Below are 57,671 nucleotides of genomic sequence, written 5' to 3'. Positions count from 1 at the left end.
GCTCAATACTATGCTGCTAAAGCTTACTCAAGGCAAGCTGATAAAGGTGACCAGTATCATAACCTTAAGGAAATTATCTTTATTGCTATAGCAGATTGTGTACTGTTTCCTAATAAATCTGAGTACAAATCAAAGCATACTATTCGAGATGAAGACACTAATGAGCATGATCTAAAAGATTTCTATTTTATATTTATTGAGTTGCCAAAATTTCCAAAGAATAAGGAAGAACAGCTAGAAAGTATAGTGGATCGTTGGTTGTTTTTCTTCAAATATGCAGATGAAACTACGGAAGAAGACTTAAGGAAAATAGCAGAAAAAGCACCAATAATAAAGTTAGCCTACGATGAATTAGACAGGTTTAGCTGGAATGAAAAAGATCTAATAGCGTATGAAGAAAGAATAATGGATCTACGTAAGGAAGAAGCCATCCTTGAATACAGACTTGACCTTGCTGAAGAGAAAGGTATACAAATTGGCGAAGAAAGAGGCATCAAAATCGGTAAAGAGGAAGGAAAAATTGAAGTCGCAAAAGCAATGCTGGCTAATAATGTTGATGTCAACACTATTGTCAAGTTTACTGGCCTTTCTATTAGTGAGATTGAAGAACTAAGTGTGAACGGTTACAGAGTAATTTCAAAGGTATCCGTTCAGCAGAGTGGCAAAATAGGTAGACAAGGTGATCTAAAAAGATAATCATAGAGTAAATGTGAGTTACAATAAATGGTGTCATCCCAGTGCCCAGACACTGGGATCCAGGTTACTATATATGAAAAGTTATTATGTTTATATACTTGCAAGTGAACGAAATGGAACCCTGTATATAGGTATAACATCAAATTTAATCAAACGAATTTGGGAGCATAAAAGCAAAGCCATTTCCGGTTTCACGTCAAAGTACAATGTTAGTAAATTAGTCTACTTTGAGGAGTTTCAAGACATAAATTTAGCAATTAGTAAAGAAAAGCTTCTAAAAAGCTGGCAGAGAAAATGGAAAATAAACTTAATTGAAAAAACAAATCAAGAATGGAAAGATTTATATGATGAAATCGTATCTGGATTCCAGTGTCAAGCACTGGAATGACACCATTTGTTGTGCAAATTACCTTTGCAAACAAATGTTCGTACAGCTGTGTGTCACGCACTTTGCTTCAATATTTGCACATTAGCCACTCCCCTGAACAGATACTTTCAAAGTGCATTTGCAGTTGGAACGGATACATTTAATGAGAGTCCCATTTCACGGTGTTCAAATCTACTCCTTCTTGTACCATCTCCCAAAGTGGGCTCATTTCTCTCAGTCGGCCAACATTTTTAGCAACAAGATCTGCTGCGTACAAAACTTCTTCTTTAGTTGTAAATCGGCCTAGGCCAAATCTAATTGATGAATGCTCAAGGTCATGGCCATTATTTAGCGACCGTACGACATAGGAAGGCTCAAGAGACGCAGACGTGCACGCAGAACCAGAACTTACTGCTAAATCCTTGATTGCCATGATGAGAGACTCACCCTCAACATAGGGAAAGCTCAAGTTTAGGTTGCCAGGAATTCTATTTTCATAATCACCATTTAAAACGATATCAGGAAACGCTTCTTTTATCTTGTTATACAAAATATCCCTTAATTCTTCCACTCTAGTTGTTTCTTTTTTCATTTCTTCTCTAGCAATACGTGCCGCTTCACCAAAACCAACTGCAAGAGGTGTTGGAACTGTTCCAGAACGCATACCTCTTTCTTGTCCACCACCACTAATTAGTGGTATCAGCCTAACACGAGGATTCTTTCTACGGACATATAATGCACCTATTCCCATAGGTCCATAAATTTTGTGGCTAGAGAGACTCATAAGATCAATGCACATCTCATTAACATCAATTGGAACTTTTCCAAAGCTTTGAGCTGCATCTGTGTGGAAAAATATATTATGCTTTCTGCATATTTTACCAATCTCCTTTACAGGCTGAATTACTCCGATTTCATTATTTACCATCATCACTGAAACCAGGATTGTTTTATCAGTAATTGCTTCCTCAAGCTTTAATAAATCTATAATTCCGTTTTGCTTAACAGGCAAATATGTAACTTTAAAGCCTTCATTTTCCAGATGCCGACAAGAATCCAGAACACACTTATGCTCCGTGCAGACAGTTATTATATGATTTCCTTTATTTTTATAAAAGTGAGCAACGCCCTTGATTGCCGTATTATTTGACTCAGTTGCACCTGAGGTAAAGATAATTTCTTTGCTATCTGCGTTCACCAGATCAGCGATATGTTTCCTTGCTTTTTCCACTGCTTCTTCAGCAGTCCAACCAAATGAATGGCTGCGAGAGTGTGCATTACTGAACTCACCAAAGTAAGGTATCATCACCTCTAAAACACGGGGATCTACTTTAGTAGTAGATTGATAATCAAGAAATATTGGTAATTTTATTTTAGCATCATGTATTTTTTTACTTTCAACATTCATAAAGCTACCACAGAGACAAAATTTACAATTATTTTATAGCATTAAAACTTAATTTTTTCAAGATATAATCTTGCATCAACAAACGTTGTCACCAAAGGGATGTGTGTATGACGCTGGTTCACTCTGTGATGGTGTCATGCAAGTAGCTTGACGCTGGAATGGCTTTGTTGCATCGCTAGCTATGATGGATTAAAGATAAAAAAGATGGAGAATATCAGTAGCTTATTATTCTGGTATTTATAACAAGAACGGTCAGTGAATACCTAAATTTGAGTAAAAGAAATTTCACTACCACTCACTAATCCGGCTAAAATTCAAGAATTTCAATGCTTTAGCTATTTTCAATAGAATTAAGTTTATTAATATAAATAATAAATTACTATTCTTAAATTTGATCAGATTGATTGCAAAAAAACAAGATTTTCAATAGGTTGCTTATAATCCTAACTATAGTTAGCCTTTCATAAGTAGCGATGCAACAAAGCCATTCCAGTGTCAGCTACTTTCATGACACCGTCATAAAGGAACCAGTGTCAAGCTACTTTGATGACACCTTTTTTCTGCTTAGTTTAGGTTATGCAGAAGTCTAATACAATTATAGAACAAGCTTAAAAATTCTGGTAAAGTAGTTTTATTTACAAAGAATATGCTACTTGAAATTGAAAAGCGCAGCATAACAAATGCATTGTGGAAGTTACAAGAAGCAGATCAAAGGGAAATCTTAACTCTTATACAGAGATTTGAGTTGCCAGAAGTACTAGCAAGAATATTGGTTACTCGTGGTGTTAACATAGAAAATGCAAGCGACTTCTTATATCCACTAATCAGATTGCTATTACCAGATCCCTTTCACCTTCTTGATATGGATAAAGCTGTTTCTCGTATAATACGGGCAATAAAAAATAATGAAAACATTGCAATATTTGGTGACTATGATGTTGATGGTGCAACGTCGTCAGCATTGATCAACAGGTACCTAAGAGCAATCGGTATACACTCTATAATCTACATTCCAGATCGTGTTGATGAGGGCTATGGATTAAACACAGATGCTTTATTACAACTTAAAAAAAACGGGATCGATTTATGTATTTCCGTTGATTGTGGTACGCTTGCATATCAACCAATAGAAGATGTAAAGGTCTTTGGTCTTGATATTATAGTTGTCGATCATCATCTTGGTACGGAAAAATTACCAAGCGCCGTAGCAGTTGTTAACCCAAACCGCCTTGATGAGAGCTCTCCTTATAATAACTTAGCAGCAGTTGGAGTGTCATTTCTGCTAATTGTTGCTCTTAATAAAAGCCTACGTGAGCAAGGATTTTTTACCAACAAAAAAGAACCAGATTTATTTGATCTGCTGGATTTGGTTGCCCTGGGAACTGTCTGTGATGTTATGCAGATTACCGGCCTAAATAGAGCATTTGTCTCACAAGGATTAAAAGTGATGTCAGCAAGAAAAAACGTTGGCTTGCGTGTTTTATTTGATGCTTTGGGAATCCTTGAAAAACCAAGTGTTTCGCGGTTAGGGTTTAGTATTGGGCCATGCATAAATGCTGGAGGAAGAATCGGAGAAGCATCGCTTGGTGCACGGCTACTTTCTACGGATGATGAAGAAGAGGCACATTCAATCGTGCTAAAATTAATAGATTTGAATAATGCAAGGAAAGTGTTAGAAAATGAGGCTCTCTTAGAAGCCACAGCACAAGCGGAAAAATTTGCCCAATTAGGTGTAAATTTTATAATGGTAAGTGGCAATTGGCACCAGGGGATAATCGGTATAATTGCATCAAGGCTAAAGGAGCAGTTTCACTTACCAACGATAGTGATGTCTTTAAACAATGGAATAGGAAAAGCAAGCTGTAGATCAATTTTGGGAGTTGATATCGGTGCTGCAGTCCTTTCCGCAAAGTTTATAAATTTGATTATTGAAGGTGGTGGCCATAGTATGGCGGCAGGATTTTCAATTAAAGAAGACAAAATAAATGATTTGCATGATTTTTTTACTGAAAGATTTTCAAACTCTATAAATGAGAAAACTTTAAAAGCTGATAGTATAGTAACTGCTAAAGCAATAAATTTATCTTTATGGAATCAATTGCAACGCTTGGGACCATTTGGAGTTGGGAATCCTGAACCAAGGTTTATTATCCAAGGAGCAAAGATAAGAAAACCTGAAGTTATAGGAGTTGACCATATAAAATGTTTTATTGCTGATGATAATATTATGGTAAGAGCTATTGCATTTCGTTCTGCAAATACTCATCTTGGCTCTGCTATCATGCAGGGTAATGTTAAAGCTATTTTGGGTAAAATCTCTATGAATTACTGGAATGGCAATGAATTTGTACAATTTTTAATAGAAGATGTATTGACCATTAGTTGAGTGTATCTGTTCAGCAGAGTGGCAAAATAGGTAGACAAGATAAACCAAAAAATCAAGAAAAAGTGAGTGTACAACAAATGGTGTCATCCCAGTGCTTGACACTGGGATGACACCATTTGTTGTACACTCACTTTTACTCTATGGTTATACTACCTTGCCGCTATCCTGAACGGACACGAAAATGTTGTATAGTGCACAATCAATTTTTCTGGATCCAAGTAGTCAAGGCACTGCCTTTGTGTTTGAGGCAAAATCGGCTATAACACTTAACATACTGCCTTTGCAAACAAATGTTCGTACAGTTATGTGTCAGCTACTTGCATGACACCATTTGTTGTAAACTCACTTTTACTCTATGGTTATACTACCTTGCCGCTATCCTGAACGGATACCAATAATTACCTATCAACCTCACCAAAAACTATATCGAGTGAGCCAATAATTGCTGCAACGTCGGCAAGCATGTGTCCTTTTGCCATAAAATCCAAAGCTTGTAAATGCGCAAAGCCAGGTGCTCTTATTCGGCATCTGTAAGGTCTATTGGTACCATCTGAAACTATATACACTCCAAACTCGCCTTTTGGTGCCTCAACAGCTGTGTAAGCCTCACCTTTTGGTACATGATACCCTTCCGAATAAAGTTTAAAATGGTGGATGAGAGCTTCCATAGATTTTTTCATCTCCGCTCTTGGCGGTGGAGAAATTTTTCTATCTTCAGTTTTTACTGGCCCTTCAGGCATTTTCTCTATACACTGCTTCACTAAGCTAACAGACTGCCTGATCTCTGCCATTCTAACTAGATAACGGTCATAACAGTCGCCATTTTGGCCGATCGGTATATCAAAATCTAGCTGATCATATATTTCATATGGCTGGCTTTTTCGCAAATCCCAAGCAAGCCCAGCAGCGCGCAGCATTGGGCCACTAAAGCCCCAATCAAGTGCCTGTTTAATTGATATTTCACTAATTCCTACAGTGCGTTGCTTCCATATTCTATTTTCTGTTAAAAGTTCATCAACATCGTCTATATACTTTGGAAATTGCTCTATAAACTTTGCAATATCCTCAATCAAACCTTCTGGAACATCTGCTGCAATTCCACCTGGCCTGATGTAAGCTGCGTGAAACCTTGCACCTGAAGCTCTTTCGTAAAATTCCAGTATTTTTTCTCTTTCTTCAAAGAGCCATAAAAGAGGGGTCATTGCTCCAACATCAAGCGCTTGAGAAGAAACGTTCAGTAAATGATTTAGTATTCTCGTCAGTTCACAAAACAAGACACGTAAATACTTTGCCCTAATTGGAATTTCGCATTGCAACAATTTCTCCACACACAGTGAATATGCATGCTCTTGTGACATTGGTGATACATAATCAAGGCGATCAAAATAAGGCAAAGCTTGAAGGTACGTTTTATGTTCTATTAATTTTTCAGTACCGCGGTGCAAAAGCCCAATATGGGGATCTGCCCTCTCGATTACTTCACCATCCATCTCCAAAACAAGACGCAACACTCCATGTGCAGCCGGATGCTGAGGGCCAAAATTTAACATCATTGTCTTTAGATCAGGCATATCCGATAGTTTAAGATATTAGAATTGTATAGACTGAAGTACGTTGAAAGTCAATTAAAAACCCTCAGTTATATAATTGACATTGGTTGCAACATTATGTAATAATGAAGGATTACATCAATGAAGAGGATTATCATGCCTGATCAAAAAAAGTTTGCATCGTATGCATTAATAACCATAGGGTCCGTAGGGCTTATAGCCAATACCATAGCTTTTAAGTATTGTTCTAATTTATCGCCCTTGATTGCAGGGGGAATGATTGGCTCTATGATCCCGCTATTTGGATGTGCTGTTATTGGCGTTTTATTGCTTATGGATAGAATCCTTCTCAGAGCTTGTCCGGAAACTGGTAAACTCAAGCATATTCCCTCCTTAACATAACCCTACTCATAGCCAGGTATATGAAATTTTCAGTGGATGTTGTAAATATTCCTTTGATAGCCTTCTATTCCTCAAGCAAAAGTCCTTTCTACAACCCATCTTCTTGACTGTACTTTAAACCCCTGTTCCCTCATTGGTAGTAGTTCAGGTGGTGTGTCTTTGTGTACCCAAAACCTACATGGAGGCCTTTTAACAATTTTAATGTCTATTCCGTACTCTTTTTCTATGTACTCCTTTAAATTTCTTCCTTGATACCCCATATCAGACCACATTTTCTTAACGTTAGTATATTTTTTCCTTATATTATCCAATGCTACCATCTCTGTCATTTTCACTAGCAGCACCCACATAACAGCCTAATATAAAACCCTGAGATTATGTACCTTTTTCTACCTTTTACTTTTTTACCCCCATCATAACCTTTGACCCCCCTTTTTCTGTCGTTTTTACAGATTACTATGCAAGCACTTGGCTCCTCGTTTCTTCCCATTTTTGACCTACTATATTTAGTGATATCGTAGTTCATTTTTTCGAAAATTCCTTGCTTTTTCCACCTCCTAAATTGTTCATATACTTTCTTCCATGGCGTGCGGTAAATAGCGCCATTGACATCCTGTACGTAGTACATAAAAATTGCCGATAATACTTCTCTTTTGCTATGTTTTAGCGGCCTTCCTCCTTTCTTGTATGATACTCTAAAGTGTTTCTCTATTAGCGACCACTCTCTTTCACTAAGATCTGTAGGATACTTTTTTCTCATTTCTAACCCCATTTTTAAAACTCATATACTATACTTTTTTTCGTTTGCGGATAAGCTCTTAGCCGCTAACAAGTAGCGGGATGACGAGCTTATCGTCATCCCGCCGCGAACCGTCATGCTGCCACGAACCGTCATACCGCGATTCATTCCACAACTGTACGAACATTGCAATTTGCAGGCAATTTGCGTGGCAGATGGTGTCATCCCAGTGCTTGACACTGGGATCCAGCCTTTTCATAATCATCAAAACGTTGTATTTTAACATAAAACGGCTACTTTTATGCTTACCAACTTAATAAAATTCCTGGATCCCAGTGTCAAGCACTGGGATGACATCATAGAGGCGCTGGGATGACACCCTCCTGCTAGACAATGTTCGTACAGTTGTAGATTCATTCGCGGTATCTCTAGATCCCGCTAACACGTAGCGGGATGACGGTTGTCAGGGTGTCATCCTAGTAGTGTGACACTGGTTTCCTCTATAATGGCGTCATTCCAGCGCCCCTATGATGTCATTCCAGTGCTTGACACTGGAATCCAGCCTTTCTGCAATCTCATCGAAAACGTTGTAACCACTTTCTATGATAGTTTGCTTGCTCACAAGCAAACTTTCCTGGATCCCAGTGTCTGGGCACTGGGATGACAAAAAAAGGAGCACTGGAATGACACCATTTGTTGTGTTTAACAAAGTTCGTACTTAGCTTCATGTTAGCTATAAATATTTAAGAAACTTACCAAATGAAAAAAAAGGCAAAAGAAACCCTGGTCATTGTCTATTTTCAGTATTGGCGTTTTTTAAGTCTTAAACACTGCAATTTAGCTGCTTTTAAGTGCAACTAACCTTAGCTAAAATGTTTAAGAAATTTACTAAGCAGAAAAAAAGGCAAAAGAAACCCCGTGGTAATTAGTGTTCACTCTCTAATCCTTCAAATTGGCGTACTATACTGTCTTAAACGACTTATAAGCGCGTTTCAGCTTATATGGGTAAAAACCCAGAAATATTGTGAAGACATAAGGTGCACATAGTGCGAAAAATTAAAAATAAGACGCCAACTACGTTGTTTTTTTGCTGTTTAATCTGCACAGATGAAGATAACTGAATACCTTCAGTTTCATGATAAGGGGGCTGGCGAAATGTGTCAAGGAAGTTTTTCGTTTCTATCAGCTACCTAGATGACAGGATTGCTCTTGAATTTGTATAGCTACATTGTCGGTAAATCTAAATTGCTTTAATAATTTTGATTGAAAAATAGTTTTTCTATTATATAAATGCTACTTTAGGGTAATCAAAATGGAAAACGATAAATATAGCCTAGGTTTAAGAGTTATCCATTGGTTGATGGCTGTTTTTATTATCGGTATGCTTTGCTCTGGACTTTATATGAAAAGCTTACCACTTAGCAATGAGATTAAGTTCAACATATACGCTATTCATAAGGCTTGCGGTATCACTATTCTTGGATTAATCATAGTACGCATATTTTTTCGCGTCTTTACTTATGTTCCACCACTTCCAGCAAATTTTTCTCGGTTTGTAATCAATGCAAGTAAAACAGTACACTTTGGTTTATATTCTTTAATGGTGCTAATGCCACTATCTGGCTATGTTATGTCTTCTGCTTCTGGCAAAAAGATCAAGTATTTTTTTCATATCCCTTTGTTGATTAATCAAAACAAAGACCTAGCTAACACGGCTAATGAGCTACATTCGATGCTTGCATATTTTATGGTACTCTTTATAATCTTACATATACTTGGCGCTTTGAAGCACACATTTATAGATAAACAAAACATTTTTAAACGTATGATATAGGTTATATGTTAAGTAGCCTCTGGAAAAAAGGAACAGATTTTCTTGGCAGTGAGTTTGCGATAATGGGTGGTGCTATGAGCTGGGTTTCAGAGAGAAACTTGGTTTCAGCAATCTCAAACGCTGGCGGTTTTGGTGTGATTGCATGTGGTGCAATGTTTCCAGACTTACTGGAAAAGGAAATCATAGAGACACAAAAATTAACTAACAAACCATTTGGTGTAAACCTAATTACTATGCACCCAAAGTTGAGTGAGTTGATAGATGTGTGTATTGAAACGAAAGTAAGCCATATAGTGCTTGCTGGCGGATTACCAACGAAGCCTAATATAGAAAAAATTAAGAGTGCAGGCATTGAAGTTATGTGCTTTGCACCAGCATTAAGCCTTGCGAAAAGGTTAGTAAAAATGGGAGTAGATGCGTTAATAATAGAAGGAATGGAAGCAGGTGGGCACATAGGGCCAGTTAGCACTTCTGTTCTTGCACAAGAAATATTGCCTCATTTTAAAAATGAACAAATACCAGTGTTTGTTGCAGGTGGAATAGGCAGAGGCGAAGTGATAGTTAATTACTTAGAAATGGGAGCAAGTGGCTGTCAAATAGGCACATTATTTGTCTGCACTAATGAGTCGATTGCCCACAAAAATTTTAAGGAAGTATTTATTAAATCAGCCGCACGTAATGCAATACCTTCTGTACAGATAAGTGCTGATTTTCCTGTAATTCCAGTAAGAGCTATAGCCAACAAAGCAAGCGATGACTTTATGAAGCGTCAAAAAGAAGTTATTGATGAATACCAAAAGGGACAGATCTCAAAAGAAGATGGGCAGCTTGAAATAGAAAAATTCTGGGCTGGAGCTTTAAGAAGAGCAGTAATTGATGGAGATGTTGAAACGGGATCTTTAATGGCTGGCCAAAGTGTTGGCATGGTTGATAAGGAAAAGCCTGTAAAAGAAGTAGTGAATATGTTAGTTCAACAGGCAAGTAATTATATTGATAGCAAATCTGTAGAAGTAGAAAACCCAGTAATTAGAAAGCAAATGGTTAAGTGACTTTCCAATAAGCAAATTATCCATATATGGCATAATTGCCCAGTTTTAATGTAAAATTAACGCTAAAGAGGTATCTATACATTTTATTATGTATGGAGGAATGTTATGCTAAGTCCTTTAAAAAAATCTCAGAATAATACAGGAGATATTAACCGACAATTGCACAACACTATATACAAAAAGGTAACAAAAAAAACACATAATCATGAAAGCCCAAAAAAAAATGGAGATGGAACTATCAAAAAATGCATAGAGTTGTTCAAGAAAGAGGCTAATCCTAATGTATTAATTGAATTAGAAAAATCACTGAAAGAGCAAGAAGAATCTTATAATTATTACACCAAAAACTTTCTTCCAGTGTTGGAAACAGGAGTAATGGAATTAGAGGTCAAACTTCCAGTATTTAACAATAAAATAGAACAATCACAAAGATCACCAACAAGAAGAGGGAAAATATTAGAAATAATTTCAGGGATTATTAAAAGGAGCAGCAATAAAGATTCAAAAATAGAAGAACAACCTATTAATTCCATAAAAAAAGAGATCCCAGTGTCAAGCACTGGGATGACAGAAAATAATGTAGAAAGTCCAACTAAAGAAGAAGTATGTGCTAGTGACTCAGATAGTGGAGTAAGTTCACGCAAACCGAGTGAAGAAAGTTTAGAATCACCAATAAGTAGTAGAAGGAGCAGTATGAGCTCAATATTAAGCTCTGCTGGAGAAAATAACGATCCGCAAAAAGAGAATGAGAATCAAATGCAACCAGAGCAAGCTGCACCAGAAGAGCCACAGGTGTCATCCCAGTGCTTGACACTGGGATCCAGAGAAAAAGAAAGTATGGATCCAAATAGTCAAACTACTCAGATGACAGGCAGTCGGATACAAGATTCAACGCAATCCGAAGAAAAAAAGGACAAAAAAAATACCATTACAACTGTGCAGAAACTTCCTGTGAATGAGAAAAAGGGTGAAGATATTCCACTTAAACAACCCAATAACAGAAATCTTCACGTTGCATTTGTAGCAGGTTGTGCTCTCTCCACAATAGGGTGCATTGTTGCAGGAGCAATGACATCAGGATTGATAGGAGCAGGACTACTTGCTATGGCTGCAGTGTTTGCTATAGCAGCAGTAGCTGAATTGCATTCAAACTTCCTATCAAGTAAATTAATATCCATTAATGTGAGTCCTCTTGTTGATGATAAAGAGCTTACAGCATGTTCACAGCGGTAAAAATTAAATATGTGTTACTTGTAGTGGATAAGTGAATTCAGTTCTTGCCTATTGATATAAAAGTTGTTATATTTGAGGAATGTTTAAAAGGTGTTTAGTTGATGCGCATTCAATTGAATAAAGTTTTGGTTTTTATAGCCTTATTAAGTTTCATTTTTGCATCATATTCTAGCGAAGCAAGTTCGGTGAGTGATGAGTTAAAGGATGTACAAGAAACGGTAAAAAATTTTATTTCTTCATTTTCAATTAAAGATACTGTAGAAAATATGAGTCCTTCAACAATCATAGGGTTGTGTATAGCTGCGGTGATACTTGCAGTAGTGTTCAGAGGTCTAATCTTTTTTATGATAATGTTTGGTGTACTGGTCCTGATGTTCGGTAGTACAGAAAAGGCAACAGACTACTTAAAAGAAAAATTTAACTTTGCAAAAGATATAAAATTACAATCCGATAGCGAAAAAAAAGATAAAAATTAAGATAGTATTTTTATCTTTTTTAATTATCTTTATTGAATACGCATATGCAGCTAAAAGTACCAGCAATTAACTCTAAGTTTGAAAAAAAGAACAACTTAGCATTACTAGAAAGCATTGATTTAGATTTCATTCCGTATGCTTGTCATTACGATGAAGAAACCATACTAACAAAACAGGGAGAATTGTTAAAAATAATCAAGTTAGAAGATTATTCTTCTGTTGATAACTACAGCGACCTTAGAACTGAAATTAGAAAAAGCATATCAAAAAATATTAATAGCCTATATTTTACCGTTTGGATTCATACCGTTAGAAAGCGCAATAAGTTGAGCTTAAAATGGAATAAAACTGAAGACTTCTCTGATAAGCTACATTCAGCGCGGTTTGATAAACTTACTGATAGTAAATTACAGTATATAAATGAATTATATATTGTAATATTGTTTAGCGATTTTGGCAAGCATACTAATAATTCATTTTTTTTTAATAGAATAAAGAATAAGCATAAGCTGTCTTTACAAGGAAGCCACCAGGAGTTGCAAAAGATAACTGACTTAATTCACAGTGATTTAGGACCTTTTGGAGCTAAAAAACTGGGTCTAAGATTTAGTGAAGGTAAAATATATTCTGAAATGATAGAATTTCTCCACTATATTGTTACATTAACGCACAAAGATTATCCAATACATGAAGGGGACCTGTCGCAATATATTAGAAATTTTAAAATAGCTTTTGGTTTTAATACGTTTCAAACAATATTTGAAAGTCAACAGAAATTTGGCTCTATTTTCAGCATAAAGGAATACCGGGAAATCTCTTTAGGCAATATAGATAGATGCTTGCAGCTTGAATCTGAATTTATCATTACAGAAATAATGATATTTACTAGTAATAGTAAGGCAATAAAAGAATTTAACAAACAAATTAACATGCTGCAAATTAGTGAGGATAATACCTTACTTAAAAATTCAGGAATTGAAGAAATAATAGAGCTTGAAAAGACCTCTAGTATAGACTTTTGCCAACAGAAAATTATTTTTACAATATTTGCAGACGATAGGAATAAGTTAGCCGAAAATATTAGTGATTTATCTTCTATAATGTCATTAATTGGCTTCATGATATTTAGAACTGATTTACATATGGAAAGTCATTTTTGGGCACAACTTCCGGGCAATTTTACTTTTATTACACAACCGAAAAATATATTAGCAAAGTATGCTTGCAGTTTTGCTATGCTGCATGATTTTACGTCAGGTACATTAAAAGGAGGAAGGTGGAAAGAAGCGGTAACAGTTTTTTTCTCAAGAGAAAGAAATCCTTACTTCTTTAATTTCCATGGAAAAAGAAATAATGGCCATACTACGATACTTGGAGCTCCAAATTCAGGCAGAACTTCACTCATTAATTTCCTATTATCAGAATCAAGAAAGTTTAACCCAAGAACTGTCATATTGGATAACACTGGAAAGTCGATAATTTTTACTAAAGCAGTGAGTGGTAAATATTACATAATCGATCCAAAATATAAGGACAAAAGCCTAAAATTTAATCCACTAAACATTGAAGATAGTGCTTCCAATCGCAATATGTTGGTTGAACTGATCAGAAGAATGGTAGCCGATACGAGCTTGGTGGACGTAGAAGAAAAGATAAGAAAAATTGTGGATTCTATATTTGCTATACCCAAGGAATCACGTTCTATTTCACAAATTTCTGAGGTGCTCTTGCTCCTTGGGGGTAAGATAAGTAGATGGTGTGACGATGGTGACTTTGCTTACTTATTTCAAGATGGTGATGAATCAGATATTGACTGGGAAACAAAAATTATATCTCTCAACACCGCAAACCTTACAAAACAAAAGGAATGTATGTCCGTGATACTTTACTATTTTTTATATTCTTTTGAGGCAAAATGTGATGGCTCGCCTGCAATACTTGTTTTGGATGAAGCGTGGGAGATAAGTAATATTTTTCCTACAGAGAAAGAGTTTGATAACTGGATGCAAAGAATGACGGAACTAAATGTTGTAGTAATCCTAAGTACTGAAAATTTAAATCTCGCATTTGCTAGCAAATTTACTCAATATTTAGATAAACATGTTGATACAAGAATCTTGATGCCGAACGTCAATGCAAATAGATTATACATGAAAGCATTTTCTCTATCGAAAGAGGAGCTGAATATAATTCTGCAGACGCCAACACAGGAAGGTTTATTTTTGATAAAACAGTACAAAGGATTAGTAACTTTAAATTTAGATTTAAAGAATATGCAAGAAATACATGTACTTTCAGCTAACAAAGAGACTATAAAGTATATGTATGAGGCAATAAAGGAAAAAGGAGAAGAAGTTAATGAGTGGTTACCGGTGTTTTATGAGAAGTGTAAGGCTTAATTTTTCGTTGATATTCTTCTTGATATTTGGTCTTTCGTATCAAGGATATGCTGATTGTCCAACATTTGTAGAAAGTAATACTTGGTGGGAGGCAATAGCTGGTGGCAATTGGGTAAAAGAAATTAAGGTAAAAGCAATAAAAGATCAAGGAGTGGTTGGCTATTTTAATCCTAAAATTAGAGTATGTGCTTATGATGGAAAAAGTTACTGCTATGACTTGCAAAGTGGGGAATCCTGCCGCCAAATATATGGAACACAAAGTACAGGTGGGGGTGTTTCTGCTGCAGCTTTCATTGATTGGGAAGGAAATAGAATGTTAGCTGATGGAACAATTAAGACAGATAACAGTGAAAAAATTAAAGAAGGAATTGCGAAAGGTCTTGGGTGGGAGTGGGCAGATGATGTGACTGATGAGGAAAAAAGAAGATTCGCTAACTCTCCTAAGATATGTGCCTGCAGTCAAAAAGGGGCTTGTATGTCAGGAATTTCTTCGTGGGGTGCTAAAGTGTTTTCGGGAGCAAATATTTTTCGTCCTGGAGATATGGATAAAGCTTGTGACACCTGTTACCAAAAGAAGATAAAATGTGCTCCTATACCACTTGCACCTGGCCCCCCTCCATTTTGCGAGCAACTTGCAATGTCACCTCCACAAGTTAGAATTGTTCCTATAACAAATGGAGACAATGATTACTTTAACCCTAAAGTTAAGGTAATAGCTGGTGATCTAATAGAAGAAGACAGAAAGATTGGAAAAGAATTAGATTTTCCCAGAAAATACAAAAAAGATAAAGCTGGGGAGCGCCTTACTTCGGATGAAGTTGTTAGGGAGTATCCTATTTTGGATAAAGATGGCACGACACATTACTTCGCAACTTATAGAGAAAAAGATAAGCTCTGCGCTGAATACCATGGAACTCAAAGTATAGATGGAAAAAATCCACAGTTCGTCCGCTGCTTCCCGGCACCACCTGCTCCAGAACCTAAGATAGTGAAGGTAGCAAATGAAAACACGCTAGAAATAGAAATGAAGATGAGCGAGAGCACTTGTAGAGCACACGGAACCTACAGTAATGGTTCCTGTACTTTTAATGTTACCAACCATCCTGTAAATATTGGCCCTCTATCTTTAAAAGTAGTAAAACCAGCAATAGTAGCAAAAACGACTGATAGTAATAACAAAAAAAATTATATTGATAATATTATAGAAGGTATATTAGAAAGTAATCCGCAACAATTTAAAGTTCTGAAAGAATATGGCTATGTTCCTGATATTGAAACGGAATGTAAAGAGTTTCAGGGGAATAAGTGCAAATTGAACAACTTAGGACAACCAGAAATAGAAGTAAAGTATAAAGGAAATTCTAACAGTAAAATGCTTTGTCTTTCTGGTTGGCAACCAGAACCAGAAGAGTTTATCCTTAAAAGAGGAGAGGAGATAATACCACTAAAATTAATGGGAATAAAATATATTAAATACAATGCTGTTTACTCCAAGGAATCAAATCAGTTCTATTATCTTCCAAGCAAGGAAATAGTTGACCTTTTGAAAGAACCTCAAAATCGGTTGGATAAAATAATATTTAATAAGCAAGGATACGTTTTCTTCCCTGACGAAAATAAGCAGAAGAAGGGAGAATGCAGTTACTGCGTGAATTACGATAAAGACATAGATGAACAATTTACAAACAACAAAGTCAAAGTAGTATATAAGTTGATAGATACAGAGCATAAAGAAGGATGTAAGCAAGGTAATGATGGTTGCATCTGCTTTGATGGAAAGTGTAGCCGTTCAAAACAATATTTGAATAAAAATAAAAATGAAAATGATAAGCAATTTTACTTAAGGTATGAGGAAGTGGATTGTAAAGATAAGGATGGTAAAGTATTAAGAGATAAAAAAAATGAAGTACGAAAGTGTACACAATTAAAAGATCAACTGATTAAAGCAGATAGAACAGAGGTCTTTTATGCTGATAAATTGTGTAGGCTTGACTGGGAAGGTTTAAAAAAGAAATTAAAAGAGATAATCAAGAAACAACTGAAAGATAAGAAACAAGAACTGGAAAAAAATAGTGAAAAATCCTATAAGCCTGAAGATGGAGATGTTTATACAGATGACTTATCAATAATGTTTGACCGTGTTGAAATAGAAGCGTGGGGAAGTGGTGAAGCAGGTCATATACAAGGTAGTGGCTGTAAAAGTGAAAACTGCCATTCTACTGAAAGCAGAGTAGGAATGCCAGGAGATTATATTAAAGCTCAATTGGAAATTGATCCTAATTATCCTCGAATTAATATTCGAGTTACAGAGGGAGGAGGTAATCAGGAAAATAACTCCTCAGACAAGGACGGAGGACCTATTTTTATAAAAATGTGTCGTTCAGACAAACAAGATTGCAAGCCATTAATCACTGTTGCAGGGGGAGGTATGTATAGAACATATGGTCCTGAACGTACAAGTTATCGGGACACAATAATTCATGAACCGAGTTTAAAATTAGAAGAAAGGATCATAACAGCAGATGCATTGAAGTCTACTGAAGATGATAAAATAACATATATAGAAGATGGTAAAGTCAAGTATGAAACAGTAAATTGTGAAAGTAATTTTAGAAGCAATAAACCTGGTGCAGGTGGTTGCATTGATAAAAACAAAGAAATTCATGATGAAAACTCTCCAAGATATATGCAGAAAGGAATTTATGGTAAAGGCTCTCCAGGGTATGTGAAGATTAGACCTATTATGAAGGAATTTGACGAAGAAGAAATAAATGCTGCTATTAAAAAAGTAATAGAGGATCTATACGATCTTGAAACTATGACTGATTTTTGGGTAGGGGACCTTAACGTGAATATAAGAGAGATAATTGAAGAGGAAATCAAAAAAGAATTGTTAAGGTAAAAAGATATAAATTATGCTCTTGTTTTAGTAATTAATTAAAGTAAAGCATGTAGTAAATGGTGTATCTTAACAAAAAGGTATAACGAATGTAAGGAGGGAGTACTTTATGTCTCTAAAGAATAAAATTTCTGAGCTAATAGAACAACAATTTAGCATTAAATACCATGACAATTATTTGGCTTACGCTATACATAAGTGGGCTGCAAGTGAAATATCTAATTCTATTGCTTTTTGCATAATTGGTTGTGGAAATTGCAAGATTGGACATCAAGATGCTGCAAATTCATTCAACATAACAAAAGAAGAAATTGAACAAGGCAATATTGCAAGCATAGAAAGTAAAATAAAAAATGAAGCTGAAAAATCAGGTAGCGAGTTTTCTGAGTTGATCTCTAGGTTTGATCAATCGCTAAAAGAACAAAGTGGAAAGTCTATTGTACAAATTTTAGATTCATCTGCTGAGGAGATGTTACAGAGTTTTTGTGACAGCACTATATGGCAAAATAATTCTCCAGAACCTCAAGAAGTTAGTGCAACTCCTGCTTCATCTGAAGAGTCTGCTACAGAAGGTTTGGAAACTAGTGTTAGTCCAGATCCTTTTTCAACTTAATCAACCCCGTATATATGTTTTTTTTGTACCCATGCTTTACGTTTTGGGGTAGAAAGAAAACACCACTCTTCGTTGCACTTTTCTATTTTCATTACTACAAACTTGTCTATTTTCATAGTAATCTTGCTGTCTACACTCTGTTTTTGATATCCATAAGCGTCTTCTTTTACAATCGCGTAGTACTTATCACTAAGAAGATTGCCTTTTATCCATCCGCAGTCTTCATATATATCACAGACCTTTTTCCAACTCTCAAACTCTTCTATCACTTTCAGGGGCAGATTTTTGCAAGTGTATATCCATTTTACAGGATAGTGAAACCCTGGCCCCGTTCTCATGTTGATCTTATTTGATTTGGTTGAAACAAAGTTGTTAGCAAACAAGCTATGGCTAAATAATAAAAACAATAGGATAATAGTACTGAACCAAGATCCCAGTGTCACGCACTGGGATGACGTGAGTGATAGTGTAACAGATTTGTTCATCATAATTCACGATTAGATTGACATAAGATAAAGAGTAAATTAAAAATTGAATAGATCTTTAAATGCAAAATCAATGCCTATAGAAATATTAATGCCTGCTCTTTCACCGACAATGAGCAAAACTGGAGGAAAAATTGTAAAGTGGCATAAAAAAGAACAAGACAAAGTTGAAGTAGGCGACGTAATTGCTGAGATAGAGACTGATAAAGCCATAATGGAGTTTGAATCTATAGATGAAGGAGTTTTAGCAAAAATTTTAGTAACAGAAGGAACAAGTGGCGTGCCTGTAAATCAACCAATAGCTTTAATGCTGGAAGAAGGAGAAGATGAAAGTGCACTTAACAACTATACTTCAACTTCCATCAATAGTGCAGTTAAAAAGGAAGTGACAAAAAGTGCTGTTGATAATCAAAAATCAGAACACCAAGATTTAAACGGAAAGCCAACAAGTCATTCTTCGGTGTCATCCCAGTGCTTGACACTGGGATCCAACTCCTCAATGTCATCCCAGTGCTTGACACTGGGATCTAGAAAAGAAGCATGGATCCCAGTGTCAAGCACTGGGATGACAGAGGGTTATGTAGAAGGTAGAATAAAAATAAGCCCATTAGCTAAGAAAATAGCTCAAAATGAAGGGGTTAATGTGCAGCAATTAAAAGGTACAGGACCATACGGTCGCATAATTAAGGCTGATGTGTTGGAGTTTTTAGGCAGTGGTATACATACTGAAAGTCCTGAGAAAGATACCATAGTTGAAGTAAGCAACATGCGCCAAGTGATAGCACAGCGCCTAACTGAATCAAAACAGAATGTTCCACATTTTTATTTAACTGTAGACTGCCAGGTTGATAAGTTAATATCGTTAAAAAACGAGATTAACTCAGCAGATGAAAACAATAAAGTAACAATCAATGACTTAATTATCAAAGCTGTGGCTTTTAGCATGAAAAAATTTCCTGATATAAATTCTTCGTGGATAGATAATAAAATACTTAAATACTCGAATGTAGATATCTCAATCGCTGTGGCACTTGAAGATGGGCTAATTACTCCTATAGTAAAAAATGCTGATAAAAAGGGTATTTTATCTATATCAAAAGAAGTGAAAGATTTAGTAAGCAGAGCAAGATCTGGAAAATTGAAACCTGAAGAGTTTCAAGGAGGAGGGTTTACTATCTCCAACTTAGGGATGTTTGGTATAAAAGCCTTCAGTGCTATAATCAATCCGCCGCAATCTTGCATTATGGCAGTTGGTGCATCTAAAAAACAACCAATTGTTATGAATGAGAAAATAGAAATAGCAGAAATAATGACAGTGACACTCTCTGTTGACCACAGGACAGTTGATGGAGCATTAGGAGCAAAATTTTTAAACACCTTCAAGCATTATATAGAGAATCCTCTGGTGATGTTTATTGAAACTGCGGTAACCTATTAGCATCGTTATTACAAAATTAATACCTCTAAGTTTATAATTCTACTAGTTAATAGGCTTAGAGGTAAAAAAATGAATACTACAGTAGAAAAAAATAATCCAAAAATTTTTCCTAAAAATGAAGGAAAGGTTAATTCAAAAGGCATGGTTGCTCCACCTGTTCCTCCGAAATCTTCCCAAGCTAAATTTGCTGGAATAAGAGCAATTTTTGAGCAAAATGCATCTCATTTCCAAGCAAATGATAGTAATAAAACAGTGAGTAGCAATCTTGGAAGAACATTTGGCCCAACAATGCGAAAACTCATGGAAGACAACATTCATGTAAATGCTAGCACTCCTAACAAACAACGCCGTGATTCAGGGGATAGTGGTATCAGTGATGTTAGTAGCAGCACTCTTGATAAAAAAGCTAAAGCTTATAATCCACTTGATTGGAATCCAATCTATCAAGGTAAAAAGCGTTTTAGTTTAGACAATATGTCGAGCAACTCGTCTTCGTACAGTGAAAAAAGTAATATTTCAGATATAAGCGATAAGTCTAATAATTCAAACATTGTTAGATGTAATATTACTAGGAGTAACAGTAAGGAGGACCTTCATAAACCTGATGCTTCACATAATGACAAATCTGCAGGTAAAAAATTATCTAATGTCAATGTAAGCGAATTAATCAGAAAGTTTGAACAAGGTAGTGACATAGTAAAAGGGCGTTAATCAAATGTTACCCTATCCTTGTATATGCAAAGGTAGGGTATCTTTTCAAAATAGTATATCCTTTATAGCTTTGTTGATTTTTGATTCCTTCCCTGCAAAAGCGGTTTCTAGAGAGGTTTTAAGTTTTTCCCATTCCTCTTGACCATTTATGTGGGTTAAAATTAAAGATTTATATTCATTTTCAATTTTTTCCAAGGATCTTTGACATGAGGAATCTAGTTCCTCATATATATCAATATTTATTGATTGCAGTATTACCAAAAATGCAAACAAATTCGGATCAGGTAGTTCTTCCTTTATATAATTCAGAAGACATAGTTTTATTTTTTTTGCGCAATATTCTATTGTTTTCAGCGATAGTGATAGGCTTTCTGCATAAAGTATAAAACTATCTATAATCAAATTTTTTGATTTTTTCGGTAATTTAATATTTTCAAATAGTTCTTTTGTAAATTTTTCTATCGGTTGTTTTGGTAAATGTAAAAAGAGATCAGTAAAAGATTTTAGGTCAAAATTCGGTCCAAGTATTGTGCTGATTGCTCTCTGTACATTACTCTTATCTTTACTTACAGAAATAATGAAAACCAGCCCCTCCACATCAAGCATATGCTTTATAGATTCCAAAAAATCGACAACGAATTTAGGACGGCACACATCAAGATTATCCACCATTATATAAATGTTTTTGTCTTTTCTGATTTTATTAACCACATCCGCTAACTGTGTTTTAAAATCTCTAGTACTCTCTTTTCTTCTTTGGAGAAGACTTAATTCACTCAAGACAAAACCTATGTCTTTTTTATCAGCCTCTTTTGCAGCATCAAGAAATACTGAAAGCATAGCAAGTGGAGATTTACTGATCAGCTTTCCTATTGTGTTTAGAGAAAACAGTTCTTTGTTTATGTTCTTGAACTGTTGTATAACGCTTCTTTTTACTTCGTACGATGCAAATAAATCTTCAAATAGGAAATTTAAAAAAGAAGGAAGCGGTTGATCCAGTGCATTGATATCCCATGCGCTATAATAAGCTGCAATTTCATTTTGTTGCTTTAGCTCTTTTACCCATTCTTTCAAAAAAAACGTCTTGCCCCATCCATCATATCCTTCTAAAGATATTATTGTAAAAGACTTATCAATTGTTTTAATTATAGTGTTGAATTTACCTGAAAATTGCTTATAGTTTAGACGGTCATTTTCCCAAGCCACCACTTTAAGTGGTGGTGCTGTTTCTTTCTTCTTGAACGTTATTAACGATACAAGTTTTTTAAAGCACATACCTTATTTTATATTTAACTCATATTCTTGTCTTGAAGTAAGTGCTATCCTCAGCGTTCCTTCATCTAGGTAGTCAATTTCTCCGCCCATTGGTATGCCGCAAGCAAGACGTGATATTTTCACATTCAAGTTTTTTAGCAATTCAATTATATATTGTGCAGTAACTTGGCCCTCTAATGTCGGATTAATTGCGATAATTATCTCTTCAATTTTAGACTCCGTCACTCTTTCCAGAATAGTATCAAGGTTAAGTTCTTTTGGACCTATGCCGTTTATTGCAGACAATCTGCCACCCAAAACATGGTATAAACCTGAATATATATTTCCTTTTTCAAACGCCCATAGATCACCCAATTCTTCTACTACACACAGTAACTTAGTGTCACGTTTTGGGTTAATACAAATAGAACAAGGTGACTTAGTATCTAGATTTCCGCAAACTTCACACTCTATTATAAGATCTGCTAGCTCTTTAATCAAAGATGCAAGTGGTAGCATAACTTTTTCTTTATTTTGGAGTAAATGTATAACTAACCTGCGTGATGATGATGGCCCTAAACTTGGCAATTTAGAGAAAGCATGAACTAGATTTTTTATGTTAATGTTCATTCAATAAATTCAGAATAGGCAGTAAAATGGTAACATCAAACCCTTTGTAAAGAAAGTGGTAAGTTTCTCTTGATCCACTTTGATTAGCTATAGAAAAAATTTTTTACTCTAACGCAAAAAATTACTTCCGCATACTTAAAGCCTGATTATAATAAACTTCTTGCATAACCCAAACTAAGTAGAAAAAGGTATCATCCGAGTAGCTCTCCTTTGTCATCCGAGTAGCTGACTACTTGGATCCAGCCTTTCCATCCAAGACGGTGTCATTCCAGTCTGGAATCCAGAAGAAAGAATGGTGTCATGAAAGTAGCTGACACTGGGATCCAGGAAAGTTTGCTTATGAGCAAGCAAACTGATTTGGTGAGTATAAAAGTATAGCTAACGCGAGCTCTACGTCATACCGCGATGAATCGCGGTATCTCGGCCGCTAACAAGCAGCGGAATGACGGTTTTTCAAATTGTCAGTAAATCTAAGTCAGTTTAGCTATAATTTCCTAAGTTTGCTCACAATCTCTTGACTTGACACATATGTTTTTTTTAAACATTCCCAAATGTTACTATCTTCCTCCTTTTCCTTTCTCAATTTGTGCAACCATTTCCTTTACATTTGCATGCGTGAGAAGGGAATTTTTGCTGACATGAGATTTTGCTGCTGTTAGGTGATTCATTGCAGATCTTTTATTTCCTGTTGGAAATGAATGAGATTGTTTTTTCTTCACACCGATATCCGCTTGTGCTGCTGGGGTGGTTTTGCTTTCAGCAAGCCGTACATTAGCATTTCCTTTTACTTGATTTTGCTCAAATTTTTCTTTTAATGCCTTTACTTTACTGCCCATCTCGCGATTAGCTCCTCCTTTCATAGTAGCTGCTGCTACTTTTGGTATCGCCTTACCAGCAGCTTTTTGTGCTGATTTCCTATTGTCTTGATTTTCAGATTTTAGTGGTACTGTAGGTTTACTTTCAACTGATTTTTTCCCTACTACTTTTGGCTCTGTGTTTACTTTTTGGCTTAGATTTTTAGGCTTTGGCGGCACTGCAGGTTTATCTTTGACTACCACTTTCGATTTTTGTCTAACTTCTTGACCAGTAGTAAACATTTTTTTTGGTACTTGCGGTGCTCTTGGTGGTTTTGGTGGTACGAGGGATTGAGATTGTTGTTTCTGCTTACGTTCTCTTTTTGCTTCTATATGTTCTTTAGAAACTGTTGCATAAATTGGCTCTTCTTTGGGCGATTTTGAACTCTGCGAATTTTCTATTAAAATTTTACTCTTCTTCTCTTGATAATTTGATATCTCTTCGTATACAGACTCTTCATTTAATGAACTTCCATAGCCTAAATCTTCTCTCTGTTCATATAAAGGATTTTCCTTTTGCTTTTTCTCTTGATAATTTGATATGTCTTCATATTCATGCTCTTTATCTAATGAACTTCCATAGCCTGAATCTCCTTTTCTTTCTTGTAGCTCATATAAAGGATTTTCTTCTTGCTTTGACGCTGTTCTATCCTCTAAGTTCACTCCATACAATCTATGTTCCTCCTGATTTTTTTTACTTTGCTCTAAATCTGAAATTTTCTTTAAAACATTTAGGTATTCGAATGTTATTTTTTCAGCAAGACTGGGCAATTTATCATTAGCAAAATTTCTTATACTGTTATCCTGAATTGAAGTATCTTTTCCCAAGATTTTATTAAATGTTTTCTTGAATATTCCAAAAAAACCTGATGGCTTTTTGTTCACCGGTTCTATATAATTATTCAAGTCACTACATATAACAAACTTAGCTACATCTTCTGCCTTATCTGTAAAACTCTCTAATGTTTGGGATAAATCCCTCACTGTTTTATTATATTGTTCACCAATGTTTTTCAGCTTTATAGCTTCTATCAAGGAGTCGAGATTTTTTTTATAGTTCTCACTTTTAAATGGATCATTCATACTAATTACAGCTCATTATTTGTTAAAATATAGATCTAAAATATTAAGATCTAGTAAATATTACTTTTGTAATTCATGTAGAACTATAGCTACATAAGTAAGATTTCCCTACGTCATACCGCCACGGTATCTCATCCGCTAACAAGCAGCGGGATGACGATTGTCAGGCTAGCTGTCATTCAAGTAGCTGACACTGGTTCCTTTATGACGGCAGTGCCCAGAGGTGTCATCCCAGTGCCCAGACACTGGGATCCAGAAAACTTAATTCTAACCAAGTGGCTGCATAATAAAGACTGGATGCCAGTGTCAAGCACTGGCATGACAGCAGTCCTACGTCATACCGTCACGGTATCTCTAGATCCCGCTAACAAGCAGCGGGATGACGATTGTCAGGCTAGCTGTCATTCAAGTAGCTGACACTGGTTCCTTTATGACGGCAGTGCCCAGAGGTGTCATCCCAGTGCCCAGACACTGGGATCCAGAAAACTTAATTCTAACCAAGTGGCTGCATAATAAAGACTGGATGCCAGTGTCAAGCACTGGCATGACAGCAGTCCTACGTCATATCGTCACGGTATCTCTAGATCCCGCTAACAAGCAGCGGGATACTTAACCATCATCTACACCGTCATACCGCGATTCATTCGCGGTATCTCAAAGCATAGATCCCGCTAACACGTAGCGGGATGACGATTGTCAGGGTGTCATCCCAGTGCTCCGACACTGATTTCCATCCAAGACGGTGTCATCCCAGTGCCCAGACACTGGGATCCAGCCTTTCTGCAATCTCATCGAAAACGCTGTAACCACTTTCTATGATAGTTTGCTTGCTCACAAGCAAACTTTCCTGGATCCCAGTGTCTGGGCACTGGGATGACAAAAAAAGGAGCACTGGGATGACATCATTTGTTGTGTTTAACAAAGTTTGCACTTAGCTTCATGTTAGCTATAAATATTAAGAAATTTACCAAACGAAAAAAAGGCAAAAGAAGCCCCGTGGTTATTATCCGCTTTAAAATATTGGCGTTTTTTATGTTTTAAACGCTTGACAAGCGAAATTCAGCTGCTTTTAATTGCAACTAACCTACGCTGCAAATGTTTAAGAAATTTACTAAGCAGAAAAAAAGACAAAGAATCCCCGAGTTAGCTAGTCTTTTACTATCTCTGTCGAGTATTGGCATTTTTTGATGTCTTGTAACGCTTTATAAGCGCGTTCAGCTTATTTAGATAAAAATCTAGATGTAGATGAAGTTTTGTAAAGACATACAGTATCTATATACTGCAAAAAATTGAACATAAGACGCCGATACATTAAGTAATCCTTACCTTTTAATCTGCAGATTGGCGAAAGCAAATACAATAGCTTCAGTTTCATGATAAGAGGGCTGGCAAAGGGTGTCAAGCAAGTTTTTTCGTTTCTGCGGGCTACCTGAGTTTATTGACTTCATTAGAGCCAAAACTCTTGGGACCTAGGTGATAATTCTATCTAAAAGGATGCCAAAAAAGAGAAGCAACCCTACGTAGGAATTATTTTTAAATATGGACATGCATTGACTGGGATCGTCAGGATTGAAATTTTTGTATTGGCGGTGAAATATGAACCCTACAGCAAGTAGAGCAATATAAAAAATGTTATTTAATGATGATAAGATACCAGCATATGACCACGCCATAAGAGATATTAAATAAAATCTTTTCAACCAAGATTTTGTTGTATCACCAAAATATAATGCGGTAGATTTCATTCCGAGTTTTTCATCATCTTTTTTATCTTGATGGGCGTATATGGTGTCATAACTAAGTGTCCAAAAAATGTATCCTACATAAAAGAGTATAGGTTCTATACTAATCTGGTTCTTTATTGCTGTCCAGCCCATGAGCGACCCCATATTAAAAGTAAACCCTAAAAACAATTGTGGCCACCAAACGTAACGCTTTAGCAAGGGGTAGATAACTATCATGCACATTGAAATTATTCCAAGTATGAGTGTAGTTTTATTAGTTAATAATAAGATTACCAGGGCAATAGACAGTAACAGTGAAAGTAAAGCTAAAGCCTGCTTTATGTTTAATGCACCACTTGCAAGTGGCCTATATTTTGTTCGTTCAACGTGCGCATCTATTTCTCTATCGAAAATGTCATTGATTATGCACCCTGCAGGTCTCATTAAAAATGCACCTATAGTAAACAAAACAAGGAGAAAAAGAGCCTGATACGATAGAGAAGTTGAGGCTAAAAGAATACCGCTCAAACTGGGAAATAGCACAAGCCACAAACCTGTTAAACTGTGCAATCTCATTAATGAAAAGTAACGATTGAAATGCATTAATTAAGTGTGATTATGTAATATTTTGCTTACATTGACAAAATTATCGAACGCTAAATCAGGCTTGAAAACTAACTCAGGTATAAATCGCAAATCAACATAACACAATATAGATTTACGTATTGACCATGCAGATTGGTTCATTTCATTAACAACAGTGTTAATATCACAATTATTCTCAGAAGGATCTCCAGTGCGTCTTTTTTCTGAATCTGAGTAGTCAGCTACTTGAATATTCAATGAAGATAACACAATATATACATCTGCTTTTTTCAAATCTTTACTTAATTTTACGTCAGATACCGCTACATTTTTATTGAACACCTTCCCTTCCATTAGGACTCTTGATATTGCTCTATGCAATACCGATGCTATTTTTAGGTTTCTAATTTCCTTTTTCATATCCAGCTACTATAACACCCTTTCTTCTTGCACTAATTGATAAGCTTCTAAAATATCTCCAACTTTAATATCGATATTACCCTCTAGTGATACTCCGCATTCAAAGTTTACACCTACTTCTTTAACATCATCTTTAAATCTACGTAGTGCTTTTAACTTTCCTTCATGCACCAATTTGCCACCACGCACTACCTTAATTAAAGAATCTTTTTTTATGACTCCATCACTTACATAACATCCAATGATATTACCAGCTTTAGATACATTAAATATTTGCCTTACAGATGCAGAACCAACACGAACCTCTCGTGTAATAGGCTTTAACATTTTAGTTAAATACATTCTCATGTCGTCAATGAGCTCGTATATTATGTTATAAGTATGTATTTCTATACCTTTTTGTTTTGCCAAATCCCTTATTTTTGAGTCCACTTTTACATTAAAAGCTAAAATTACTGCACTTGATGCTTCTGCAAGCAGCACATCTGAATCTGTTATCCCTCCTACTGCTTTGTGTAGGATATTTAATTTCACTTGGTCTTTACCGAGTTTATCAATTGAACTTGATATTGCTTCAATAGAACCAGTTACATCGCACTTTAAAACTACAGATAGTTCTTCTGTTTTACTGTCATTACGACTGAATATATCTAAATTATTGTCGCCCAAATCTTCTTTCTTTTTCTTGATCAACTCTAGCCTGTATTCAACAATTTCACGCGCCTGCTTTTCAGAATTTACAACAACAAATTTATCTCCAGCATTTGGCACACCATTTAGACCAGTAATTTCAATTGGAGCGGAGGGTAGTGCTGCTTTTTCTCTTTGACCAAGGTGATTAACCATACTACGTACTTTACTGTATGTTGTACCAACTACCAATATATCACCAACCTTTAACGTTCCTTCCTCAACTATCAACGTAGCTGATATTCCTTTTGCTTTATCTATTTTGGATTCTATTACCCATCCAAGTGCTCGACAATCTTCTATTGCTTCTAGCTTCATTAATTCAGCGATTAACAAAATTGCCTCTTCTAGTTTATCTAAATTAGTTTTCTTTTTTGCTGATACTGGCACAATTATAACATCACCACCGAGCTCTTCAGGAATGAGATCATATTGAGGTAAGCTACTCATTACTTTCTCCACATCACCAGGCTCAGATTTATCAATTTTATTAATAGCAACTATAATAGAAACATTTGCTGCTTTTGCATGATTTATTGCTTCAACTGTTTGTTTCATGATTCCATCGTCAGCTGCAACTACTATTACAACTATATTAGTAATATTGGCACCACATGCACGCATCGCAGTGAACGCTTCATGTCCTGGTGTATCAATGAAAGTAATTTTTTGCTTATCTTTTGTCGTTATTTGATAAGCACCTATGTGTTGAGTTATGCCACCTGACTCTCTTTCTGCAACATTAGATTCACGAAATGCATCGAGCAATGAGGTTTTACCATGATCCACGTGGCCCATAAAAGTGACGATTGGTGGTTTAAGTTTTTTAAGCAGGCTTTCTCTGCCTTCTATAAAAAATAAATCCTTTTCTTTGTTGGCATCGCTCACTCGTTTGGCCGTATGATTAAATTTTTTCACTATTTCACATGCTATATCTGGATCCACCAGATCATCTACTCTATAACTCTCACCAACTTCTTCTTTGAACATTTTTAGCACACTCTTGCTATCTTCTGCCATACGAATAGATAACTCCCTGATAGTTATTTTGTCTAGTACAATAACTTCTCTTGATATATTTTTACCCTTAGTAAACTTTGACTTTCTACCTCTTATACCAAATCTTTGCTTAAATACAGGGGGTTGTTCAGTTTTTTCATCTATTGCCTGTGCAATTACCAGTTTAGAATGCTTAGAATATATATCTTTGTTGACTTTAGAAGACTTTTTATCGTCGCCCTCATAGTCAATATTATCTTCTCTTAGTTCAACTAAGTGAGTATCACTTAAAACTTTCTTATTTATTTCTTTAGATAAAGCGTCCGCTTCATTTTTCTCGTCAATCTCTTTATTGCTGTCTTCTTTTGCTGTTTTCTCTTTTTCTTCTCTCTGATTTCTTTCTTTCAGCAAAGCAGCATTCTGCACAGCATTAATGCGGAAAATTTGTTCTTTCTCTGTTAAAGAACCTAATTTACTCTCGTCAAATAAATTATGTTCTTCTGCATCATGAGATTTTTTTCTTCTTTTTTTTACTACTGTAGCTCCAGTACTTGGGCTAGCTGAAGAGTTTAAATTGAGGTCTAATTTAAGCTTGCTTAAGCCTTGGAGCGTTAATTTTTTATTACTGATATCTTCATTATTCATATTATTTTATTATATTAATCCAAGCTTTTTACGTGCTTCTATGATTATTGAATCTACTGTATCTTTTAGATTTTCTTTGCTATCAGCTGAGGAAGAGAGCATGCTGCAAAACTCATAACTTGATAAATCTGCTATGTCCTCTAAAGTCTTAATATCATGTTTACTAAGAGCAATTTTATTGTCTATTGATAAAGTTAAATTGATTACATCATCTTCCATACCTAAACTTTTTAGCTCTTCTATTTTTCTATCATTTTCTGTTTTCAGGTACTTGTTTGCTCTATTATGAAGTTCGTTTGCAATATCTTCATTAAAGCCCTCTATTGAAGCAAGCTCTTTAATTGAAGCGCTGGATATATCTTCTACGCTTGAAAAACCTTCTGTTACCAATAGCTGACCCATAATCTCTTCTAAGTTTAAAGCTTCAGCAAATAAAGCTGAACATTGACTAAGTTCTTTACTTCGCCTTTCTGATTCTTGCTGAGTGCTTAATATCTCAATTTTCCATCCAACAAGCTCTGAAGCTAATCTTACATTCTGGCCCTTTTTTCCTATAGCTAAACTCAATTGATCTTCAGCAACTATTAACTCTATGCAATTTTCATTTTCATCAATAATAACCTTCGATACTTCTGCAGGAGTAATGGCTTTAATAACAAATTGACCCAAATCTGAGGAGTAATTTATAACGTCAATTTTTTCACCATTTAATTCGTGTATAATAGTTTTTATTCTATCTCCCTTAACTCCAACACAAGCACCTACTGGATCAATGTTCTTGTCAGGAGAGAAAACAGCGACCTTAGACCTTGAGCCGGCGTCTCTAGCTATACCTTTAATTGTTACTAACCTGTCAGCAATTTCTGGTATTTCTTGATTTAATAATGCCTCTAAAAAGCCTTCATGAGTCCTAGAAAGAATAATTTGACGTCCATCATCAGAGCGCTTAACAGTCTGTATGTAAGCTTTAACCTTATCGCCTTCACGAAATGATTCACCACCGGTCAAATTTCGCAAAGGAAGGTATGCCCTAGTGCCATTTATGTCTATAATAAGATCTGAATATTCTACTTGTTTAACAATACCATACCTTATTTCTCCCGCCTTATCTTTAAATTCCTCATATTGCTTTTTTGACTCTTCATCTTTAATTATTTGAGCAATCTTTTGCTGGGCAATTCTTGCTGAAGCAAGATCAGTGTTAAGAGAGAGCAATTCACTAACAGTATCTCCAACTTTTGCATCTCCTTTTATTAATTTAGCTTGTGTAAGCGTAATTGATTCATACTCAGTGTTCTCTTCTTCATTTGATTCGTCATCAATAACTTTTAGTTTTCTGTATGAAGTAACTTTGCCTGTATTTCTATCTATATTAACTACAATTTTACTTTTGCTACCATATTTTTGATAAGCCACTGCTTCTATAGCACTTTCTAGTGCCTTTATTACAACATCAAAATCCAAACCTTTTTGAAGTGAAAGCTCTCCTGCTGTTTTTATTACATCAAGGCTTCCAACTATGTTATTCTTGTTACTTTTCTGCTTAACACTGCTTTTACGATTAGCAATCATAATAAATAAATCCAATGTAATTAGTTATAATTATAGCTTCAACGGGCAAAGAACGCTATCTTAAATGTTAAATGATTGCTAATTTAAGTCAAGTTTTTTCATGTCTTTGTATGACAAGCAACGCAGGAGTAAAGAATAAAGTTAAAACCGTTGCAGCCAATATTCCACTTGCTATGGTTGTTGAAATGTCAACCCACCACTGGCTTGATGGAGCATCATATGTGATTTGTAGCGTAAAAAAATTGATATTTAACCTGGTAATCATCGGTATTAAACCAAGAACTGTGGTTGCAACGGTAAGCAATATTGGCCTAACGCGAGAAATTGCAGCGTTTATTACACATCGCTTGATGTCATTTTTGTGTACCTTAATTTGGTGACGAAAGGCATCAAGCAATAGTATGTTATTATTCACTATAATTCCTGCCAAAGCAATTATCCCCACTCCACACATAACAACTACGAAAACTTGTTGGATAAGAAAGAAAACAAAAAACACACATGTGGTGGATAAAAACACTGCTGTCATTACGATAAATGTATGGTATACATTATTAAACTGTGTCACTAATACCAATATCATTAGTGTAATCGCTAATATAAAAGCCTTTAACAAAAATGCTCCTGATTTTTGTTGATCTTCTTTGTCGCCTTTAAAATCAATTTTTACTCCCTTGTCCCAATCCTGGGCAATAGAATTCTGAATGAACTTTACTCTTTCATCAACAAGATAGCTAGTATCCACATCAGCGGAAATTGTCACTGTACGTAATCCATCAATCCTATTTAGTTTGTTTACCTTTTTTTCGGGAGCATATTTTACTATGTTGCTCATAGGATACGGGCCATTAACTGTATTGATAAAAAGATTATCTATAGTCTTCATGTTGCGGTCCCTTCTGGGGAAACGGAGTACAATATCGATTTCTTCATCCGTGTTATTTGGTCTATATTTTCCAATCAACACTCCATTTGTAACCATCTTTATAAAATCGCCAATGGTTGCAACACTTACTCCAGAACTTGTAGCTTTACTCTTATCAACACTCATATTCCACTCTATTTCAGGTGCTGATCTGCTATCTTGAATATTTATAAACCCGGATGAAGGTTGGTCCATAATTTTTAGAATTTTCTCTGCTGCTAAATTCAGATTGGATGCACTTCCGCTGAGGTTAATTTGTATTGGCTTGTCAGCCGACGGTCCTGACTTTTCCTCTTGAACATTAATTATTATTCCTTTCATGTCTTGCACACTGCTTCTTATATCGTTTAATATGTGCTTAGCTTTGCGCCTGAAGCGCCAATCCATAAGTTCTAGTTGAATTCTGGCGATAACGTTGTCTGAAAATGCTCCTGATCTGGCATAAGAAACATGAATTTCTTTTTCAACGCTCAAAATGCGTTCTTCCACTTCTTTTAGTATCAAATCTCGTTCTTTGGCTGATAAGCTTTCTTTTGCTTTAACACTGATTAAAATATTATCTGAATCCACTTTCGGAAAAAACTTCACTCCAGGACCAAAGGTAAAGTACAGCACACTAAATGAAAACAGGACGAATACAGTAGCACATATGAATTTTTTAGGATGATCTAAAACCTTCTCTAGCATGCGTATGTAAGCTCTTATTATAGGCCCAGCATTTTTTATCTCACCACTTTCTATAGCACTCATTTTTTTTATTTCTTTTTTTGAAGTTATTGAAGGCTTACCAAATATTGCACCAAGTGTTGGTATAAAAACCAAAGCCATAATGAGCGATCCAGTCAAAGTTAGAATTATTGTAATTGGTATGTACTGCATGAATTTACCAACAGTATCAGGCCAGAATAATAGAGGAAAAAACACTGCTAATTTAGTTAACGTCGATGATAGAACCGGATAAAACATATCACGAACTGAAGTGTGAAAGGCTTCTACTTTGTCCATTCCGCAGATCATCTTTCTATCGGCATATTCGCTGATCACAATTGCATCATCAACCAGCATGCCAACAGCCATGATTAAACTGAAGAGCACAACGATATTTAAGGTTATGCCCATAAAGTAAAGAGCTATTATCCCAATGAGAAAGGAACCGGGTATCGAGAGTGCCACAAGAATAGCAATCCTTGTTCCCATAGAAAGCATCATTATGATCAATATTAACAACACAGCAAATATTATGCCGTTTTCCAAGTCATCAAGCACATCGCGGACGTTTTTTGACTGGTCATTTAAGTACACCACTTTTAAATTTTCAGGTAATTGATCTTTTGCCTTATCCATTAAGTATTTTACTTGATTTACTGTGTCTATTATGTTTTTTCCGTTACGTTTTGAAATTTCTAGCACGACACTAGGTAATCCATTAATGCGAGCAAATCCTTGGTGATCCTCAAACCTAGGGTATACTTTTGCTATATCTTTGATTCTCAAAACTGCATCGCCTTGAGATCTAATAGGAATATTCATAATATCTTCTATATCTTTTAATAACCCTGATATTTTAATCGAATATTTACCGGTATCATTTTCCAGTGACCCAGCTCCCACTAGTCTATTATTGCTTGATATAGCTTGGAATATTTCGTTTGATTGAATGTTATATTTTGTTAGAACTGTGGGCTCAACTATCACTTCTACTGTTTCTTTACGCATACCCGCTACTTCAACTTTGAGAACATTTGGCAGAGACTCTATTTCTTTCTTTAGCTTGCGTGCTATTTCAGTTAAGGCTCTTTCTGGCAAATTACCAATTAAGCCGACATTGAGTATCGGAAATAAGCTCAAGTTTATTTCATTGATTATCGCAGATTCTGCTTCAACAGGTAACTTCGATTTTATGTTTGAAAGCTTTGAACGGACATTATCGAGCACTTCTTTATTATCATACTCTGTTCCAAATTCGAGTATCATGTGAGCACCATCATTAGTCGCGAATGCCTTTAGTTCTCTTACACCTTCGATGGATCTTAGTTCGTTTTCTATAGGAAGCACTAATAGCTTTTCACTATCTTGAGCAGAAATCCCAGGAAGTCCAACAAACACGCTGATTATAGGAATCTGTATATCAGGGTTACTTTCCCTTGGCATTTTTACATAAACGTATGAACCGAAGATAAAAATTACTATAAGTAATAATACCACCGTCCTGTTTCGCTCTATGAGTAAGCTCTGCATGTTGAATGTTAACTGAATATGTGCGTTTGTACAATATTATAGTCGAGATACATTGCATATTAATTAATCCTTGTATAGCTTTAAAACTTTACGCAAATAATTAAAATTTTCGCAAAATTGCAAGTATAAGAAAATTTCTGTATAATAATTCTAGAACAGTATTTGAGAGGTTATTATGGTGGCAATTTTAAATGTAACAAAAGGCAAGAGAAAAGATACCGTCTTGTTAGTCAACAAAAAAGTCATAAAAATTCTCCAAATTGCATAATAAAATCAAAAAATACTTCCAACTGTGTAGCAGTATACAGATTATAGTTAGTGGATATGTTGATAAGTAAATTAGTTACATATAAAACAGCAGAAATTTACTTATCAACATATCCACTAACCAACAACATTCAATAAATTTGTGTAAGATGCCATTTTACATAAGATGAATTAGAAGCATTTTTTGATTTTAAAGTACTAAACCTTCAGTTAACCTTTTAGCCCTATAGTTCTTGATATGATCTGGATCAAAGGCCTTTTTTGAACTTAAAACACCAAAAACTATATGAAGTAACTTACGCATTGCAGCACCAACTATGGCCATAGCATGCTTGCCTTTCTCTTTTAATCTTTCGCAAGAAGCCATAATGATAGGATTATGCTTTTTAGCTGCTATAGCAGGAAAGTACATTGCCTTACGTAATGTTCGTGAACCGGTTTTACTTAATCTGGGCTTGGCATGTACGGATGAGCCTGATGTTATATTTTGTGGTATAGTTCCAGCATATGCTGCCAATTGCCTAGCATTTATAAAGGCTTTTATACCAGGAATTTCAGCTAAAATAGCTATTGCTGTTTCCTCTCCTATTCCTGGAATAGTTAATAGGAGTTGAAAATCTTCCAACAATTCTTTGTGTTGTTTTAATAGTTCGCGTATGGAGTTTTTTATTGTTTCTATTTTTTGCTCTATGTTCATTGCAAGGTCTTCCCAAGCATTTGCAACTTCTTTAGGCAGTCTCTCTTTCTTTTCTAAATGATTATTTGCTAATGTTAACTCATCCTTTAACGCATTTGAGCAACGATAAAGATGTTTTAATTTTTTCTTTTCAGGAGAAGGTGGTGTCCAACGAGAAGGTTCCTGTCTTTGACAATAATCTGCAATAATCTCTGCATCAGTCTGGTCATTCTTTTGTCGTGTAAGCTTACTTTTTGCATAAAATCTTATGCAAGCTGGGTTTACAACACTAACGAAATATCCAGCGTTGTGGAGGAACTCAGCCAAAGCTTCGCTATAACAACCAGTGGATTCCATGCAAGCTTTTACTTCTTCTACGTTATGTTTTTGTAGAAAGTTCAGTAGACCTTGAAACCCAGTATCATCATTTTTAAATTTCCTTTTCCTAGTTTCACGCTTTCCTTTTTTACTTATGAATGAGAGAGAAACATCAAAGCGTTCTTTTGAAACATCTATACCTAAAAAGTTGTTGATCATATATAACTCCATATACTACTATTAAAAATGAAAAGTAAGGCTTACCTTGTGAATACAGAATTAGAACCATTTAGGCCTTTCTACGATACCGTCCAGCCTCTACTTTTGAGAAGGGAACTCTTTTCTTTTCTACAGATTTTATATCTAAGGAATCTTCCAGAGTTCTTCCCTTCTCCACCTAATGCTTAAGCTTAAAAACACTAGATGCTTTTTTCAAGATACAAGTTATTGTGTCTGGATTAGCTGGAGCTTTATCAGCTTTAATATTTTTAACAGCAATCCACATTGCCGCAAAGATAGCCATTATCATTTCTGCTGCTGTGGTTACTTACTTATTACTTTCGCTGATTCATAAAATAAGAACTAAAAAAGAACGGCCTGCTGAAATTACTGGTGTTTCAGAAGATGAAGGGTATAGCAGTGTTGATGAAGGTGAAGAAAAAGATATGGAAATATCCGAAAAAGAACCAAAAAAAGAACCAAAAAGAACTGAAACTGAGCTAGAAGAAGAATTAAAAAATAAAAGAGCACAAGAACGCATGGAGAAAAGATTACTTGGTGACTCTATAAATGCGTTTAGCAAACCAATTATTGTTGAAATTATAGATACTGGAAATAGTAATCCTGTTGATTATACAAAAACTATGGTAGTGCCTGAGAAAATTATTCTTGGCATGCCAGATGATAAAACTCTTACACAAAATAGCTCTAGCTCTATAAAGAATCAGATGAAATCTCCCCCTGAACACATGGATGTATCTGATAATCCACTTCCTGGGCAGCCATCGAGAGACCTTACCAATGTAGGGCTTAAGTCTAAAAGCACGCAGAAACTATCTGCTGCAAAGTGGCTATCACAGTATGGGAGTATAACCAATAATTCAATGAGAATGCCAGAGCGGCTAACTATGGAAGATATTGTTAACCAACGTGGTTAGGGTTTATATCAAACTCTCCATCTTATATTGAGGATCAGATGCAATGCCATACACTCTATTTGGCGGAGTAATTTTGTTCTCTATACCAAAAACTATACCTTCAATTATTGCTGTAAGCACTTTTTCAAGGTTACAGTCTGCTCCAGGAACACGGTGCTCTAGGCGGCATCTTTTGGAATCGTTGCCAAAATAGGGAATTCTTATCGCAGCAGTTCTGTTATTTACTCCCCAACTAATCGTAGTTGGAGTGTGAATATCCGGGTACTGAAATCTTAAATATGAATCATCATTTGGAGCAAAAAACAACATATGTTTTTTCATCATTGCACATAATCCGCCAATACTATGAATCAAATAATCACTATACTTTTGCTCATTGCTATAAAATAAGTTATCGTTATTTGAATTCACGAGATTAACATGCACATTTAATGCACTGCCTGCTCTATCCAAATAAGGCTTTGCTTTAAAAGAAACGTTCCCACCAAGTTTTTGTGCTACTTCAGTAAGTAATTGTTTTGCTAACTCAAAATGCTTAATTAAATTGTCGGAGTTCGTATAACAACCACTTTTTATCTCATATTGATGTGTAGAATTCTCCTTCTCGCAAGAAAATTCAAGAAATGCTATTTTATTTTTGATGCTATTCAGAAATAAATATTCTTTTTCTATTCCTTCAATGTAAAACTCTAGTTCAATACCGAATACAGCATAACAACTCAAATTACTTAATATAATCATAAATTTGCTTCAGTAAATCTATATTAGGTTAGCTATATTTATATGAATACTTTACTTATTTGCCAGTAAATTTAACATCTTATTTATACATAATGTATTACTATTTTTAATAGCATGCTTCTAATCCTCGATACAAGCGACATTTACAAATTTTTCATTTCTTTGAAATAAAAATGATCAATTTTAGTGTTTTTATACCCTTTACAACCCATCAAAAAATCACCATAATTTTTAGTATGTATTAAGTAGTATTAGCTTTTCATTTTGCAGTAAGCTATTGATTGTCTTATATTTTTCTAATTATTGCTTTTTTCTTGGTGTGGTATATGAACTTAACTAGCCCTAAGGTTTCTACTATGTTTTTTGATCAGATTATTACAGTAACGGATCACAATGTTACTTGGGAAAAAATCCAAAATTGTCTTTATAATCTTTATGGAAAAGCAACATATAACAGCTGGCTGAGTTCGCTAAAATTTATCAGTAGCAGAAATGAGGAAGTTCTTTTATCCGTGTCAACAAGGTTTATAAAAGAGTGGATTACAGTTCATTACATGAAAAAAATACTATCATTATGGCAAAGCGAAGATAAAAGTATATGTTCTATTGATATTCAAGTAATTGAGGAAAGGAATTCAAATTCTAATGTTATACTAAAAAACAGAGAGGAAAGTAATCATAATCTTGGTTCACCACTGGATCCCAGATTCACTTTTGATAATTTTGTGGTAGGAAAGTCAAATGAATTAGCATTTACGGCGGCAAAGCGTGTGGCAGAATCTATAGATCCAATATTAGGCAGCAATCCTTTGTTTCTATATGGTGGAGTGGGACTTGGTAAAACACATCTAATGCATGCTATAGCTTGGCACATAGTCAATTCCCCATCAGAAAAAAGAAAAGTAGTATATTTATCAGCAGAGAAATTCATGTACCAATATATTACAGCGCTGCGAAGCAAAGATATTATGTTGTTTAAAGAGCAATTTAGATCAGTAGATGTATTGATGGTAGATGATGTGCAATTTATCAGTGGTAAAGATAGTACACAAGAAGAATTTTTTCACACTTTCAATGCATTGATAGACCAAAATAAACAATTGGTTATATCAGCTGATAGGTCTCCTAGTGATCTTGATGGAGTGGAAGAAAGAATAAGATCACGACTCGGTTGGGGGTTGGTGGCAGATATTAATGAAACAACTTTTGAATTAAGGCTTGGTATATTGCAGGCAAAAGTGGAGCAGATGAATATGTATGTTCCGAAAGATGTCCTAGAGTTTTTAGCAAGGAACATAAAATCTAATATAAGAGAATTAGAAGGAGCATTAAATAAGATTACCCATACCTCATTAATTGGAAGAAGTATGACGGTAGAATCAGCTAGTGAAACCCTAATCGATCTTCTTAGGTCAAATCATAGGTCAGTCACAATAGAAGAAATACAAAAGAAAGTAGCTGAATTTTTCAATATAAAGGTTGCAGATATGCAATCCAATAGAAGGCTTCGCAGTCTTGCAAGGCCAAGACAAATAGCTATGTATTTTGCCAAAAAATTTACGCAAAAAAGCCTACCAGATATTGGGAGAAACTTTGGTGGCAGAGACCATGCTACTGTTATACATGCAGTAAAACAAGTAGAAAATTTTATAAAGACCGACTCAAAATTTGCTGATGAAATCAATCGATTAAAAAAAATGTTTAAGTAGCGTTTTTAAAATAGCTAATAACAAGTCCTAAAATGAATCGACTATAGTTTTAATCCGTTTAAGTTTAAAATCTTCTGTTAGCTTCGCAGAATACATTTCCTTATTGTGTTGATTATAGAAGGTAAATTTGTGATCATCTAAGTTTAGTATTGCAAAGCCAAAACCGAAAAAGTTTCTAACCTCGTGTGCTAAGTAGTTTCTACCATTTGAATAGTCAAATTCTACATTTTGATAAACAGGCTCTTGATCTTGAGCGTGTAATAATGCACCACCGTTTCCAACTATAATCTGGTCTGGAGCATTATCCATTAATAAAATCTGGGCTATATGAATGTGGCCAGAAACTATGGTAGTAACATTGCTTGGAAATTTATCTCCAAAAGCTTCAATTTGTGTAAGATTACCATGGCTTTTTAATGTCAAAAATTCTTTTTTTGGAGATCTCCAAAGCGGTTTATGAGTTAAAAACCACGTGGGCTTATCTTGTATCAATTTATCAAATTGCCTTTCAAAAGCATCAATTGTGCTTTGGGTTGTAAAAATATCCTCACCGGATGAAGAGTCGAAGATAAAAAATTTCATCGGTCCAGCATCTAAAGACCAACTAGAAACAAGATTTTCACATTTTTCAGGCGAAAAAGGGTATGAATCTAGATATCTGAGCCATCCTTCATAAGCTCTATCACAACTCTCATGGTTTCCACGAACAAAAAGGAAAGGGGATTGTAATGAAATATCCTTTGCAGGCTCAAACCAATCAGCGTACCAAGCTTCTTTATTATATCCATAAATATCGCCACACTTTTTTGTATTTCTACATTTTGTTTGTCTATAATGATAATCACCAACATGGATAATTAAATCTGGTTTATGAAGGGCGATTGAATCTAAATTTTTTTTTAAAGGCCAGCTATCTACCGAATTACATTCCTGCTGAAATAACATATTTATTCTACAACCCGTGTCACCAATAAAAGCAATTTTATTAACCTTTTCTGGTAATATAGGAACTCGTAGATCCTCAATACTAATGTTTTTGGCACTTGTTTGTACTGTCAGTTCACAAACTGTTTCGTTATGATCACCATTGTTAATTGAGCTGCGATTCAGCATTTCTATTTCCTCGCCATCGACATAAACAATGGGACACATGTCATTGTCTGTAATTGCACGTATGCTTAATTTATTTTCTGGGATAACTTGAGACCATGTGTATAATATTTGTGCATGGACGAAATGAAAGCTAGTTATAAGAGAGAGAGCTAAAAAAATAAAGATATTAGCTATATTCATTTGTATAAAAACCTAAGTTAAAAATTAGTAGTAAGGTTATCTTAAATGATTAAAATTTATAATCACAAAATTCATAATCAAATTATACAGGTAATTTCTAAATTATTCTAGTATCAGATTGACACTCTAGATGAAAAATTCTAAAATGATTAAGTAATTTAAAATAATTATATAAAAACTAGAATATAGTGCGGCCGTGGTGGAATTGGTAGACACGCAGCGTTGAGGTCGCTGTGGCTCATAAGGCCTTGGAAGTTCAAGTCTTCTCGGCCGCACCAGTTTTTATCGCTGTTTAATATGGGTAAAAATGTTTATAGGAAATCAGAGTAGCAATAAGGTAGAAAGAGCTATCAGCGAAATCAGACGCGGTCGGCCAATTGTAATATATGATGAAAGTAATTACCTATTGTTCGCTGCTGCTGAGGCTTTAGAAAGAGATTTATTTAATCAATACAAGCTTATATCAAGTAATGTATATGTTACTTTAACTTCAAGTAAGGTAAAATACATATCTCAGAATAAAGAACATAATAGCAAACGTCTGTTGGTGAATAATTTTGATGAACTGCTCCATTTAATAAACTGCTCAAAGGAAGATTGCATAAAAGAGTTGCAATGCTCAAAGACAATAGATGAATGTGCTATTGCCTTGCTTAAGTTCTCAGAATTATTGCCATACGCGTTAGTGGCTGATATGATTTTTGAGAATAACCATGAAATGCGAAATTGGTGCGAGAAAAATGACGTTATTGCACTGGACACGTCATTCATAAATAATTTTCAAGAAAATCAGGATGTATATGAAGTGTGCAAAACATCATTATTTTTAAAACAGACTCAAGAAGTAAATATCATATCTTATAGAACCGAAAGTGGCGGAAGAGAACATCATGCAATTATCATTGGCAATCCAGATAAAGATGATGAACCATTAGTGAGAATTCATTCTTCGTGCTATACGGGTGACTTGTTAGATAGCTTATCATGCGATTGCAGAAGTCAGTTACATCAAGCAATTCAAATGATAGCTGACTCTGGAAGTGGTATTATATTGTATTTGATGCAAGATGGAAGAGGCATTGGTTTAACTAATAAGTTAAGAGCGTACAGTATGCAAAGAGGACATAATCTTGATACTGTTGATGCAAATAGAATATTGGGTTTTGAAGATGATGAAAGAAGTTTTGCTGTTGCAGCTAAAATGCTTAAGAAATTGAACATTAACAAAATCCAATTACTTACAAACAATGATAGGAAATTGTCAGAATTGGAAAGTAGTGGTATAGGAGTTACAAAGTGTCTACCACTTATTGTGGAACGTAATAAATATAACGATTCATATATGGAGACAAAGTTTAGTAAGCTAGGCCATAGATTAAGAGTTTTTTAGCTTTTTTGTTGTAACTACTTTGTTAATTTGCTATGTTTATTAACATAAGTTAAGATTTTTAGGAATACTAAAATGCTAAGATTTTTTAAGCGAGAAAAAAATACTGAATCCTTAGATAAGGATATAAATTGGAATTCAAACCGCTACAGCACAGTTATTGCTCAAAGGAATATTCTACTTTTATTTGCATTAATATTATTAGCAACGATCTCTATCAGCATATTAGTCATATTTAAAATTAGCACAAGTAGCACTATTGAGCCATTTGTTATAGAAATTGACAAGAAATCAGGAATAGTGCAATTGGTTGATCCTGTCACAGTAAAACAGTATTCTGCAGATGAAGCGCTAAACGATTATTTTATTTCAGAGTATATAAAAGCAAGGGAGGTTTTTGATCCATATCATTATAATTATAACTATTATACAAAGGTGAGGTTGTTTTCCTCACCTAATGTGTATAATGAATTTAGAAATTATGTAGGATCGCAGAATATGGATGATCTTTTTAATTTATACTCAGATACCAAAAGTGGATTTAAAATTCGCTCAATTCAAAAATTGGGTAACGATGCTCTTCAGGTGAGGTTTTTTGTGGAATTTACACGGAAAGATGGAAGTTCCACAAGAAAAAATAAGATAGTTATTATGTCATATAGATATGCATCGCTTGAAATGGATGATCAGCAAAGATATATTAACCCATTAGGATTTCAAGTTATTTCATATAGAGTAGATGATGAATATGTATAGGATATTATTAGTTTTAGCTTTACTTATAAGTGGCAATTTGAACGCATCCATTAATTATAATGAGCCTATTTCTGTAGATAGTAGAATAAAGACTTTTGTGTATAGCCCTAATGAAGTATTTACGGTGGTTTTTAGTCAGGGTTACTATTCTTATATTGAATTTGCGGAAGGAGAAAAAGTTAAAAATATTGCTGTTGGTGATGCATCAAGTTGGAAAATTAATCCTTATGACAATAAATTGCTTATCATGCCATTTGAAGTTAGTAGTCGCACTAACATGATTATTACGACAACTAAAAAAAGAAATTACATTTTTGATTTAATCTCAAGGCCAAACTACGATAAATACCCAGATACTGATGCTAAAAAAGTGGATCATGATTATTCTGCTGAAAAGGATATATCTTACGTAGTACGTTTTTATTATCCTCAAGAAGAAGGTGAATTTGATGTTGATTTAGATGAGGTTTCTTTACCTACTCAAATGCAATATACTACAGACAAGCCAGAAAAAATAATACAAGAAAATGATACGAAGTACAATTATACATATATTGATGAAGGTGGTAATGTGGATATAGTTCCGATTGAGCTATTTGATGATGGTTATTTAACCTATTTAAAATTTAGAAATAATAATAAAATACCTCAGATTTTTGTAGAAGAGGAGGATAAACCTTGTAAAAGGCTGTTATTTGATGATTATGTTATAATAAAAGGAGTACATAAAAAGCTATTTATGCGTTATGAAGATGGTGAAGTTGAAATTATAAATAGGTCACTTTAGCTGTGGTACATGCAATATGAATAAAGAAAGGCGTAACAATTCAGAAGATGAATCAGAAATAGAGAACAAGGTAGTAACAGTTGGCTCTAATCAAGGTCATAGGGCATTGATGGTCGTTATTTTAGTGCTTCTGGTTGGTGGAGTGTATTATCTCTATTTTAGTCCTTCTCCTAAAGAGGGTTTAGAAGTTATTAAAAAAGAGGAAACAAAGCAAAACGTTCAAGAATTGAAAGGAAAGTTGGAACAAGTTCCAGATAATGTAATGGTTCCTGAAAGAATAATAACTGATCCCTTACCACCCTTACCTCCTCTTCCTACACCACAAATCATACCAGAAATAAAACCAATAAAAAAAGAAGAAGAGAAACCAAAAGAAATCTCTGTGTCAAATATACCTATTTTGCCAAAGCAAAATTTTCCTTCTAGTAATGTTATGGGCAATTTACCTACCTCGTTTCCTACAATAGGGGGTGGCGGTTATCCTAGAGACAGACGTAGTGCACAAATGTTAACAATTTCAAGTGATGGTGGGGAGAACAAGGCTGCTGATGCTATTACTTCAGCACAATCGAGCAAAGCTACCAGAGTAGGAAAGCTTGGTTTAATGATTACTCAAGGTAAAATTATTGATGCTGTTCTTGAAACTGCAATAAATTCTGATCTGCAAGGAATGCTGCGTGCTATGGTGAGTAGAGATGTTTATGCAGAAACTGGTGATACAGTTTTAATACCTAAAGGCTCAAGATTGATAGGCAGTTATTCATTTGACTCGAATGTTGCAAGAGCCCGTGTAAATATAAATTGGAACAGAGTGATTATGCCACATGGAATAGATATTGCTATCTCATCACTTAGTACTGACGAGCTTGGTAGAGCAGGAATTGCAGGAATAGTTGATAATAAAATAGTAAGTGCATTATTCTCTTCAGTGGCACTTGCTGGTGTTTCAATTGGTTCAGCTGTTGTAGGACAAAAGGCCTCTAATCTTATTGGTACGCTAACTCCTATGGATGCGGTGAGATCCATCACTGTAACTGAAATAGATTTTTCTTCATTCAAAGATGTTATTGGTGAAGCAGCAAAGGGTAAATCTAGTGATAAATGGAAACTGGGCCTTGGAGCTATTGGAGAAATTCGTAATGCTAAAAATGAGCAAGATTTGCTGAAAATAATGAAAAAGGAAATAGCAAAAGCGCTAGAAATTGAGGAAGACAAGGTGACTATAAGCCTGGAAAATGTAAATCAACTGTTACAACAATTTCAAAGAAAAAGCAAGTCTGTTTATGATGAAGCAATCGGGAAATCAATCAATGATTTTTCTAAAGACATGCGGGATATAGTAGGCAGATCTACAGATAAAAAACCAACTATTTATGTTGATCAAGGCACTGCATTGAAAGTATTTGTTAACCAAGATATAGTATTTCCTTCACAGGCAATATTAAATCAATGAAATGAATTATGCTGCACTTGATACATATTTGGAGCCATTACAAGGCATATTTCAAGAAGAAGGCGTAAATGAAATATCAATAAATAAGCCAAAGGAAGTATGGATTGAAAATCGCGGTGAAATAAGGTGTGAAAAATTAGAAGTATTCGATCTTAACCATTTGAAATCTCTTGGCAGACTGATTGCTCAAGCTACAGAACAAAAACTTAGCGAAGAAGCGCCGTTACTTTCAGCAACATTACCAAATGGTTATCGTATACAGATAGTATTTCCGCCAGCGTGCGAGCCTGATAAAGTAGTAATGTCGATTCGTAAGCCTTCTAGCATGCAATTAGCACTCGATGATTACGAAAAAATGGGGGCTTTTTCTGAAACTGTTACAGAAGCAACTGATAATCTAGTTGACCGTCATTTGGATTTACTGTTAAAACAAAAGAAAATAAAAGAGTTTTTAGAATACGCTGTAATAAGTAAGAAAAATATTATAATTAGCGGTGGAACTTCCACTGGTAAGACTACTTTTACTAATGCTACTTTGCGTGCTATTCCAGCTGAGGAAAGAATTATTACTGTTGAGGATGCAAGGGAAATCGTTTTGAACGAACATCCCAATAAAGTCCATCTAATTGCCTCTAAAGGAGGGCAGGGCAGAGCAAAAGTAACCACTCAAGATTTGATAGAAGCGTGCTTACGTTTAAGGCCAGATAGAATAATAGTTGGTGAACTTCGTGGGGTGGAAGCTTTTAGCTTTCTCAGGGCAATAAATACTGGTCACCCTGGATCAGTATCAACCCTTCATGCGGATAGTCCAACAATGGCCCTTGAGCAAATAAAATTGATGGTTATGCAGGCAAATCTTGGCATTCCTCCAGATCAGATCATACCATACATTAGAAATGTGATTGATATTGTTATTCAGCTAAAAAGAACCGGTGGGGGCAAAAGAAGCATTTCTGAGATATTATTTACTAGATCTGCGAGCGAAAATGCTTAAATTTATACATAAGTTAAGGAAGAGTAGTTTATGAGTAATGGAAATCACCTGCGTAATATTCTCGTAGGAGGTGTAGTAGCTTTTAGCGTACTTGACTTTTGCTTCTATCTATCTGGTATATTGTTTGTTCTGTTTGCTGATGGTCCAGATGCTGTGGATTTTAAGGCAATTAATCCTAGTTTGACGCCTTTCCCTCAAGCTCTTTGGCCAACGATTTTTGATCATATACAATATTGTTGGCATCATCCAAAGTTATATAGCCTTGAGCTCAAAATCAAATTAATTATATCTTCTGCACTGCCTATCGTTGTTTTAATGATTATTTTGTGGAATTTAAGAGAAAGGATAATTGAGTGGCGACCGTTTAAAAAGAAAGAATCACTTCATGGAGACTCGCAGTGGGCATCAGAGAAAGACATACGAAAAGCAGGATTAAGAAGCCAAAAGGGATTATTGCTTGGTAAAGATAAAAGAGGATACTTCATTGCTGATGGGTTTCAGCATGCATTGTTATTTGCACCTACAGGTTCTGGTAAGGGTGTTGGCTTTGTAATTCCTAATTTATTATTTTGGACTGACTCGGTAATTGTACACGACATAAAATTAGAAAACTATGAAATAACAAGTGGTTGGCGAGAACGACAAGGACAAAAAGTATACGTATGGAATCCAGCGCAGCCAGATGGAATAAGTCACTGTTACAATCCATTACAATGGATTAGTGAAAAACCTGGACAGATGGTTGACGATGTGCAGAAAATAGCTAACCTGATCATGCCTGAACAAGACTTTTGGCAAAATGAAGCAAGAAGCTTATTTGTTGGAGTGGTGTTATACTTACTTGCTGCACCAGAGAAAGTTAAATCTTTTGGTGAAGTTGTGCGTACGATGCGTAGTGATGACGTAGTTTATAATCTTGCTGTTGCTCTTGATACAATGGGTAAAATACTACACCCTGTAGCATATATGAATATTGCAGCTTTTTTACAAAAAGCTGATAAAGAAAGGTCGGGTGTTGTATCAACCATGAACTCATCGCTTGAACTGTGGGCAAACCCATTGATTGATACTGCAACTGCGTCAAGTGACTTTAATATTCTAGATTTTAAAAGGAAGAAAATTACAGTTTATGTTGGTTTAACTCCTGACAACTTGACTAGGCTCAGGCCTTTAATGCAGGTTTTTTACCAACAGGCAACTGAGTTTTTATGTAGAAAATTGCCATCAGATGACGAGCCTTATGGCGTATTGTTTTTAATGGATGAGTTTCCTACGCTTGGAAAAATGGAGCAATTTCAAACAGGTATTGCATATTTTCGTGGTTATCGAGTTAGATTATTCTTAATTGTTCAAGATACTGAGCAGCTCAAAGGAATATACGAAGAAGCAGGAATGAACTCCTTTTTGTCAAACTCGACTTACAGAATAACTTTTGCAGCCAATAATATTGAAACAGCTAATTTAATATCGCAACTTATAGGAAACAAAACTGTACAACAAGAATCGTTGAATAAGCCTAAATTTTTAGATTTAAATCCTGCTTCAAGGTCATTACATATCTCTGAAACACAGAGAGCATTGCTATTGCCTCAAGAAGTTATTATGTTGCCACGTGACGATCAGATAATTTTAATAGAGTCGACTTACCCAATTAAATCAAAGAAAATTTTGTACTACAGTGATACCACCTTCACAAGAAGGCTGCTCAAACAAACTCGTGTGCCTACACAAGAACCATATGACCCAAACAAAGTTCTTTCTGCCGCTGCGAGCAAAGATAAGGTTAATAATGAGGGGAATAATGCTCTTGAGGGGCCTAATTCAGTTGATTATCCTGCTGAAACTAAAACAGAAGATGCAGTATATGATGAATCAGATGAATTTGCAGACGAAGATATTGATGATGAAGATATTGACGATAAGTTTGAAGATGATGACGAAGAAGATGAGGATAGGAGCGATGATGGGTTCGATGACGAAGAAGAGGAGGATGAATTTGAAGATGAGGATATTGACGATAAATTAAAAAATGATGATAAAGCCGAAGATAAAGGTTGACTTCGCCTATTTTTTAGCTTAGAAAAGTGCAAGTTATGCAAATAATTAGGTTTTTCATATTAAGCCATTTTTAATTAATTAGTATTAGATTAGCTATTTTAACTAGGGGAGTAGTAATGATTAATAAAAAAACATTAGCGGTTACAGCACTTGCTTTGTTGTTGTCACAACAATCTTTTGCAAGTGAAACAGAGGGGTTTTACTTTGGTAGTGGATATTACGGTCAATTTTTTAATGGCATGGGTGAGTTGAAAGCAAAAATTGGAGATACTGCTGCTACAGCTACCAATAATGTATCTGTAAATGACAGGAGTGCTCAGAACACAGAAGGTCAGTCACTAAGTAAGTATAAAGGAGATTATAATCCACCTTTTGCTGCAAATGTGGCATTTGGTTACACAGGAGAATTGGGTAACAACAGCTATAGGGCTGAATTGGAAGGGATGTATTCTTCTGTAAAAGTGGATAATATTGGTTTAACAAGCGGCCAGATGACAATATCCTACACAAGGGATAAAGCTAGACCAGAAGAGAGCTATGGAGCAATAGTCAATCATGACCAAATTGAGAACATATCTGTAATGGCAAATGTTTATCATCATTGGAAAAGTGACCGTTTCTCTTTTTCTCCTTACGTTGGTATTGGAATCGGTGCAACAAGAATGACAATGTTTGAAAAATCGTCAATAAGACCCGCAGGTCAATTAAAAGCTGGCCTTGATTATCGCATAAACGAAGATGTAAATATGCATATTGGATATAGAGGTTTTGGTGCTATTGGTAGCAGTGAGTGCAAACTAGAAACCTTACAGTGGGATCCCAATTCTGATAATGGCGCAGGTAAGCCAAAAGGTGGAATGGCTAAACAAAAAGATGAGAAGAATTTAGTATCTACTACCATACAGAACAGCTTTTTTCATACGCACGGCATAGAAGCTGGTCTTACTTTCCACTTTGCCAGCAAAGCTTAAACATGTTGCCCTTTAAAAAATGCATAAAACCGTTCCTGTCATCCTATGGCTTGACCATAGGATCTAGTTAAATATAGATCCCAGTGTCACGCACTGGGATGACGAGGTAGAGGGTACTGGGATGACATAGGATAATATGGGATGAAGGAGATAATACAAAAAAACATTAGCTATGTTTTTTGCATAACAATGCATCTCTTCATTCCTGCCAAATCATGTACGTACTCCTGAAAAGCTAATTCGTATGAGGGTATTATTTTGTCAATATCATTTTGATCTTCACCTATCTCCAATATCGCAAACCCATTTTTTTTAAGGCACTTTCTCAATATTGGAAAAATACTCAAATAACAACTCAGACCATCAATACCACCATCAAGAGCAATTCTTGGCTCTTTTTGCACTTCAGCTTGCAGGTCTTTTAATTTGCTTCTTTTTATATATGGAGGATTGCTAATTATCAGATCAAATAAATCGCTGCACTCTGTCCATGAGCTTGGAAATATTTTGGCTCTGCTGAGGAGATTATGTTTCTTTGTGTTCTGATAGGCAACTTTGTATGCTTCCAAGCTTTTTTCAAAACCGATACCAACGGCATATTCATACTCACTAAGTACGGATATCAATAAACAACCTGTGCCTGTACCAAAATCTGCAATTTTTATTCTCTGCTTTTTATTTGGGTAATATTTTAACACTGTTGAGATTAATGTTTCACTATCTGGTCTTGGATCCAAAACATGCTGGTTAACTATAAAATTTTTACTCCAGAATTCACGATTACCTATTATTTGCGATATTGGATATCTTTCCGCTCTTTTTTTTGTTAATTTCCAAAATAAAAGTTCTTTCTCCATCGGCACTTGATCAGCATGGTTCATAATTATGAATGATCTTTCCACTCCAAGTACGTGCTGTATGATGATTTCACAATCTAAATGTGGTGATTCAACTTTATGTGACGATAATAACTCCGATCCTTCTTGAATTAAAGTGCTGATTGTTTTCATTATTCTAAAAATGTATTCCTTTCAGCCAAAAATAGCAAGATGAGCTTCCAGTTTAGGGTAGCTGCACTAAATCCCAGTGTCAAGCACGCAACTGTACGAACATTGCAATCTGCAGATTCAAGTAGCTTGACTACTTGGATCCAGCTAAGTTGGTGAGTATAAAAGTATAGCTAACGCGAGCTCTACGTCATGCCGCCGCGGCGCTAACACGTAGCGGGATGACGAGGTTATCGTCATGCCACCGTGAACCGTCATACCGCGATTCATTCGCGGTATCTCTAGATCCCGCTAACAAGTAGCGGGATGACGAGTTACTATGCCGCCGCGAACCGTCATACCTACCCCTACAACAACATTGCAAGTATTGGTCTTTTTCCCTATGAGAAGAGTCTGGAAGCTCTTTTACTCTAAAAACGATGTTCACATTCTCGAAATTAATCTCTATTCGCTTAACTAATGTCCTAATAATATCACGTTTAGTTAGCCAGTCCGCATTATCAAGACTTGAGTTAATACTAGAGGAAAACCCCTCTAAATTTGTTACTATTAGAGTGAACTCTTCTGTGAGTTTTTTCTGATCAAATATCTTTTTCTTTTGTTCTTCAACCATTTTTAAGTTTTGTTTCATTGCTCTAATTCTTGGCTCAAATTCTTCTTGATTAATATACTCTTGAGCATAATTATCAATTAATCTTGCAATACCTCGTTTCAATTTATCTTCTTGTGCTTCAAGCAAAGCGCTTTTTTGATCTGGTGGTAAGTTCTGAAAGTCTTCGTTTATACTCTTCTAATATTCTATTCGGATTTTCTAGTAGATGCTTTACTTCTTCCCAAACAGCCATGTCTAATGTATCTGTACGAATTAATTTGTTGTTACACATTTTATTACCGCCAAAACGGCGTGCCAATACAACGATAATACACCTGAATATTAGTTTTTTTTCCCTCCTTATTCCTTGCAATACTAGCACCGTAATATGCATAATTACAAAGCTTACATACTACTAAACCTTGCAATAAATGTCTTGCTCCTCTTTGTCTTGTTCTTGCTATTTTTCTATTCTCAGCTAATTGTTCTTGAACTATATCAAATAAATCTTTGTTTACTATACTAGGTACTTTAATATAAATCCAATCCTCTTTTGGAACAGGATAAGTAGAATAATTATCTTTTGGTTGCTCGCAGGAGTTCTTTTTGGGTCTTATATGTTTTAATTTTACGCCTAACCTTATCTTACCAAAAGCTGCTTTTCCTCTATAAGCAGAGTTTTTTAACATACTCAAAACTACAGCTCTATCCCAATACTCTTTTCCTGTTCGTGTCTTAATGGACATAGCACCTAGCCTACGGCATACTTCTCCTATACTTGCTCTTTCTCGTCCTACCAAAAAAAATACTTTACGAACAACTTCAGCTTCTTCTTCATAAATTTCAAATAATGCTTGTCCTGTATCTGTATTTTTATTTATATAACGATAGCCATAAGGAGCAGCACTCATTACACTTATATCACCATTATTGGCTGCATAAATCTTTCCTCGTCGGCTTCGTTCCATGATTTTTGCACGTTCATATTCTGCTATCATACCTTGCATTTGTAATAGTGGTTGAGATTCCGGATTATCGCTAATTTGATAATTTGAAAAAATGACTTCTACTCCTAATTTCTTAAACTCTTCAAGTAATACCATCTGATATGCATACTTGCGAGATAAACGATCAGGAGAATGAATATAAACCTTATCAAGGTTACCCTCTGCTATTTTATCACGTAATTTTTCCAAACCAGGACGGATTATGTTAGAACCACTATAACCATTATCAATAAATTTATATTCATTTAATAATTTATGTCCATCCATACTAATTTGATTCTCTATAGCAGCAATTTGGCTTGCTATTGTACCTTCTTGTGCTTGTCTCCCTGAAGAAACCCTTGCATATAAACTCACTGTTACCATTTAACCCTCCTCAAATCTACTTTCTTACATTCAGAGTCTTCTTCCTTTTTGCTCACTTTTATTGGTTTACTTAACACCAATTTTCCATATGCATCTAATAGATACAACTCTGCTAATCGATTAACTTCATAACTACAATTAATACGAACTGTTAATTTCTTGTTGCCCACGAGCTCTCCCATTTATTATTCATCGAGACATATGGTTATTTGGTCACTAGCTCTATAAATAAATTCAACTCTCCGTTCTTTTTGTAGAAGCTTTCGGAAAATAGTTTTCTCTAGTTTTAGGTTTCTTGCAATATTGTTGGCGGAGTCCCAGATGCCATATGAAATAGCCAAGAAATAAGAAAGTCACTTTTTCCTACCTTAGGTGCACCAGCAAAGACTAAAAGTCCTCTTGGAGTTAAGATTCTTGGGGCAATTGTATCCTCCGGCATTGGTGATTTGTCACTCAAATATTGTCTTGCAGGAAATGAAACAAATCTCTTCGTCTTTAGAATATCAGTAGTTGGAGTATTAGTAGCAGGTAAATTTATACATGGGGTTGAAGCTAAAAACTCTTCAACATTTATTCCTTCTAACACACCATCTGCAGCATCCCAACCTTTTGGTTTATTTTGTTGGAATCTTAAGAGTAACAAGTGATGCAACACCAAGATCTGACAGCTTTTTGGCAGCATTTTCAGCATATCGTTTGCCTGCTTCATCATTATCTGGCCAAATAATAATATGCTTACCTTTAAGGGGTGACCAGTCTGTTTTATCAATTGGTGCGTTTGCTCCTGACATAGCTGTTGTTGCAGTAATTCCTTGTTCTATGAGCGCTTCAGCACATTTTTCTCCTTCAACCAAAATAACTTTATCAGACTTCAGAATGCCTGGAATATTGTATAGAGGTCTTATTTCTGGTGAAACATAATTCAACGTTTTAACATCAAATGAATGCTGGTACTATAGTAGATTACATTGTATCATTTTGCTTTAACTTTGACAGAGTTGCTTGGTGAAAAAGCTAGTGTAACTATGGATAAGTACGACTACACAAACTAAAAGTACTTATCCATAGTTACACTAATTTATAGAAGATGTAAGCCTAAATTTTCTTGTCATTTTTTATTCTTTTTAATCAAATAACTTGTTGACAGTAGAGACAGTATCTGGTTGTTATAGCGAAGATTTAGTTACCTTTATGTATGATCTGGGACATAATGTAAGTGTAGTAAACCCAGAAAGCTTTTGGCAAAAGTGAGTTACTTAGAAACAAAACAGACAAGTCAGATGCAGCTATGATAGTTAGATTTTGTATTGCTAATAAACCTAATCTTTGGAAACCTGCTCCTCCTGAAGTCAAGCGTTTAAGAGAACTTTATCGTTGTTTGCAAGCACTTAAAGATGACAAGTTGCAACAGATGAATCGCTTGGAAAATAAAAATATGGATTCCCGTTGTCAACAAGCCATACTTGAGGTCATTGCTACAATAGACAAACAAATTTCTGACCTAGAGAAAGAAATTAATGAGCATATCAATAACTACCCACACCTAAAAAATATGATAGAAAACCTTAAGACTGTGAAAGGTGTAGGACATATTACTGCTATTGCTGTTGTTGCGGAAATGCCATTAGTTGATAATTTTGATCATGCTAGGCAATTCACAGCCTTTGCTGGTCTAAATCCACAGCACTACCAATCAGGATCATCAGTAAATAAAAAAAGTCGAATATGTAAAATAGGATCTGAGCATATTCGCAAAGCTCTTTATATGCCGGCTATAGTAGTCAAAAATCGTAATTCTCATTTTCAAAAGTTTTGCCAGCGTTTAGCAAGTAAAGGAAAATGCCCAATGGTTATAATTGTTGCGTTGATGAGAAAACTAATGCATGTATTTTTTGGTATTCTTAAAAACAATCAACCATTCAATAGTGATTTAGTGAAATAATTTTAACAATAAGGAGTAACATGAGCTTATGCTCAACGGTTTTGAAATATATACTATTTAACATAAAAGACCGTGCTTAGAGTTCTAGTGCTATATAGGTTGTACCCTACCATTTCATTTTGATAGAGATACTCGGTTATCTTACAAAATAAGCCTTATTGTATAAGAAGACACGATGATAAGCTAGTGTAACTGTGCGCCTATACAAACTAAAAGCACAGTTACACTAATTTATAGAAGATGTAATCTTAAGTTGTTTTGTTATTTTTTATCTTTTTAGTCAAATAATTTGTTGACAGTAAAGACAGTATCTATTTTCAACGCGACTGTTCGTTAAAGGTATTACCTGCATCTATTTTATCATCATGTTTTTAGCATGTACAATGTACATACTTTTTATATAATTGAGAATAGCTTTTTACTAGTATTCATTATGGGCAAGACTCTCATCTACTTAATCGGCTTTCCAGGTAGTGGTAAGTCTACTACTGCAAAGGAACTGTGTAAAATCATTGATGCGGTGATAGTAAGCAATAATCTATTCAATAATATTATATTTGATATTGTTAAATTACAGAATGCTGAAGTTCCAGATGACCTATGGGAAAAAATTTTTGCAGTCAGAGAAAATATATTAGCAATACTGGAAAAATATTACGTAAAATTAAAACATTATATATTTACAAATGAATTGATAGAGGGTGATCCCTATGATCAGAAGATATACAACTCCGTGATAAATTTAAGTAAGAAAATGGGCGTAAAAATTTTTCCTGTAGTATTACATTGTAATAATGAGGAACTGGTAAAGCGTGTTCAATCAGAAGAAAGGTACCAGGAAAATAAAATTACTGATTCGGATTTTGCTATGAAAAGAATTGAAGGGAAAAGGCTATTTATACCGGAAGGTACACTTGAAATTGGTAACTCAAATTTAAGTGCAAAAGAAGTTGCAAAGAAAATTATTGAAGAGATGAAGGAAGAAAGAAATGGAAAATTAATTAAAACTTCCATAACAAATAATTTAACAACAGGGGATGCTTGTGATTAAGCAGAAAAGTGAATATCGTCCTTGTGTTGGCATAATGCTATTTAACAAACAAGGACATGTCTTTATTGGAAAACGCTTTGATAGCGACTCTTACTGGCAGATGCCACAGGGAGGGGTTGATGATGGTGAGGAACTGGAACAAGCAGCGTTACGTGAGTTGCTAGAGGAAGTTGGTACAGATAAAGCAGAAATTATAGCTAAAAACAAAGATTGGATATACTACGACTTGCCTGAAGAAGTTATACCAATATGCTGGAATGGAAAATATTCTGGTCAAAAGCAAAGGTGGTTCTTAATGAAGTTTTGTGGAGAGGATAAGAATATTGATATTAATTATACTGATCATCCAGAGTTCAAAGAGTGGCGTTGGCAAAGTGTAGATAGTTTAGTAGCCAGTGCTATATCATTTAAAAAAGAAGTTTATAAAACAGTGATAGAAGAGTTTTCTTCTACAATAAAAGCCTCAACAATAAGCTCATGATAGTAGATTCTCATTGCCACTTGATTTATTTTTCCGATGATGAAATACCAAAAGTAATTTCAAGGGCAGAGCAAAATGGTGTAAAGATTTTGCATAACATATGCATAAGCGTTAATGATATTCCTAAATTACTAAAAATTTCTTCATCCTATGATCAAGTTTACTCCTCTGTTGGTGTGCATCCACTTGATGCTGCCATAGAAAACGGTGAGTGTATACATGTTGATGAATTAGTTGAATTTACCAAAAATCAAAAGGTAATTAGTATCGGCGAAACCGGGTTAGATTTTTATAAATCTGGCAACAAAGACAATCAAAAAAAAAGTTTTGCATCACACATAGAAGCAGCAAGAATGACTGGGTTACCCTTGGTTATTCACACTAGAAATGCTGATAATGAGATGATTGATATGTTAAAGTCAGAAATGAAAACCGGTACTTTTGGTGGAGTGATGCACTGTTTTGCTTCTTCTAAAGAGCTTGCTTATCAATCTATAGATTTAGGATTATACATTTCATTTTCTGGGATCATTACCTTTAAAAATGCGAGCTTACTCAGAGGAATTGCAAAAAATGTACCGCGCGAGCGTGTTTTAGTCGAAACTGATGCACCGTATCTATCACCCGAGCCCTATAGGGGAAAAAAGAATGAACCAGCAATGGTGAAATACGTTGTTGATTGTTTGGCAGAATTATGGAATGAGTCACCAGAACAAGTAGCGGAGGTAACCACAAGCAACTTTTTTAGGCTGTTTACGAAACTTAAGCTCAAAGAAACTCTATAAAACCATTAATTTGCTTATGAACCTAAAGATTTCACCAGCTCTCTCACCGAGTTTACAGATTTATTAAACATTTTTTGTTCACTATCATTCATTTTAACTTCTAGGATCTTTTCAACTCCATTTTTTCCAATAATTACAGGAACACCAATAAACAAATCTTTCACGCCATATTCACCATTAAGGTAAGCAGCACATGGTAATATACGCCTTTTATCTTTTAAATATGACTCTAACATGCATATAGCTGAAGATGCAGGAGCGTAGTATGCAGATCCAGACTTAAGCAGATCAACTATTTCTTTTCCGCCATTGCGAGTGCGTTCAACTATTTCATCAACTTTTTTCTGCGTAATGAGACCCATATCGATAACTTGGGTAAGTGGAATGCCAGCGATAGAAGTGCAATTAATGAGTGGTACCATAGTGTCACCATGTCCTCCAAGCACAAAAGCAGATATATCTTCAACTGAGATATTTAATTCACTTGCAAGAAAATAACGAAAACGGGAAGAATCAAGCACTCCTGCCATTCCAACAACCATATTAGCTGGAAGGTTTGAAAATTTATGCACCACTGAAACCATGGCATCCAGAGGGTTGGTAACCACTATTACAAACACGTTTGGAGAATGTTTTTTAATATTTTCGCCAACCTCCTTCATTACTTTAGCATTGGTTTGCAGGAGGTCATCCCTGCTCATTCCTGGTTTTCTGGCAATGCCAGCGGTTATTATAATTGCATCGGAGTTTTTTATATCTTCATACCTATTTGTCCCAGTAATATTGACATTAAATCCATCAATAGGGGATGATTCTGCTATGTCGAGTGCTTTACCTTGTGGTATTCCATCACTAATATCAAGTAAAACAACATCACCGAGTTCCCTTAGTGCAATCATATGGGCGAGAGTTCCACCGATATTTCCTGCACCGATTAAAGATATTTTTTTTCTTTGTACTGTCATTTTCTACTCCTTTGTATTTACTTTTATGGTTTTACTTTCCCAAGGTGATAGGCTATCAAACATACGAAAATCTTGCGGTAAATCTATAGGATTATATACAACCTTTTTTGCCTCTATATCATATCTTACTTCCTCATAACCAGTGAGAGGGAAATCTTTTAACATTGGATGACCTTTGAATCCATAATCTGTTAGAATCCTACGCAAATCAGGGTGATCAGAGAATTCTATTCCATACATATCAAACACTTCACGCTCAAACCACGAAGCTGTGCTAAATATCTTCGCTACACTTGGAAGTATGTCGCTTTCACATAACTGAAGCTTTATGTGTACTCTAATATTATGCACAATGCTGAGCAGATTGTATATTAGCTCGAAACGCTTCTCTCTATTTGGATAGTCAACTCCAAAAATATCAACTAATAGTTCAAACCTACACTTTTCATCATCACGTAGAAAGAGTAAGTGCTTTTCAATTTCATCTAAAGTTGAATATATTACAATAATGCCATCATCTTTTTGAATGCACTCACACTTGGTCTTTTTTTGTATATGCCTTGCAGTTTTATCCATGCTTTATATTCTGAGTTCGTTTTATTTT

The 57,671-nt window shown here is 35.1% G+C and carries 58 protein-coding genes, 1 tRNA gene and 3 pseudogenes (2 of these 62 only partly in view); 31 read left to right on the top strand and 31 right to left on the bottom strand.

What is annotated here, in order from left to right; genetic code table 11:
• From OPR43_RS05905 to OPR43_RS05895, 3 genes and pseudogenes are all read left to right on the top strand, one after another.
• Positions 1-624 (top strand): annotated as a pseudogene (locus OPR43_RS05905) (Rpn family recombination-promoting nuclease/putative transposase); its annotated part reaches 15 nt to the left of the window's first position; the annotation flags it as partial.
• A 145-nt stretch (positions 625-769) separates the two neighbouring features.
• Positions 770-1,084 carry a GIY-YIG nuclease family protein gene (locus OPR43_RS05900; RefSeq protein ID WP_064085789.1) on the top strand — a complete coding sequence of 105 codons (315 nt, stop codon included), beginning with the start codon at positions 770-772 and terminating at the stop codon, positions 1,082-1,084.
• Complete coding sequence (locus tag OPR43_RS05895; RefSeq protein ID WP_265034518.1) at positions 1,066-1,227, top strand: hypothetical protein; 162 nt, start codon at positions 1,066-1,068, stop codon at positions 1,225-1,227. The genes OPR43_RS05900 and OPR43_RS05895 overlap by 19 nt, the downstream gene beginning before the upstream one ends.
• Here the strand turns inward: OPR43_RS05895 and OPR43_RS05890 are convergent.
• Positions 1,224-2,471 (bottom strand): IscS subfamily cysteine desulfurase, encoded by a 1,248-nt coding sequence (locus OPR43_RS05890; protein WP_265034517.1) that lies wholly within the window; start codon positions 2,469-2,471, stop codon positions 1,224-1,226. The genes OPR43_RS05895 and OPR43_RS05890 overlap by 4 nt on opposite strands.
• Positions 2,472-3,117: 646 nt before the next feature.
• Here OPR43_RS05890 and recJ point away from each other — a divergent pair.
• Positions 3,118-4,857, top strand: a complete 1,740-nt coding sequence (gene recJ / locus OPR43_RS05885) for a single-stranded-DNA-specific exonuclease RecJ (protein WP_265034516.1) — start codon at positions 3,118-3,120, stop codon at positions 4,855-4,857.
• A 181-nt stretch (positions 4,858-5,038) separates the two neighbouring features.
• Positions 5,039-5,182 (top strand): hypothetical protein, encoded by a 144-nt coding sequence (locus OPR43_RS05880; RefSeq protein WP_265034515.1) that lies wholly within the window; start codon positions 5,039-5,041, stop codon positions 5,180-5,182.
• A 73-nt stretch (positions 5,183-5,255) separates the two neighbouring features.
• Here OPR43_RS05880 and OPR43_RS05875 read toward each other — a convergent pair whose 3' ends face one another.
• From OPR43_RS05875 to OPR43_RS05860, 4 genes are all read right to left on the bottom strand, one after another.
• Positions 5,256-6,428, bottom strand: coding sequence for an NADH-quinone oxidoreductase subunit D (locus OPR43_RS05875; RefSeq protein WP_265034514.1), 1,173 nt, complete (start codon positions 6,426-6,428; stop codon positions 5,256-5,258).
• A gap of 143 nt (positions 6,429-6,571) precedes the next feature.
• Complete coding sequence (locus OPR43_RS05870; protein WP_265034513.1) at positions 6,572-6,787, bottom strand: hypothetical protein; 216 nt, start codon at positions 6,785-6,787, stop codon at positions 6,572-6,574.
• A 93-nt stretch (positions 6,788-6,880) separates the two neighbouring features.
• Positions 6,881-7,138, bottom strand: a complete 258-nt coding sequence (locus OPR43_RS05865; protein WP_265034512.1) for a hypothetical protein — start codon at positions 7,136-7,138, stop codon at positions 6,881-6,883.
• 5 nt (positions 7,139-7,143) lie between these two features.
• Entirely contained in the window at positions 7,144-7,569 is a 426-nt protein-coding gene (locus OPR43_RS05860; RefSeq protein ID WP_265034511.1) for a transposase, read from the bottom strand.
• Positions 7,570-7,649: 80 nt separating this feature from the next.
• On the opposite strand from OPR43_RS05860, the gene OPR43_RS05855 reads away from it, so the two are divergent.
• Positions 7,650-7,865: a hypothetical protein gene (locus OPR43_RS05855; RefSeq protein ID WP_265034510.1), complete on the top strand. Its 216-nt coding sequence runs from the start codon at positions 7,650-7,652 to the stop codon at positions 7,863-7,865.
• Here the strand turns inward: OPR43_RS05855 and OPR43_RS05850 are convergent.
• Entirely contained in the window at positions 7,862-7,993 is a 132-nt protein-coding gene (locus OPR43_RS05850; protein WP_265034509.1) for a hypothetical protein, read from the bottom strand. The two genes, OPR43_RS05855 and OPR43_RS05850, sit on opposite strands and share 4 nt — an antisense overlap.
• Before the next feature lie 66 nt (positions 7,994-8,059).
• Positions 8,060-8,257 (bottom strand): hypothetical protein, encoded by a 198-nt coding sequence (locus OPR43_RS05845; RefSeq protein ID WP_265034508.1) that lies wholly within the window; start codon positions 8,255-8,257, stop codon positions 8,060-8,062.
• 603 nt (positions 8,258-8,860) lie between these two features.
• Here OPR43_RS05845 and OPR43_RS05840 point away from each other — a divergent pair.
• The 7 genes from OPR43_RS05840 to OPR43_RS05810 all read left to right on the top strand — a co-directional run bounded on the left by OPR43_RS05840 (position 8,861) and on the right by OPR43_RS05810 (position 18,051).
• Positions 8,861-9,382 carry a cytochrome b gene (locus OPR43_RS05840; RefSeq protein ID WP_265034507.1) on the top strand — a complete coding sequence of 174 codons (522 nt, stop codon included), beginning with the start codon at positions 8,861-8,863 and terminating at the stop codon, positions 9,380-9,382.
• A 5-nt stretch (positions 9,383-9,387) separates the two neighbouring features.
• On the top strand, positions 9,388-10,431 hold the full coding sequence (locus tag OPR43_RS05835; RefSeq protein ID WP_265034506.1) for an NAD(P)H-dependent flavin oxidoreductase: 1,044 nt from the start codon (positions 9,388-9,390) through the stop codon (positions 10,429-10,431).
• Positions 10,432-10,536: 105 nt separating this feature from the next.
• Complete coding sequence (locus OPR43_RS05830; RefSeq protein ID WP_265034505.1) at positions 10,537-11,664, top strand: hypothetical protein; 1,128 nt, start codon at positions 10,537-10,539, stop codon at positions 11,662-11,664.
• Between the two features lie 101 nt (positions 11,665-11,765).
• Complete coding sequence (locus tag OPR43_RS05825) at positions 11,766-12,140, top strand: hypothetical protein (RefSeq protein WP_265026661.1); 375 nt, start codon at positions 11,766-11,768, stop codon at positions 12,138-12,140.
• A 44-nt stretch (positions 12,141-12,184) separates the two neighbouring features.
• Complete coding sequence (locus OPR43_RS05820; protein ID WP_265034504.1) at positions 12,185-14,539, top strand: VirB4 family type IV secretion/conjugal transfer ATPase; 2,355 nt, start codon at positions 12,185-12,187, stop codon at positions 14,537-14,539.
• Positions 14,520-17,441 (top strand): hypothetical protein, encoded by a 2,922-nt coding sequence (locus OPR43_RS05815; RefSeq protein WP_265034503.1) that lies wholly within the window; start codon positions 14,520-14,522, stop codon positions 17,439-17,441. The genes OPR43_RS05820 and OPR43_RS05815 overlap by 20 nt, the downstream gene beginning before the upstream one ends.
• Positions 17,442-17,547: 106 nt before the next feature.
• On the top strand, positions 17,548-18,051 hold the full coding sequence (locus OPR43_RS05810) for a WBM0748 family T4SS-associated protein (RefSeq protein ID WP_265034502.1): 504 nt from the start codon (positions 17,548-17,550) through the stop codon (positions 18,049-18,051).
• Here the strand turns inward: OPR43_RS05810 and OPR43_RS05805 are convergent.
• Positions 18,048-18,539: an SH3 domain-containing protein gene (locus OPR43_RS05805; protein ID WP_265034501.1), complete on the bottom strand. Its 492-nt coding sequence runs from the start codon at positions 18,537-18,539 to the stop codon at positions 18,048-18,050. The genes OPR43_RS05810 and OPR43_RS05805 overlap by 4 nt on opposite strands.
• Before the next feature lie 70 nt (positions 18,540-18,609).
• Here OPR43_RS05805 and OPR43_RS05800 point away from each other — a divergent pair, with 70 nt between their 5' ends.
• Together OPR43_RS05800 and OPR43_RS05795 are read left to right on the top strand one after the other, a co-directional pair.
• Positions 18,610-19,974, top strand: a complete 1,365-nt coding sequence (locus tag OPR43_RS05800; protein ID WP_265035681.1) for a pyruvate dehydrogenase complex dihydrolipoamide acetyltransferase — start codon at positions 18,610-18,612, stop codon at positions 19,972-19,974.
• A 69-nt stretch (positions 19,975-20,043) separates the two neighbouring features.
• On the top strand, positions 20,044-20,685 hold the full coding sequence (locus tag OPR43_RS05795) for a hypothetical protein (protein ID WP_265034500.1): 642 nt from the start codon (positions 20,044-20,046) through the stop codon (positions 20,683-20,685).
• A 45-nt stretch (positions 20,686-20,730) separates the two neighbouring features.
• Here the strand turns inward: OPR43_RS05795 and OPR43_RS05790 are convergent, their stop codons facing one another.
• From OPR43_RS05790 to OPR43_RS05775, 4 genes are all read right to left on the bottom strand, one after another.
• Entirely contained in the window at positions 20,731-21,960 is a 1,230-nt protein-coding gene (locus OPR43_RS05790; RefSeq protein WP_265034499.1) for a KAP family P-loop NTPase fold protein, read from the bottom strand.
• Between the two features lie 3 nt (positions 21,961-21,963).
• Complete coding sequence (gene recR / locus OPR43_RS05785) at positions 21,964-22,563, bottom strand: recombination mediator RecR (RefSeq protein WP_406831137.1); 600 nt, start codon at positions 22,561-22,563, stop codon at positions 21,964-21,966.
• Between the two features lie 219 nt (positions 22,564-22,782).
• Entirely contained in the window at positions 22,783-22,920 is a 138-nt protein-coding gene (locus OPR43_RS05780) for a hypothetical protein (protein WP_265034498.1), read from the bottom strand.
• A gap of 206 nt (positions 22,921-23,126) precedes the next feature.
• Positions 23,127-24,506 (bottom strand): hypothetical protein, encoded by a 1,380-nt coding sequence (locus OPR43_RS05775; protein ID WP_265034497.1) that lies wholly within the window; start codon positions 24,504-24,506, stop codon positions 23,127-23,129.
• 153 nt (positions 24,507-24,659) lie between these two features.
• Here OPR43_RS05775 and OPR43_RS05770 point away from each other — a divergent pair, with 153 nt between their 5' ends.
• Both OPR43_RS05770 and OPR43_RS05765 read left to right on the top strand, forming a co-directional pair.
• On the top strand, positions 24,660-24,923 hold the full coding sequence (locus OPR43_RS05770; RefSeq protein ID WP_265034496.1) for a WPE palindromic element domain-containing protein: 264 nt from the start codon (positions 24,660-24,662) through the stop codon (positions 24,921-24,923).
• Positions 24,886-25,119, top strand: a complete 234-nt coding sequence (locus tag OPR43_RS05765) for a WPE palindromic element domain-containing protein (RefSeq protein WP_265034495.1) — start codon at positions 24,886-24,888, stop codon at positions 25,117-25,119. The genes OPR43_RS05770 and OPR43_RS05765 overlap by 38 nt, the downstream gene beginning before the upstream one ends.
• A gap of 132 nt (positions 25,120-25,251) precedes the next feature.
• Here the strand turns inward: OPR43_RS05765 and OPR43_RS05760 are convergent, their stop codons facing one another.
• From OPR43_RS05760 to OPR43_RS05730, 7 genes are all read right to left on the bottom strand, one after another.
• Positions 25,252-25,428 (bottom strand): hypothetical protein, encoded by a 177-nt coding sequence (locus OPR43_RS05760; protein ID WP_265034494.1) that lies wholly within the window; start codon positions 25,426-25,428, stop codon positions 25,252-25,254.
• A 547-nt stretch (positions 25,429-25,975) separates the two neighbouring features.
• Positions 25,976-26,833, bottom strand: a complete 858-nt coding sequence (gene ubiA / locus OPR43_RS05755; RefSeq protein WP_265034493.1) for a 4-hydroxybenzoate octaprenyltransferase — start codon at positions 26,831-26,833, stop codon at positions 25,976-25,978.
• 3 nt (positions 26,834-26,836) lie between these two features.
• Entirely contained in the window at positions 26,837-27,235 is a 399-nt protein-coding gene (locus OPR43_RS05750) for a ribosome-binding factor A (RefSeq protein ID WP_265034492.1), read from the bottom strand.
• Between the two features lie 9 nt (positions 27,236-27,244).
• A complete protein-coding gene (gene infB, locus OPR43_RS05745; RefSeq protein ID WP_265034491.1) occupies positions 27,245-29,569 on the bottom strand; it encodes a translation initiation factor IF-2 in 2,325 nt (774 codons plus the stop codon).
• A 9-nt stretch (positions 29,570-29,578) separates the two neighbouring features.
• Positions 29,579-31,141 (bottom strand): transcription termination factor NusA, encoded by a 1,563-nt coding sequence (gene nusA, locus OPR43_RS05740; protein ID WP_265034490.1) that lies wholly within the window; start codon positions 31,139-31,141, stop codon positions 29,579-29,581.
• 88 nt (positions 31,142-31,229) lie between these two features.
• Positions 31,230-34,304: an efflux RND transporter permease subunit gene (locus tag OPR43_RS05735; protein WP_265034489.1), complete on the bottom strand. Its 3,075-nt coding sequence runs from the start codon at positions 34,302-34,304 to the stop codon at positions 31,230-31,232.
• A 457-nt stretch (positions 34,305-34,761) separates the two neighbouring features.
• Positions 34,762-35,784 (bottom strand): IS110-like element ISWen2 family transposase, encoded by a 1,023-nt coding sequence (locus OPR43_RS05730; protein ID WP_007548332.1) that lies wholly within the window; start codon positions 35,782-35,784, stop codon positions 34,762-34,764.
• Between the two features lie 230 nt (positions 35,785-36,014).
• On the opposite strand from OPR43_RS05730, the gene OPR43_RS05725 reads away from it, so the two are divergent.
• A complete protein-coding gene (locus tag OPR43_RS05725) occupies positions 36,015-36,722 on the top strand; it encodes a hypothetical protein (RefSeq protein WP_265034488.1) in 708 nt (235 codons plus the stop codon).
• Positions 36,723-36,725: 3 nt separating this feature from the next.
• On the opposite strand, the gene OPR43_RS05720 is transcribed toward OPR43_RS05725, so the two are convergent.
• Positions 36,726-37,463, bottom strand: coding sequence for a type I glutamate--ammonia ligase (locus OPR43_RS05720; protein ID WP_265034487.1), 738 nt, complete (start codon positions 37,461-37,463; stop codon positions 36,726-36,728).
• A gap of 326 nt (positions 37,464-37,789) precedes the next feature.
• Here OPR43_RS05720 and dnaA point away from each other — a divergent pair, with 326 nt between their 5' ends.
• Complete coding sequence (gene dnaA, locus OPR43_RS05715) at positions 37,790-39,172, top strand: chromosomal replication initiator protein DnaA (RefSeq protein WP_265034486.1); 1,383 nt, start codon at positions 37,790-37,792, stop codon at positions 39,170-39,172.
• Positions 39,173-39,199: 27 nt separating this feature from the next.
• Here the strand turns inward: dnaA and OPR43_RS05710 are convergent, their stop codons facing one another.
• Positions 39,200-40,465, bottom strand: coding sequence for a metallophosphoesterase family protein (locus OPR43_RS05710; RefSeq protein WP_265034485.1), 1,266 nt, complete (start codon positions 40,463-40,465; stop codon positions 39,200-39,202).
• A 190-nt stretch (positions 40,466-40,655) separates the two neighbouring features.
• Here OPR43_RS05710 and OPR43_RS05705 point away from each other — a divergent pair.
• From OPR43_RS05705 to OPR43_RS05670, 8 genes are all read left to right on the top strand, one after another.
• A tRNA-Leu gene (locus OPR43_RS05705) sits at positions 40,656-40,743 on the top strand.
• A 29-nt stretch (positions 40,744-40,772) separates the two neighbouring features.
• Positions 40,773-41,855, top strand: a complete 1,083-nt coding sequence (locus OPR43_RS05700; RefSeq protein ID WP_265025964.1) for a GTP cyclohydrolase II — start codon at positions 40,773-40,775, stop codon at positions 41,853-41,855.
• A gap of 72 nt (positions 41,856-41,927) precedes the next feature.
• Positions 41,928-42,608, top strand: coding sequence for a VirB8 family type IV secretion system protein (locus OPR43_RS05695; protein ID WP_265025963.1), 681 nt, complete (start codon positions 41,928-41,930; stop codon positions 42,606-42,608).
• Positions 42,595-43,395, top strand: a complete 801-nt coding sequence (gene virB9, locus OPR43_RS05690; RefSeq protein WP_265026659.1) for a P-type conjugative transfer protein VirB9 — start codon at positions 42,595-42,597, stop codon at positions 43,393-43,395. Before OPR43_RS05695 ends, virB9 begins: the two co-directional genes overlap by 14 nt.
• Before the next feature lie 16 nt (positions 43,396-43,411).
• Entirely contained in the window at positions 43,412-44,848 is a 1,437-nt protein-coding gene (locus OPR43_RS05685) for a TraB/TrbI/VirB10 family type IV secretion system protein (RefSeq protein ID WP_265034484.1), read from the top strand.
• Between the two features lies 1 nt (position 44,849).
• A complete protein-coding gene (gene virB11, locus OPR43_RS05680) occupies positions 44,850-45,842 on the top strand; it encodes a P-type DNA transfer ATPase VirB11 (RefSeq protein WP_265034483.1) in 993 nt (330 codons plus the stop codon).
• A gap of 30 nt (positions 45,843-45,872) precedes the next feature.
• Positions 45,873-47,900 carry a type IV secretory system conjugative DNA transfer family protein gene (locus OPR43_RS05675; protein WP_265025960.1) on the top strand — a complete coding sequence of 676 codons (2,028 nt, stop codon included), beginning with the start codon at positions 45,873-45,875 and terminating at the stop codon, positions 47,898-47,900.
• 116 nt (positions 47,901-48,016) lie between these two features.
• Positions 48,017-48,871, top strand: coding sequence for a P44/Msp2 family outer membrane protein (locus OPR43_RS05670; protein ID WP_265034482.1), 855 nt, complete (start codon positions 48,017-48,019; stop codon positions 48,869-48,871).
• A 63-nt stretch (positions 48,872-48,934) separates the two neighbouring features.
• Here OPR43_RS05670 and OPR43_RS05665 read toward each other — a convergent pair whose 3' ends face one another.
• The 7 genes and pseudogenes from OPR43_RS05665 to OPR43_RS05635 form a co-directional block, all read right to left on the bottom strand.
• A complete protein-coding gene (locus OPR43_RS05665; RefSeq protein ID WP_265034481.1) occupies positions 48,935-49,066 on the bottom strand; it encodes a hypothetical protein in 132 nt (43 codons plus the stop codon).
• Positions 49,042-49,881, bottom strand: a complete 840-nt coding sequence (prmC, locus tag OPR43_RS05660) for a peptide chain release factor N(5)-glutamine methyltransferase (RefSeq protein ID WP_265034480.1) — start codon at positions 49,879-49,881, stop codon at positions 49,042-49,044. Before prmC ends, OPR43_RS05665 begins: the two co-directional genes overlap by 25 nt.
• A 187-nt stretch (positions 49,882-50,068) precedes the next feature.
• A complete protein-coding gene (locus OPR43_RS05655) occupies positions 50,069-50,617 on the bottom strand; it encodes a hypothetical protein (protein WP_265034479.1) in 549 nt (182 codons plus the stop codon).
• Entirely contained in the window at positions 50,610-50,762 is a 153-nt protein-coding gene (locus tag OPR43_RS05650) for a hypothetical protein (protein WP_265034478.1), read from the bottom strand. Before OPR43_RS05650 ends, OPR43_RS05655 begins: the two co-directional genes overlap by 8 nt.
• Positions 50,763-50,766: 4 nt before the next feature.
• Entirely contained in the window at positions 50,767-51,843 is a 1,077-nt protein-coding gene (locus OPR43_RS05645; RefSeq protein ID WP_265034477.1) for a recombinase family protein, read from the bottom strand.
• Positions 51,837-52,013: a hypothetical protein gene (locus OPR43_RS05640; protein ID WP_265025955.1), complete on the bottom strand. Its 177-nt coding sequence runs from the start codon at positions 52,011-52,013 to the stop codon at positions 51,837-51,839. Before OPR43_RS05640 ends, OPR43_RS05645 begins: the two co-directional genes overlap by 7 nt.
• 383 nt (positions 52,014-52,396) lie before the next feature.
• A pseudogene (locus tag OPR43_RS05635) lies at positions 52,397-52,784 on the bottom strand (toprim domain-containing protein); the annotation flags it as partial.
• Positions 52,785-53,001: 217 nt separating this feature from the next.
• On the opposite strand from OPR43_RS05635, the pseudogene OPR43_RS05630 reads away from it, so the two are divergent.
• The 4 genes and pseudogenes from OPR43_RS05630 to OPR43_RS05615 all read left to right on the top strand — a co-directional run.
• Positions 53,002-53,785: pseudogene (locus tag OPR43_RS05630) on the top strand (IS110 family transposase); the annotation flags it as partial.
• Between the two features lie 376 nt (positions 53,786-54,161).
• Entirely contained in the window at positions 54,162-54,836 is a 675-nt protein-coding gene (locus OPR43_RS05625; RefSeq protein ID WP_265034475.1) for an ATP-binding protein, read from the top strand.
• Positions 54,823-55,317 carry an RNA pyrophosphohydrolase gene (locus tag OPR43_RS05620; protein WP_406832574.1) on the top strand — a complete coding sequence of 165 codons (495 nt, stop codon included), beginning with the start codon at positions 54,823-54,825 and terminating at the stop codon, positions 55,315-55,317. Before OPR43_RS05625 ends, OPR43_RS05620 begins: the two co-directional genes overlap by 14 nt.
• A complete protein-coding gene (locus OPR43_RS05615; RefSeq protein ID WP_265034474.1) occupies positions 55,314-56,102 on the top strand; it encodes a TatD family hydrolase in 789 nt (262 codons plus the stop codon). Before OPR43_RS05620 ends, OPR43_RS05615 begins: the two co-directional genes overlap by 4 nt.
• Positions 56,103-56,116: 14 nt before the next feature.
• Here the strand turns inward: OPR43_RS05615 and mdh are convergent, their stop codons facing one another.
• The 3 genes in view from mdh to OPR43_RS05600 are tightly spaced (at most 3 nt apart) and all read right to left on the bottom strand, a layout consistent with a single transcriptional unit that may run on beyond the window.
• Positions 56,117-57,067, bottom strand: coding sequence for a malate dehydrogenase (mdh, locus tag OPR43_RS05610; protein WP_265025950.1), 951 nt, complete (start codon positions 57,065-57,067; stop codon positions 56,117-56,119).
• A 3-nt stretch (positions 57,068-57,070) separates the two neighbouring features.
• Positions 57,071-57,643 carry an NADH-quinone oxidoreductase subunit C gene (locus OPR43_RS05605; RefSeq protein ID WP_265034473.1) on the bottom strand — a complete coding sequence of 191 codons (573 nt, stop codon included), beginning with the start codon at positions 57,641-57,643 and terminating at the stop codon, positions 57,071-57,073.
• A protein-coding gene (locus tag OPR43_RS05600) for a NuoB/complex I 20 kDa subunit family protein (RefSeq protein ID WP_265034472.1) crosses the window boundary here: on the bottom strand, positions 57,636-57,671 show its end. The gene runs 480 nt beyond the window's last position; 36 of the gene's 516 nt are visible here — the last part of the coding sequence; its start codon lies beyond the right edge, outside the window; the stop codon is at positions 57,636-57,638. The genes OPR43_RS05605 and OPR43_RS05600 overlap by 8 nt, the downstream gene beginning before the upstream one ends.

It is taken from the genome of Wolbachia endosymbiont (group A) of Apoderus coryli (genome assembly GCF_947251615.1).
In the GTDB taxonomy this organism is placed as follows: domain Bacteria; phylum Pseudomonadota; class Alphaproteobacteria; order Rickettsiales; family Anaplasmataceae; genus Wolbachia.
Note: the sequence above shows the minus strand (reverse complement) of the source record. Positions and strands in the feature narration are given on the sequence as shown.

What these genes read in the sequence shown, in the direction of transcription:
- OPR43_RS05900 (WP_064085789.1), top strand. Translation starts at nt 770, where the DNA reads ATGAAAAGTTATTATGTTTATATACTTGCAAGTGAACGAAATGGAACC.
- OPR43_RS05890 (WP_265034517.1), bottom strand. Translation starts at nt 2,471, where the DNA reads ATGAATGTTGAAAGTAAAAAAATACATGATGCTAAAATAAAATTACCA.
- recJ (WP_265034516.1), top strand. Translation starts at nt 3,118, where the DNA reads ATGCTACTTGAAATTGAAAAGCGCAGCATAACAAATGCATTGTGGAAG.
- OPR43_RS05880 (WP_265034515.1), top strand. Translation starts at nt 5,039, where the DNA reads ATGTTGTATAGTGCACAATCAATTTTTCTGGATCCAAGTAGTCAAGGC.
- OPR43_RS05875 (WP_265034514.1), bottom strand. Translation starts at nt 6,428, where the DNA reads ATGCCTGATCTAAAGACAATGATGTTAAATTTTGGCCCTCAGCATCCG.
- OPR43_RS05865 (WP_265034512.1), bottom strand. Translation starts at nt 7,138, where the DNA reads ATGACAGAGATGGTAGCATTGGATAATATAAGGAAAAAATATACTAAC.
- OPR43_RS05860 (WP_265034511.1), bottom strand. Translation starts at nt 7,569, where the DNA reads ATGAGAAAAAAGTATCCTACAGATCTTAGTGAAAGAGAGTGGTCGCTA.
- OPR43_RS05855 (WP_265034510.1), top strand. Translation starts at nt 7,650, where the DNA reads ATGACGAGCTTATCGTCATCCCGCCGCGAACCGTCATGCTGCCACGAA.
- OPR43_RS05840 (WP_265034507.1), top strand. Translation starts at nt 8,861, where the DNA reads ATGGAAAACGATAAATATAGCCTAGGTTTAAGAGTTATCCATTGGTTG.
- OPR43_RS05835 (WP_265034506.1), top strand. Translation starts at nt 9,388, where the DNA reads ATGTTAAGTAGCCTCTGGAAAAAAGGAACAGATTTTCTTGGCAGTGAG.
- OPR43_RS05830 (WP_265034505.1), top strand. Translation starts at nt 10,537, where the DNA reads ATGCTAAGTCCTTTAAAAAAATCTCAGAATAATACAGGAGATATTAAC.
- OPR43_RS05825 (WP_265026661.1), top strand. Translation starts at nt 11,766, where the DNA reads ATGCGCATTCAATTGAATAAAGTTTTGGTTTTTATAGCCTTATTAAGT.
- OPR43_RS05820 (WP_265034504.1), top strand. Translation starts at nt 12,185, where the DNA reads ATGCAGCTAAAAGTACCAGCAATTAACTCTAAGTTTGAAAAAAAGAAC.
- OPR43_RS05815 (WP_265034503.1), top strand. Translation starts at nt 14,520, where the DNA reads ATGAGAAGTGTAAGGCTTAATTTTTCGTTGATATTCTTCTTGATATTT.
- OPR43_RS05810 (WP_265034502.1), top strand. Translation starts at nt 17,548, where the DNA reads ATGTCTCTAAAGAATAAAATTTCTGAGCTAATAGAACAACAATTTAGC.
- OPR43_RS05805 (WP_265034501.1), bottom strand. Translation starts at nt 18,539, where the DNA reads ATGATGAACAAATCTGTTACACTATCACTCACGTCATCCCAGTGCGTG.
- OPR43_RS05800 (WP_265035681.1), top strand. Translation starts at nt 18,610, where the DNA reads ATGCCTATAGAAATATTAATGCCTGCTCTTTCACCGACAATGAGCAAA.
- OPR43_RS05795 (WP_265034500.1), top strand. Translation starts at nt 20,044, where the DNA reads ATGAATACTACAGTAGAAAAAAATAATCCAAAAATTTTTCCTAAAAAT.
- OPR43_RS05790 (WP_265034499.1), bottom strand. Translation starts at nt 21,960, where the DNA reads ATGTGCTTTAAAAAACTTGTATCGTTAATAACGTTCAAGAAGAAAGAA.
- OPR43_RS05775 (WP_265034497.1), bottom strand. Translation starts at nt 24,506, where the DNA reads ATGAATGATCCATTTAAAAGTGAGAACTATAAAAAAAATCTCGACTCC.
- OPR43_RS05770 (WP_265034496.1), top strand. Translation starts at nt 24,660, where the DNA reads ATGACGATTGTCAGGCTAGCTGTCATTCAAGTAGCTGACACTGGTTCC.
- OPR43_RS05765 (WP_265034495.1), top strand. Translation starts at nt 24,886, where the DNA reads ATGACGATTGTCAGGCTAGCTGTCATTCAAGTAGCTGACACTGGTTCC.
- ubiA (WP_265034493.1), bottom strand. Translation starts at nt 26,833, where the DNA reads ATGCATTTCAATCGTTACTTTTCATTAATGAGATTGCACAGTTTAACA.
- OPR43_RS05750 (WP_265034492.1), bottom strand. Translation starts at nt 27,235, where the DNA reads ATGAAAAAGGAAATTAGAAACCTAAAAATAGCATCGGTATTGCATAGA.
- infB (WP_265034491.1), bottom strand. Translation starts at nt 29,569, where the DNA reads ATGAATAATGAAGATATCAGTAATAAAAAATTAACGCTCCAAGGCTTA.
- nusA (WP_265034490.1), bottom strand. Translation starts at nt 31,141, where the DNA reads ATGATTGCTAATCGTAAAAGCAGTGTTAAGCAGAAAAGTAACAAGAAT.
- OPR43_RS05735 (WP_265034489.1), bottom strand. Translation starts at nt 34,304, where the DNA reads ATGCAGAGCTTACTCATAGAGCGAAACAGGACGGTGGTATTATTACTT.
- OPR43_RS05730 (WP_007548332.1), bottom strand. Translation starts at nt 35,784, where the DNA reads ATGATCAACAACTTTTTAGGTATAGATGTTTCAAAAGAACGCTTTGAT.
- OPR43_RS05720 (WP_265034487.1), bottom strand. Translation starts at nt 37,463, where the DNA reads ATGATTATATTAAGTAATTTGAGTTGTTATGCTGTATTCGGTATTGAA.
- dnaA (WP_265034486.1), top strand. Translation starts at nt 37,790, where the DNA reads ATGAACTTAACTAGCCCTAAGGTTTCTACTATGTTTTTTGATCAGATT.
- OPR43_RS05710 (WP_265034485.1), bottom strand. Translation starts at nt 40,465, where the DNA reads ATGAATATAGCTAATATCTTTATTTTTTTAGCTCTCTCTCTTATAACT.
- OPR43_RS05700 (WP_265025964.1), top strand. Translation starts at nt 40,773, where the DNA reads ATGTTTATAGGAAATCAGAGTAGCAATAAGGTAGAAAGAGCTATCAGC.
- OPR43_RS05695 (WP_265025963.1), top strand. Translation starts at nt 41,928, where the DNA reads ATGCTAAGATTTTTTAAGCGAGAAAAAAATACTGAATCCTTAGATAAG.
- virB9 (WP_265026659.1), top strand. Translation starts at nt 42,595, where the DNA reads ATGAATATGTATAGGATATTATTAGTTTTAGCTTTACTTATAAGTGGC.
- OPR43_RS05685 (WP_265034484.1), top strand. Translation starts at nt 43,412, where the DNA reads ATGAATAAAGAAAGGCGTAACAATTCAGAAGATGAATCAGAAATAGAG.
- virB11 (WP_265034483.1), top strand. Translation starts at nt 44,850, where the DNA reads ATGAATTATGCTGCACTTGATACATATTTGGAGCCATTACAAGGCATA.
- OPR43_RS05675 (WP_265025960.1), top strand. Translation starts at nt 45,873, where the DNA reads ATGAGTAATGGAAATCACCTGCGTAATATTCTCGTAGGAGGTGTAGTA.
- OPR43_RS05670 (WP_265034482.1), top strand. Translation starts at nt 48,017, where the DNA reads ATGATTAATAAAAAAACATTAGCGGTTACAGCACTTGCTTTGTTGTTG.
- OPR43_RS05665 (WP_265034481.1), bottom strand. Translation starts at nt 49,066, where the DNA reads ATGCATTGTTATGCAAAAAACATAGCTAATGTTTTTTTGTATTATCTC.
- prmC (WP_265034480.1), bottom strand. Translation starts at nt 49,881, where the DNA reads ATGAAAACAATCAGCACTTTAATTCAAGAAGGATCGGAGTTATTATCG.
- OPR43_RS05650 (WP_265034478.1), bottom strand. Translation starts at nt 50,762, where the DNA reads ATGTGTAACAACAAATTAATTCGTACAGATACATTAGACATGGCTGTT.
- OPR43_RS05645 (WP_265034477.1), bottom strand. Translation starts at nt 51,843, where the DNA reads ATGGTAACAGTGAGTTTATATGCAAGGGTTTCTTCAGGGAGACAAGCA.
- OPR43_RS05625 (WP_265034475.1), top strand. Translation starts at nt 54,162, where the DNA reads ATGTACAATGTACATACTTTTTATATAATTGAGAATAGCTTTTTACTA.
- OPR43_RS05620 (WP_406832574.1), top strand. Translation starts at nt 54,823, where the DNA reads ATGCTTGTGATTAAGCAGAAAAGTGAATATCGTCCTTGTGTTGGCATA.
- OPR43_RS05615 (WP_265034474.1), top strand. Translation starts at nt 55,314, where the DNA reads ATGATAGTAGATTCTCATTGCCACTTGATTTATTTTTCCGATGATGAA.
- mdh (WP_265025950.1), bottom strand. Translation starts at nt 57,067, where the DNA reads ATGACAGTACAAAGAAAAAAAATATCTTTAATCGGTGCAGGAAATATC.
- OPR43_RS05605 (WP_265034473.1), bottom strand. Translation starts at nt 57,643, where the DNA reads ATGGATAAAACTGCAAGGCATATACAAAAAAAGACCAAGTGTGAGTGC.